A 57,671-nucleotide genomic window follows, 5' to 3' on the forward strand; every position below is an offset into this window, starting at 1 on the left:
CGCGCGGAGGTCGACCGGCACCGCGAGCTCCTCACCGCCATGGGGCTGCCCACCACCTACGCCGGCGACTGGCCGCGGCTGCAGGAGGTCATGCGCGTGGACAAGAAGGCCCGCGGCGCCTCGCTGCGCTTCGTCGTCCTCGACGGGCTGGGCAATCCCCGCATCCTGACCGACCCCGACCAGGCCTGGCTCGACGCGGCCTGGGCCGCCGTCTCTGGAGACGATTCATGACGATCCACGTGCTCAACGGCGCGAACCTCGGCCGGCTCGGCACCCGCGAGCCCGAGGTCTACGGGACCACCACCTACGCCCAGCTGGTCGAGCTGGTGGAGACCGCCGCCCGGGAACTGGGCGTCGAGGTGCTGGTGCGCCAGACCGACGACGAGGGCCAGCTGTTGCGCTGGGTCCACGAGGCGACCGACGCCGGGGCCCCGGTCATCGTCAACCCCGGCGGCTGGACCCACACCTCGGTCGTGCTGCACGACGCGCTGGCCGCGGTTCCCGCCCCGGTGGTGGAGGTGCACATCAGCAACATCCACCGGCGCGAGGAGTTCCGGCGGCACTCCTACGTCTCCCGCGTGGCCGACGGCGTCATCGCCGGCCTCGGCGTGCACGGCTACGTGCTGGCGCTGCAGTGGATGACGCTGCGGGGCGTCTCGTGAGCCGCGCCTCCCAGCGGCGCGAGGTGCTCCGGGCCACCGCCGCGGAGCGCGGGCTGGACGCCGTGCTGGTCACCAACCTGCTCAACGTCCGATACCTCACCGGCTTCACCGGCTCCAACGGCGCGCTGCTGCTGCGGGTGGACGGCCGCGACCTCTTCGGCACCGACGGCCGGTACACGACCCAGGCCGGCGTGCAGGTGCCCGACGTGGAGCTGCTCGTCGACCGGGCCACGGTGCCCGCCCTGGCCCGGGAGGCCGTGCGCCGGGGCTCCGCAGGCCCACCCGCCCGCCGGATCGGCTACGAGTCCCACGACCTCACCGTCGACGGGCTGCACGGGCTGGAGCGCGTGCTCGCCGACGCCGCCGCGGGCGGGACCGTCCCGGAGCTGGCGTCGGTGCGCCGGGCCGTCGAGGCCCAGCGTGCGATCAAGGACCCCGACGAGATCGGGTCGCTGCGCCGCGCGTGCGCCGTCGCCGACCAGGCGCTGGCCGAGCTGGCCGCCGAGGGCGCGCTCCGTCCCGGCCGCACCGAGCTGGAGGTCGGCCGCGAGCTGGATGCGCGGATGCTGGCGCTGGGCGCCGAGGCGCCGTCGTTCGAGACGATCGTCGCCGCCGGGGCGAACTCGGCCATCCCGCACCACCGGCCCGACCAGACCGAGCTGCGCTCGGGTGACTTCCTCAAGCTCGACTTCGGCGCCACCGTCGAGGGCTACCACTCCGACATGACCCGCACCCTGGTGCTGGGCCAGGCGGCGGACTGGCAGCGGGAGGTCTACGCCGTGGTGGCGGAGTCGCAGGCGGCCGGCCGGGCGGCGCTCGCGGTCGGGGCGGACGTCGTCGCCGTCGACGCCGCGGCGCGCGACGTGATCGTCGCGGCCGGGCACGGCGAGCACTTCACCCACGGCCTCGGGCACGGCGTGGGCCTGGAGATCCACGAGGCGCCGGGCATCGGCCAGCAGGGCGCGGGTACGCTTGCCGCCGGTATGGCCGTCACCGTGGAGCCGGGCGTGTACCTGCCCGGCCACGGCGGTGTCCGGATCGAGGACACCCTGATCGTCACCGACGACGCGCCCGAGTTGTTGACCCTCACGAGCAAGGAACTGCTGGTCCTCTAGATGGCTACCACCAACGACCTGAAGAACGGCATCGTCCTCAACCTGGACGGCCAGCTCTGGACCGTCACCGACTTCCAGCACGTCAAGCCCGGCAAGGGCGGGGCCTTCGTGCGCACGACGCTGAAGAACGTGCTGTCGGGCAAGGTCGTCGACAAGACCTTCAACGCCGGCACCAAGGTCGAGACGGCCACCGTGGACAAGCGGTCGATGACCTACCTGTACAAGGAGGGCACCGACTTCGTCTTCATGGACGGGGACACGTTCGAGCAGATCTACGTGCCGACCGAGACCGTCGGCGACGGCGCGAACTACCTGCTGGACAACACCGAGGCCATCGTCGCGGTGCACGACGGCACCCCGCTGTACGTCGAGCTGCCGGTGACCATGGAGCTCGTCGTCGAGCACACCGACCCGGGCCTGCAGGGCGACCGCTCCACCGGTGGCACCAAGCCCGCCACGTTGGAGACCGGCGCGCAGATCCAGGTGCCGCTGTTCATCAGCACCGGCGAGAAGCTGAAGGTCGACACCCGCGACGGCCGCTACCTCGGCCGCGTCAACTGACAGCGCGGTAACCCTCATGGCCGCACGGACCAAGGCGCGCAAGCGTGCCGTCGACGTCCTCTACGAGGCCGACGTGCGTGGCCGGGAGCGGGTCGAGCTGCTCCGCGAGCGGGTCGCCGACGGCAACCCGCCGATCCCCGACCACGCCATCCGCCTGGTCGAGGGCGTCGCCGAGCACGGTGCGCGCATCGACGAGCTGATCGAGGCGCACACCTCCGGCTGGTCGCTGGAGCGGCTGCCCGACGTCGACCGCGCGATCCTTCGGATGGCGACCTACGAGCTGCTCTGGGTGGACGACGTGCCCGACGCCGTCGTCATCGACGAGGCGGTCGAGCTGGCCCGCGCCATCTCGACCGACGAGTCGCCCCGCTACGTCAACGGCGTGCTGGGCGCCATCCTCGCCGCCGAGGTCCCCACCTCCTCCTGACGGCAGGGCGACAGGGCCCGACCCGGCTGCGGCCGAAGGAGCTGTGACCAGCACGTCGGTCCGATCTGCTCCTCGCGACCGCACGAACTGTCGGAGCCTCCTGGAACGATCCTCGGGTGACGACGTTCCAGGCAGTGGCGGTGACGCTTCTTGCCGTGCTGCCGGGCGCTTCGTACACCTTCGCGTTCGAGCGCGTGGCCGGCGCCTACGGTGCCAGTCTCTCCGATCGCCTGATCCGCTTCGCGGCCGCCTCCGCCGTCTTCCACGCCCTGTTCAGCGGTCCGGAACTTCTGCTGTACCGAGGACTGGTCGTCTCCGGTCGGCTGGAACGTGCGGAGATCGCGGCCTGGCAGTTCGAACTCCTCGCCCTGGCCTACGTGCTTCTTCCCACCGCGGCGGGCAGCGTCGTCGGGCACGGGAGGAACAAGCGTTGGCCGTGGGTCACGTGGCTGACCGGGACGTCGCCTGAGCCGAGGGCCTGGGACTACCTGTGGACCCAGCCGGGCAAGACGATGGTCGTGCGCCTGCGCCTGAAGTCCGGGCCCTTGGTCGCGGGATTCTTCGGCAAGGTCGAGGGGGCACCGGCCTCCTACGCGGCCGGTTACCCCGAGGCGCAGGATCTCTTCCTCGGCCTCCAGGTGAAGGTGGATGCCGTCAACGGTGAGTTCGTGAAGGATGACGAGGGCCGCATCCAGCCCGTTGAGGGACGCACCTCTCTGCTCGTACGCTGGGAAGAAGTCGAGTACGCCGACGTCCTGGAGGTCTGATGGCAGCGCCGTCGCACGGCAGCGAACGTCCCGCCAGGGCTCTCAAGCATTCCGGGTTCGAGAAGAAGGGCGGCTACCCGGCGACGGGGCCGGTTGTCTCGGCGATGCCGAAGGCGCCGCAAGGCCCTGCACCGGGTGCCGGTTCAGCGAACACTGCTGGTCCCGGATCTCCGACGAAGACCAGGCAGTAGAGCATCGCTGACCAACTTCCCTGGGTCGTCGGGGTGGTAGCTCAGTGCAGGTCGCGCCGCGCGAACAGCCAGGTGCCGACGCCGACGAGCACCGCGGCGAAGACCCCGACGACCAGGCCGCCCTGCAGGTTGGTGACCAGGTAGGTGGTCGGCTCGGCCGCCGAGGGCCCGCCGTTCCCGAAGTCGAACAGCTCCAGGCCGCCCGGGAGGACGAGCGCGATGGAGTTGGTCGACAGCAGCCACCGGTCCGTGGTGGGCTCGAGGATGCGCAGCGCGTTCTCCGCGATCGCGAAGTAGACGAAGCCGACGCCCAGGGCCGCCCCGGTGTTGCGCACCAGGTTCGCCAGCCCGAAGCCGATGAGGCCGACCAGCACCGTGAGGACGACTCCGCGTCCCTGCGCGGCCAGCAGCCCGGACCAGAAGCCGTCCGGGACCCCGCGGTCGCTGCCCACGAGGGCGTCCAGCAGCCACGCCATGGCCAGCCACGCGAGCTGCGCGGCGACGCCGAGGGCCAGCGCCGCGAGGGCGAGGACGCCGGTCTTGGTGCCGATGACCCGCAGCCGGCTGGGCACCCAGAAGAGCAGGGCGACGATGGTGCGGGTGGACCACTCGGCCCCGATCCAGGTGGCCCCGATCAGGAAGGCGAGCACCGCCGCGGCGACGGCGAAACCGATGGCGCCGGGTTCGCCGGCGGAGGCGAGGTCGAACGGCGCCGTGGTGAGGAAGTCCTCGACGGGGACGTCCGACTCGGTCAGGGGCGGGCCGCAGAACTGGTCGACGGGCTGACCGGCCTGCTCGGCGTCCTGCTCGCAGACCTGCCGGAACTCCCGCTCGCCGGCGAGGAACTCGTCGCGCTGCTGGGTCGCAGCGGCGAAGTCGGCGTCGGTCGGTTCGCCGAAGCTGAGCAGCCCGATGACGACGGCCCCGAGCCAGCCGAGGGTGGCCAGGGCCAGCAGCACCTGGATGAACCGGCGGGAGACGAACCGGTGCACCTCGGCGCGGAAGAGGCTGCCGCGCGGCCGGGTGGCCCCCCCCGGGGCGGCCGTCGGCTGCTCGGTCACCGCGCTCACGCCTGCTCCCCGGTGATCGCGAGGAAGGCGCTCTCCAGGTCGGGGGTCACGCGGACCAGCTCCTCGACGTAGTGGCCGTGGCCGGCGAGCACGCGGGTGATCTCGCCCGGTGCCGGGGCGCCGTGCACGAGGATCTGCCCGTCGGGCGCGGGGGAGACGGAGAATCCGGCGCCGTGCAGCACGGCGGCGCCGGCGGCCGGGTCGGGCACCGCGACGCGGACGTCGCCGGTGCCGGCCCGGTCGAGCACGGAGGAGACCGGCCCGGCGGCCACCTGACGTCCCCGGGCGAGGATGGTCACCGAGTCGCACACCTGCTGGATCTCGGCGAGCAGGTGGGAGGAGAGCAGCACCGTCGTCCGGCCGTCGGACCCCAGGCGCCGGATGAGCTCGCGGACGTCGCGGATCCCGGCCGGGTCGAGCCCGTTGCTGGGCTCGTCGAGGATCAGCAGGCGCGGGGCCTTCAGCAGCGCCGCCGCGATGCCGAGGCGCTGCTTCATGCCGAGGGAGTAGCCCTTGAACCGGTCACCGGCGCGCTCGCGCAGGTCGACCAGCTCCAGGCACTCCTCGACGCGGGGCGCAGGGACCCCCGCCGTCTCGGCGAGCAGCTCCAGGTTGCGCCGGCCGGTGAAGCCGGGGAAGAACAGCGGCGTCTCCACCAGGGCGCCGACCTCGCCGATGACCCGGGGGAGGTCGGTGGGCACCGGGCGGTCCAGCAGCCGGACGTCCCCGGCCGAGGGGCGGACGAGGCCCAGGAGGACGCGGATGGAGGTGGTCTTGCCCGAGCCGTTGGGCCCGAGCAGCCCGTGCACCCCGCCGGATTCGACCGTCATGTCCAGGCCGTCGAGCGCGCGGAGCTCCTGGCCGCCCCGTCTGCGGTAGGTCTTGGCGACCCCGGACATCTGCACCGCCGGCACGCCGGCCTCCAGCCTCCCGGGCGCGCGCCCGGGTCGCCGCACCCTGGCACATCCGCTGCTCCGGGGACAGCACCCGCGGCGTGTGTCCGGAACCAGCCGGTCCACGAACGACGAGGGCCCCCGCCGATCGGCGGGGGCCCTCGGTTCAGCGCGGAGTGCGGCGGCGGTCGCCCCAGGAGTCGTCGACGTCCTCGTCGAGCTCCTCGTCGCCGCCGGAGCTGACGATGCTCTCCATGCCGGGGGAGAGCACGCCCCACTCGATCAGCCGCGAGGTGAGCTCGTCGGGGCTCATGTCGTAGATGATCGCCAGCGACTTGAGGTCCTCGGCGCGGATCGAGAGCACCTTGCCGTTGTAGTCGTGCCGCTGGGCCTGGATGGTCGAGGCGTACCGGGCCAGCGGGCCGGCCTCGTCGGCGGGCAGGGACCCGAGCGACTCGAGGTTCAGCACGATCTTGTTGGTCGAGGTCACCGCGGAGCTGGGCCGCGGGTCGGGCAGCAGTTCGGACACGGGGACGCCGTAGAAGACCGCGAGCTCGGAGAGGCGCTGCACGGTCACGGCGCGGTCGCCGCGTTCGTAGGAGCCGACGACGACCGCCTTCCAGCGGCCGTGCGACTTGTCCTCCACACCCTGCAGGGAGAGGCCCTGCTGGTTGCGGATCGCGCGGAGCCGGGCGCCGAGGGCCCGTGAGTAGTCGGTGCTCATCGCTGTCTGCTCACTGTCCGTCGTCTCGGATCGGGGTTGTTCGTCACGCAGCGTACGTGCGAAGCGGGGATCACAACAGCCGGGTCGGCACGAAACCGCAGGCGGGCGCCGCACCGGCGGGGCCACCCGGGCGGCGGCGAGCCGGGCGAGGGCGTGCAGTACCGTCGACGGCGGTCCGACCACTCCTTTAACGACCCGTCCAGTGAGGCGGGGAAGGAGGCCTCATGGCCCGCTCGCCCGACCCTGCCCGGAGCACGTCTCCCGGCAGCGCCCCCGGCACCCTGCTCTCCTCCGCCGACGTCGCCCGCGTCGTCGACCGCATGGCCCACCAGCTCATCGAGCGGGCGGCCAGCCTGCGTCCCGACGACGGCTCCGACCAGGCCGACGGGGGGCTCTCCGACCTGGTCCTCGTGGGCATCCCGACCCGCGGCGCGCCGCTGGCCCGCCGGCTGGCCGCCCGCATCGCGGCGTTCACCGGCGTGACCGTCGACGTGGGCACCGCCGACATCACGCTCTACCGCGACGACCTGCGTCTGCGCGGGGTCCGGGCGCTGGAGCCCACGGTGCTGCCTGACGACGGCATCGACGACCGGCTCGTCGTCCTCGTGGACGACGTGCTCTTCTCCGGCCGGTCCGTGCGGGCCGCGCTGGACGCGCTCCGCGACCTCGGCCGCCCGCGCAGCGTCCAGCTGGCGGTGCTGGTCGACCGGGGCCACCGCGAGCTGCCGATCAAGGCGGACTTCGTCGGCAAGAACGTGCCGACGTCGCGGTCGCAGCAGGTGCGGGTGCACCTCGCGGAGATCGACGGGGTGGACGAGGTGCTCGTGACCGAGGAGGGGGACCGGTGAAGCGGCACCTGCTGGAGGCCGCGGACCTGGACCGGGACGATGCGACGCTGGTGCTCGACACCGCCGCGCAGATCGACCAGGCCCTCGCCGGCCGCGAGGTGAAGAAGCTCCCGACGCTGCGGGGGCGCACGGTGGTCAACCTGTTCTACGAGGACTCCACCCGCACGCGGATCAGCTTCGAGCTCGCCGCCAAGCGATTGAGCGCCGACGTCATCAACTTCTCGGCCAAGGGCAGCAGCGTCTCCAAGGGTGAGAGCCTCAAGGACACCGCGCTCACCCTGGAGGCGATGGGCGCCGACGCCGTCGTCGTCCGGCACTCCGCGTCGGGCGCGCCGCACCGGCTGGCGAACTGGGTGCGCGGCAGCGTGGTCAACGCCGGCGACGGCACCCACGAGCACCCGACGCAGGCGCTGCTGGACGCCTACACGATCCGGCAGCGGCTGGGCCGGCTCGACGGGGTCCGCGTGACGATCGTCGGCGACGTCCTGCACAGCCGGGTGGCCCGCTCGAACGTCGGCCTGCTGCACACCCTGGGGGCGCAGGTCACGCTGGTCGCCCCGCCCACGCTGCTGCCCGTCGGCGTGGGCAGCTGGCCGGCCCAGGTCGGCTACGACCTGGACGCGGTGCTGCCCAAGAGCGACGTGGTGATGATGCTGCGGGTGCAGGCCGAGCGGATGAACGCCTCGTTCTTCCCCAGCGCCCGCGAGTACAGCCGCCGCTACGGCCTGGACGCCCGCCGCATGGCCGCGCTGCCCGACGACGCGATCGTCATGCACCCCGGCCCGATGAACCGCGGCATGGAGATCGCCGCCGAGGTGGCCGACTCCGTCCGCTCCACGATCGTCGAGCAGGTCGCCAACGGCGTCTCGACCCGCATGGCCGTCCTTTACCTGCTGCTCGGAGGGAACACGTGAGCACCTACCTGATCAAGGGGGTGCGGCCGCTCGGCGGCGAGCCCGCCGACATCCTGGTGGAGGACGGCCGGATCGCCGCGGTCGGCGACTCGCTGGACGCCACCGGCGCCGAGGTGGTCGAGGCCGCCGGCCTGATCGCGCTGCCGGGGCTGGTCGACCTGCACACCCACCTGCGCGAGCCGGGCCGCGAGGACGCCGAGACGGTCGAGACCGGCAGCCGCGCCGCCGCTCTCGGCGGGTTCACCGCGGTGCACGCCATGGCCAACACCGACCCGGTCGCCGACACCGCAGGCGTGGTCGAGCAGGTGTGGCGGCTGGGCCAGGAGGCCGGGCTGGTCGACGTCGTCCCGGTGGGGGCGGTGACCGTCGGGCTCGGGGGCGAGCGGCTGGCCGAGCTCGGCGCGATGGCCGACTCCGCCGCCCGCGTGCGGGTCTTCTCCGACGACGGGCACTGCGTCGCCGACCCTGCGCTCATGCGCCGCGCGCTGGAGTACGTGAAGGCCTTCGACGGCGTCGTCGCCCAGCACGCCGAGGAGCCGCGGCTGACCGCCGGCGCGCAGATGCACGAGGGCGACCGCTCGGCGCGGCTGGGCCTCACCGGCTGGTCGGCCGCCGCCGAGGAGGCGATCATCGCCCGCGACGTGCTGCTCGCCGAGCACGTCGGCGCCCGCCTGCACGTCTGCCACGTCTCGACCGCCGGGTCGGTGGAGATCCTGCGCTGGGCGAAGTCGCGCGGCGTGCGGGTGACCGCCGAGGTGACGCCGCACCACCTGCTGCTCACCGACGCCTGCGCGGAGTCCTACGACCCGGTGTTCAAGGTCAACCCGCCGCTGCGCACCGACGCCGACGTGGAGGCGCTCCGGGCCGGTCTCGCCGACGGGACGATCGACGCCGTCGGCACCGACCACGCCCCCCACGCGGTCGAGGACAAGGAGAGCGAGTGGGCCCAGGCCCGGCCCGGCATGCTCGGGCTGGAGCAGGCGCTCTCCGTCGTCATCGAGACGATGGTCGAGCCGGGCCGGCTGGACTGGGCCGGCGTCGCCGACCGGATGTCGGTGCGCCCCGCCGCCATCGGCCGCCTCGACGGCCACGGCCGCCCCATCGCACCGGGCGAGCCGGCCAACCTCGTGCTCGTCGACGCGGCCGCCCGCGCGGTGGTCGACCCGGCGGCGCTGGCCAGCCGCAGCCGCAACAGCCCCTATGCCGGCCGGGAGCTCCCCGGCCGGGTGGTCGCGACGTTCCTGCGCGGGACGCCGACCGTCCTGGACGGAAAGGCAGTGAAGTGACAGAAGCGCTCCTCGTGCTCGAGGACGGGCGCACGTTCCGGGGGGAGTCGTACGGCGCCACCGGGACGACGGTCGGGGAGGCGGTCTTCGCCACCGGCATGACCGGCTACCAGGAGACGCTGACCGACCCGAGCTACGCCGGCCAGATCGTGGCCATGACGGCGCCGCACATCGGCAACACCGGGGTCAACAGCGAGGACGACGAGAGCAGCCGCATGTGGGTGGCGGGCTTCGTCGTCCGCGACCCCGCGCGCCGCCCGGCGAACTGGCGCGCCACCGGCAGCCTGGACGACGCGCTGGTCGGGCAGGGGATCGTCGGCATCAGCGGTGTGGACACCCGCGCGCTCACCCGGCACCTGCGCGACCGGGGCGCGATGCGGGCCGGCATCAGCACCGAGCTCTCCGCCGACGAGCTGCTCGCCCGCGTCACCGCCGCGGAGGGCATGACCGGCGCCGACCTCGCCCCGACGGTGAGCACCGGCGAGCCCTACGTCGTCCCGGCGGTGGGGGAGAAGCGGTTCACCATCGCCGCGCTGGACCTCGGCATCAAGACCGCCACCCCGCGCCACCTGGCCGCGCTCGGCGTGGAGACGCACGTGCTGCCCTCCACGGCCACCGCCGAGGAGCTGCTCGCCGCCGGCCCGGACGGCGTCTTCCTCTCCAACGGCCCCGGCGACCCGGCGGCCGCCGGCTACGCGGTCGCGGCGGTCCGCGGGGTGCTCGACGCCCGCCGGCCGCTGTTCGGCATCTGCTTCGGTAACCAGATCCTCGGCCGGGCGCTCGGCCTGGGCACCTACAAGCTCCGCTTCGGCCACCGGGGCCTGAACCAGCCGGTGCTCGACCGGGTCAGCGGCACGGTGCGCGTCACCAGCCACAACCACGGCTTCGCCGTCGACGCCCCGCTCGACCGGCCCACCGACACCCCGTACGGGCCGGTGGAGGTCAGCCACGTCGGCCTCAACGACGACGTCGTCGAGGGTCTGCGGTTGGTCGACGCCCCGGCCTTCAGCGTGCAGTTCCACCCGGAGTCGGCGGCCGGTCCGCACGACGCCGCCCCCCTGTTCCAGCGCTTCGTCGACCTGATGGAGACCGCCCGCAGCGGCGGCGACGCCGTCAGCCCGCCTCCCGTCGTGGAGCACAGCACCGGCGAGAAGGAGGCCTGACGTGCCCAGGCGCACCGACATCCAGCACGTGATGGTGATCGGCTCCGGCCCGATCCTCATCGGCCAGGCCGCCGAGTTCGACTACTCCGGCACCCAGGCCTGCCGGGTGCTCAGGGCCGAGGGGCTGCGGGTCAGCCTCGTGAACAGCAACCCGGCGACGATCATGACCGACCCCGAGGTCGCCGACGCCACCTACATCGAGCCGCTGACGCCGGAGTTCGTGGAGAAGGTGATCGCCAAGGAGCGCCCCGACGCCCTGCTGGCCACGCTCGGCGGGCAGACCGCGCTCAACATCGCGATCGGCCTGTACGAGAACGGGGTGCTCGAGAAGTACGGCGTGCAGCTCATCGGTGCCGACGTCGACGCGATCAACCGCGGCGAGGACCGGCAGATGTTCAAGGACATCGTCCGGTCCATCGGCGCCGACGCCCCGCGCTCGCGGGTCTGCTCGACGGTCGAGGAGGCGCTGGAGACGGCCGAGGAGGTCGGCTACCCGGTGGTCATCCGGCCGAGCTTCACCATGGGCGGTCTGGGCTCCGGCTTCGCCACCGACGAGCCGATGCTGCGCCGCATGGCCGCGCACGGGCTGGCCGACTCCCCGGTGGGGACGGTGCTCATCGAGGAGTCGGTGCTCGGCTGGAAGGAGTACGAGCTCGAGCTCATGCGCGACCGCAGCGACAACGTCGTCGTCATCTGCTCGATCGAGAACATCGACGCGATGGGCGTGCACACCGGCGACTCGGTGACCGTGGCGCCGGCGATGACCCTCACCGACGTCGAGTACCAGCGCATGCGCGACGTCGGCATCGCCGTCCTGCGCGAGGTCGGCGTCGACACCGGCGGCTGCAACATCCAGTTCGCCGTCAACCCCGCCGACGGCCGCCTGGTCGTCATCGAGATGAATCCGCGCGTCTCGCGCTCCAGCGCACTGGCGTCCAAGGCGACCGGCTTCCCGATCGCGAAGATCGCGGCGAAGCTCGCCATCGGCTACACCCTCGACGAGATCACCAACGACATCACCGGCGTCACCCCCGCGGCCTTCGAGCCGACGCTGGACTACGTCGTGGTGAAGATCCCGCGGTTCGCGTTCGAGAAGTTCCCCGGCGCCGACACCCGGCTGACCACGACGATGAAGAGCGTCGGCGAGGTCATGGCGATGGGCCGCAACTTCGCCGAGGCGCTGGGCAAGGCGATGCGGTCGACCGAGACGAAGGTGGCCGGGTTCTGGACGGGCGCGGCCGACCCGCGCTCGGCCGAGGAGCTCCTCGACGCGCTGCGGACCCCGGTCGACGGCCGGCTCTACACCGCCGAGGCGGCGCTGGCGGCGGGCGCGACGGTCGAGCAGATCGCCGAGGCCAGCGGGTTCGACCCGTGGTTCGTCGACCAGATCGCGCTGGTGCGCGAGGTGGCCGCGGACGTCCGCGAGACGCCGTCGCTGACCCCGGAGCTGCTCCGGCGGGCCAAGCGGCACGGGCTCTCGGACCGGCAGATCGCGGCGCTGCGCCCCGAGCTCGCCGGTGAGGACGGCGTCCGGGCGCTGCGCTGGCGCCTCGGCGTGCGGCCGGTCTACAAGACCGTCGACACCTGCGCCGCCGAGTTCGCCGCCCGCACCCCGTACCACTACTCGTCCTACGACGAGGAGACCGAGGTGCAGCCGCGGGAGAAGCCGGCGGTGCTCATCCTCGGCTCGGGCCCCAACCGGATCGGCCAGGGCATCGAGTTCGACTACTCCTGCGTGCACGCGGTCATGGCGCTGCAGGACGCCGGCTACGAGGCGGTGATGGTCAACTGCAACCCCGAGACCGTCTCCACCGACTACGACACCGCCGACCGCCTCTACTTCGAGCCGCTGACCTTCGAGGACGTCCTCGAGGTCGTGGAGGCCGAGCGCGCGGCCGGGCCGGTGGCCGGCGTGATCTGCACCCTCGGCGGCCAGACGCCGCTGGGGCTGGCGCAGCGGCTCAAGGACGCCGGCGTGCCGGTGCTCGGCACCTCGCCCGAGGCGATCGACGCCGCCGAGCACCGCGGGGCGTTCTCCCGCGTGCTCGCCGACACCGGCCTGCTGGCGCCCAAGCACGGCACGGCGACGACGTTCGCCGAGGCCCACGCCATCGCCACGGGGATCGGCTACCCGGTGCTGGTGCGCCCCTCCTACGTGCTGGGCGGGCGCGGCATGGAGATCGTCTACGACGACGCCACCCTCGAGGCCTACATCGCCAAGGCGACCGAGGTCAGCGCGGACCACCCGGTGCTGGTCGACCGCTTCCTGGAGGACGCCGTCGAGATCGACGTCGACGCCCTCTACGACGGCACCGACCTCTACCTGGGCGGGGTCATGGAGCACATCGAGGAGGCCGGCATCCACTCCGGTGACTCCGCGTGCGCGCTGCCGCCGATCACCCTCGGCTCGGCGGACCTGCTGAAGATCCGCGCGGCCACCGAGAAGCTCGCCGCCCGGATCGGTGTCCGCGGGCTGATGAACGTCCAGTACGCGATCAAGGACGACATCCTCTACGTGATCGAGGCCAACCCGCGGGCCAGCCGCACGGTGCCGTTCGTGTCCAAGGCGACGGCGGTGCAGCTGGCCAAGGCTGCGGCGCGGATCGCCGTCGGGGAGTCGATCGCCGACCTGCGCGCCGCCGGCGTGCTGCCGGCAACCGGTGACGGCACCGACCTGCCCGACCACGCGCCGATCGCGGTCAAGGAGGCGGTGCTGCCCTTCCACCGCTTCCGCACCATCGAGGGCCACGGCGTCGACACCGTGCTCTCCCCGGAGATGAAGTCCACCGGCGAGGTCATGGGCCTGGACGCGCAGTTCGGGACGGCGTTCGCCAAGTCGCAGGCCGCCGCCTACGGCTCGCTGCCGACCGAGGGCACGGTGTTCGTGTCGCTGGCCAACCGGGACAAGCGCTCGGCGATCTTCCCGATCAAGCGGCTGGCCGACCTGGGATTCCGCCTGCTCGCCACCACCGGCACCGCGCAGGTGCTGCGGCGGCACGGGGTCGCCGCCGAGGTGGTCGGGAAGTTCAGCGAGGGCCCGGGCAACGTCGTGGAGCGGATCCAGGCCGGCGAGGTCGACCTGGTCGTCAACACGCCGTTCGGGGCGCCCGGCAACAGCGGTCCGCGGCTGGACGGCTACGAGATCCGCACGGCCGCGGTGAGCGCCGGCATCCCCTGCATCACGACGGTGCAGGGCATGGCCGCCGCGGTGCAGGGCATCGAGGCGCTCCGCCACGGCGGCATCGGGGTGCGCAGCCTGCAGGAGGTGCATGCGGCGCTGGGCGGCGGCACGCACGGCGGGCCGAGCACCTTCGCCGGGACGGGGGAGTGACCTCGGTGCCACCCGGCGCCGTGACCCGGCTGCGGGACGACCTCGTCGCCCGCGGCCTGGTCGACGGGCTGCCCGCGGCGTTCGCCGCGGGGGTCACCCGGTTCGGGCGGCCCCCGCACGCGGAGCTCGACGCGCTGACCGGCGCGGCCACCGACCTGGCGGCCCGGCTCGCGACCGGTGCGGTGGGCGAGGACGACCTGCCGCTGCTGACCCGCGTGCTCTACACGGCCCGGCAGGCCGACCTGCTGGCCCGGCACGGGGTGCCGAGCCCGGCCTACGACGTGCTGGGCTCCTTCCGGGAGAACCTGGAGCGCCCGCTGGGCCCGCGGCTGCCCGAGCGGCCGACGGCGGGCGGCCGGCGCTGGCCGCTGCTCGGCCGCACGGTGGGGTTCCCGATCGGGGTGCCCTCCTGCGTGCTCAACGGCAGCGCGGCGTGGGTGCGGCACAACGTGGCCAACGGCTGGAACGTGCTGACGTACAAGACCGTCCGCGGCCGCGCTCACCCGCCCAACGAGGCCCCGAACTGGATCGTCGCCCCGGGGCTGACGACGAGCCTCCCCCCGGGAGCCGGTGCGGACGTCGTCTCCGACCCGTGGGACTGGGTGCCGCCGGGCTCACCGGCGGTGAGCAGCGTGAACTCCTTCGGGGTCCCGTCGCCGGAGCCGGAGGAGTGGATGGCCGACCTCTCGCGCGCCGTCGCCGCGGTCGGGCACGAGCAGCTCCTCCTGGTGAGCGTCATGGGCGAGGACCCCGAGGGCACCGGCGAGGCGGCCGCGCTGGCCGCCGACTTCGCTCGCACGGCGCGGCTGGCCGAGGAGGCGGGCGCGACGGTGGTCGAGCTGAACCTCTCCTGCCCGAACACCCTCGACCGCTCCGCGGCCGGGGTGAAGCCGCCGCTGTGCCTGGACGCCGACGCGACCGTCGCAGTCGTCGAGGCGGTGCGCCGGCAGCTGGACGACCGCACCGGGCTGGTGGCCAAGCTCTCCTGGCTCGACCGGGAGCGGCTCGCGGCGCTGGTCCCGCGGCTGGCCCCGCTGGTCGACGGGATCGCCGGGATCAACACCGTGCAGAGCCGCGTGCGCCGCAGCGACGGCACCCCGACCTTCCCCGGGCGGGAGCTGGCCGGGCTCTCCGGCATCGCGGTGCGCGAGTCGGCGCTGGACTTCACCCGCCGCCTGGTGGCGCTGCGCGAGGCGGGCGGGGTGCCCTTCGACGTCCTGGCGATGGGCGGGGTGACCGACCCGGCGTCGTTCGAGGCTCTCTTCGCCGCCGGGGCCGACGCCGTGCAATCCGCCGCCGGCGCGTTCGCCGACCCCCTGCTCGCCCGGCGCTGCGTCGACGAGCTGGGGGAGACCCTGCCCCGATCCGTGGAGGTCGAGTGACCGAGCTCGCGAGGTCACGCATGGGCACAGCACTGCCGGGCGCGAGTCCGACGAGCGACAGCGAGGAGGACTCGTGACTGCACCCTTCGGGCAGCGGCTGGCCGATGCGGTGGCCTCCCGCGGGCCGCTCTGCGTCGGCATCGACCCGCACGCCGCCCTCCTCGACGCCTGGGGGCTGCCCGACAGCGCCGACGGGGTGGCCCGGTTCACCGACGCCGTCGTCGACGCACTGGCGGGGTCGGTCGCCGTGCTCAAGCCGCAGATCGCCTTCTACGAGCGGTTCGGCTCCCGCGGCCTCGCCGTCCTCGAGGAGGGGGTGGCCCGGGCGCGCGCCGCCGGGGCGCTCGTGCTGCTGGACGCCAAGCGCGGCGACATCGGCTCCACCATGGCCGCCTACGCCGACTACCTGCGCAGCGACCACCCGATGCGGGTGGACGCGATGACCATCAGCCCCTACCTGGGGCCGGGCTCGCTGCAGCCCGCGGTGGACACCGCCCGGCAGCACGGCGGGGGCCTGTTCGTGCTGGCCCGCACCTCCAACCCCGACGCCGGCACCCTCCAGCACGCGCTCGTGGGGGACCGGTCGGTCGCGCAGGTCGTGGTCGACACCGTGCGCGGCTGGAACACCCCCGGCTGGGTCGTGGGCGACCCGCTGCCCGACCCGGGTGCCCTGCGGGACCTCGCCACCGGGTTCGGCCCCAGCACCGGTTCCTTCGGCGTGGTGGTCGGGGCGACCCTGCGCGACCTCGACGTCGACCTGTCCGGCCTGGGCGGTCCGGTCCTCGCGCCCGGGCTCGGCGCGCAGGGCGGGACGGTCGCCGACCTGCGCAGGCTGTTCGGCGACCGTGCGGCGGTCGTGCCCACGGTGTCCCGCGACGTGCTGGGCGCGGGGCCCGACGCGACGGCGCTGCGGGTCGCGGCCGAGCGCTGGGCGGAGGCCCTGGCGGCATGAGGCGGGCGCTGCCGTGGCTGGCCGGGGCGCTCGGCGCCGTCCTGCGCACGGACCCCGCCCTGCCCACGGACCCGCCCTGCCCACGGACCCGTCCTGCCCACGGTGCCGGGCACGCCGACGCGCCTGATCAGCCGCGCGATACCGCCGCCGTCCTCGCCGCACACCGCGAGGACGGCGACCGCACCGCGAGGTCGACGCGCCGCACGCACAGGACGCGGCACCCCCGAGCCGCGCGCCGGGGCACTGACCGGGCCGGGAACGGCCGTCGGGCGTGTCGTCTCGTCGGCGTGTCGGGGTCCCGAACCCCGCTTGCGCGGGACGCCGACGCGGCGAAACCGGACCGTCCGGATAGAGGCCCTGACCTGGGGTGATCACGCACGGTCACCGGATAGGCGGCGATCGTGTGAACGAGGGGTTCCCGGGTCGCGCGGCCGGTCTCCGTGCCCGCGCGTGACCTGCGGATTTGCCGGGAACCACGACGACCGAGAGGCTCGCGGCGGAGACGCGGTGCGTCTCCGCACACCGAACGACCGCCGGTCGGAGATCGGCCGACGACGACACACGATTGGGTTGCACGATGCCCCTGCCTGAACTGTCCCCGGAACAGCGGGCCGCCGCCCTCGAGAAGGCGGCCGCGGCCCGCAAGGCGCGCGCCGAGCTGCGCGAGCGACTCAAGAGCAAGGGCGCCACGGTCGGCGACGTCCTCAAGCAGGGCGAGACCGACGAAGTGATCGGCAAGATGCGGGTCTCCGCCGTCCTGGAATCCCTGCCCGGTGTGGGCAAGGCGCGGGCTGCGAAGATCATGGAGCGCCTGGAGATCTCCCCCACGCGGCGCGTGCGGGGGCTGGGCGCCAACCAGCGGCGGGCGCTGGAGGCCGAGTTCGGCGGCGACGAGGTCGACGTCGATCAGGTCCCCGCCGACGGCTCCGTCTGAGGAGGGTCGTCGGCAACCGCCGACGACCCCGGGCGAGGACGACGAGTGGCTGCAGCGACACCGGCACGGCTGACCGTGCTCTCGGGACCCTCCGGGGTCGGCAAGGGCACCGTGGTCGCCGAGGTCCGGCGGCGGCACCCCGAGGTCTGGGTGTCGGTGTCGGCCACCACTCGTCGTCCCCGGCCCGGTGAGGTCGACGGCGTGCACTACCACTTCGTCTCCGCCGCCGAGTTCGACCGCCTGATCGCCACCGAGGGGCTGCTGGAGTGGGCCGAGTACGCGGGCAACCGCTACGGCACCCCGCTCGCGCCGGTGCAGGCGCAGCTGGCCACCGGCCGGCCCGCGCTGCTGGAGATCGAGCTGCAGGGCGCCCGGCAGGTCCGGGCGCGGGCGCCGGAGGCCCAACTGGTCTTCCTGGCCCCGCCCTCGTGGGCCGAGCTGGTGAGCCGGCTGGCCGGCCGGGGGTCGGAGCCGGCCGCCGTCCAGGAGCGCCGCCTGGCGATCGCGCAGGCCGAGCTGGACTCCTCGGGTGAGTTCGACGTGGTGGTCGTCAACGACGACGTCGCCCGCGCCGCGGACGAGTTGGTAGGCTTGCTGACTGCGCCGTCACCCGGTCCGCCTGCGGGGGGCAGCGCCCACGAGTGAGCCCGCCGGTCCGCCGGCCCGCCCGCTCCCACGAAAACGATCGAGGAGACCCGTCCGACCGTGTCCGGAGTCGCACCCGCCCCCGAGGGCATCACCAACCCGCCGATCGACGAGCTGCTCGAGCGCACCAGCAGCAAGTACGGCCTGGTGATCTTCGCCGCCAAGCGCGCGCGCCAGATCAACGCCTACTACAGCCAGCTCTCCGAGGGCCTGCTGGAGTACGTCGGCCCGCTGGTCGACACCGCGCCCCAGGAGAAGCCGCTGTCGATCGCGCTCCGCGAGATCAACGACGGCCTCCTGGCGCACACCGCCGGCGAGAACTGAAGAGGGACCCCCTCGCCCCCCACCGCTCGCGAGGTCGCGGCGGGGCCCTGCGAGGGGGCCGTTCCAGCACCCCAAGTGATGACGACGCACCCGGCAGTGGCTGCCGGGTGCGTCGTCGTGTCGGGAGGATGAGCGCATGAGCCGGATCGTGCTGGGCGTCAGCGGGGGAGTGGCCGCCTACAAGGCCGCGCTGCTGCTGCGGGCCTTCACCGAGGCGGGGCACGACGTCCGCGTCGTCCCCACGCCCGGGGCGCTGCACTTCGTCGGGGCCGCGACCTTCGAGGCGCTGTCCGGCAACCCGGTGACCACCGACGTGTGGTCCGACGTCCCCGAGGTCGCGCACGTGCGCATCGGGCAGAACGCCGACCTCGTCGTCGTCGCGCCCGCCACCGCCGACCTGCTGGCGCGGGCCGCCGCGGGCCGGGCGGACGACCTGCTCACCGCCACCCTGCTCACCGCGCACTGCCCGGTGGTCTTCGTGCCGGCCATGCACACCGAGATGTGGCTGCACCCCGCGACGCAGGACAACGTGGCCACCCTGCGCCGCTGGGGCGCGATCGTCCTCCCGCCGGCGGTCGGCCGGCTCACCGGGCCCGACTCCGGACCCGGCCGGCTGCCCGAGCCCGCCGACGTCGCCGCCCTGGCCGCGGTCGTGCTCGAGGGCGGGCCCGCCGCGCTGGCCCGCGACCTCGCCGACCGGAAGGTCGTCATCAGCGCCGGTGGCACCCGTGAGCCGCTGGACCCGGTGCGCTACCTGGGCAACCGATCCTCGGGCAAGCAGGGCTGGGCGCTGGCCCGCGTCGCCGCCGCCCGGGGCGCCGACGTGGTGCTCGTCGCCGCCAACGTCGAGGCCCCTGCGCCCTTCGGCGTCCGGGTCGTGGCCGTGGAGACGGCCGAGCAGCTGCGCACCGCGATGCTCGCCGAGGCCGGGGCGGGCGGGGAGGCGAGAGCCGACGTGGTGGTCATGAGCGCGGCGGTGGCCGACTTCCGCCCGGCCGGCGTCGCCGCGACCAAGCTCAAGAAGGGCTCGGCCGGTGAGCCGACCGCGGTCGAGCTGGTCCGCAACCCCGACGTGCTCACCGAGCTCGTCGGCGAGCGGGCACCCGGCCAGCTGGTGGTCGGCTTCGCCGCCGAGACCGGGGACGCCGACGCCGACGTGCTCACCCACGCCCGGGCGAAGCTCGCCCGCAAGGGGTGCGACCTCCTGGTGGTCAACGACGTCTCGGCGGGGCAGGTCTTCGGCCGGCCGGACAACGCCGTCGTCGTGCTCGCCGCCGACGGCCCCGCCACCGAGGTCCCGCGGGGCAGCAAGGACGCCGTGGCCGCCGGGATCTGGACCGCGGTCGCAGCCCGGCTGACCCCGCCCGGGCGGGCCTGACGCACGCCGTCGTACCCGCCTGCGGAGCGCGCCGGTAACGTTCCTCTCCGGTGCTCCGCACCGAACGACCCGTCGAGCCACGTCCCCAGGGAGTCCGAGTGCCACGCCGCCTCTTCACGTCCGAGTCGGTGACCGAGGGCCACCCGGACAAGATCGCCGACCAGATCAGCGACTCGATCCTGGACGCGATGCTCGGCCAGGACCCGCGCAGCCGCGTCGCCGTCGAGACGCTGATCACCACCGGTCAGGTGCACATCGCCGGTGAGGTCACCACGGCCGGGTACGTCGACATCCCGGCGATCGTCCGCGAGACGGTCCTGCGGATCGGCTACGACTCCTCCCGGAAGGGCTTCGACGGCGCCTCCTGCGGTGTCAGCGTCTCCATCGGCGCGCAGTCCCCCGACATCGCGCAGGGCGTCGACATCGGCTACGAGTCGCGGACGCAGGCCCAGGTCCGCGACCAGGAGCAGGCCGTCGAGGACGCGATCGCGCGCCAGGGCGCCGGCGACCAGGGCCTGATGTTCGGGTACGCGACCGACGAGACCCCGGAGCTGATGCCGCTGCCGATCGCGCTGGCCCACCGCCTCTCCCGCCGGCTCTCCGCGGTGCGCAAGGACGGCTCGGTGCCCTACCTGCGCCCCGACGGCAAGACCCAGGTCACCGTCGTCTACGAGGACGACCGCCCGGTCGCCGTCGACACGGTCGTCGTCTCCTCGCAGCACGCGGAGGACATCTCCATCGAGACGCTGCTGACCCCCGACATCGAGGAGCTCGTCGTCGAGCCGGAGCTGGCCGCCCTCGGCCTGCCCACCACGGGGCACCGGCTGCTGGTGAACCCGACCGGGAAGTTCGTCATCGGCGGCCCGATGGGCGACGCCGGGCTCACCGGTCGCAAGATCATCGTCGACACCTACGGCGGCATGGCCCGGCACGGCGGCGGCGCCTTCTCCGGCAAGGACCCGTCGAAGGTGGACCGCTCGGGCGCCTATGCGATGCGCTGGGTGGCCAAGAACGTCGTCGCCGCGGGTCTCGCCCGCCGCTGCGAGGTGCAGGTGGCCTACGCCATCGGCGCGGCGCACCCGGTCGGGCTGTTCGTCGACACCCAGGGCACTGGCACGGTCGCCGACGAGGTGCTGGAGAAGGCGATCACCTCGGTGTTCGACCTGCGGCCGGGCGCCATCGTCCGCGACTTGGACCTGCTGCGGCCGATCTACGGCCCCACCGCCGCCTACGGACACTTCGGCCGCGCCGACCTCGACCTGCCCTGGGAGCGGTTGGACCGCGTCGAGGCCCTCAAGGCCGCGGTCGGCTGACGAAGGACCCCGCCGCCCTCCGGGACCTCGCAGGCTCGGCCCGGGCCCTGCAGCGGGGCCGTTCCAGCACGTCACCCGGGACCGGGAAGTTGTCGGTGTGAGCGGGGAGACTGATCGGGTGCAGGTCGCCCGGGTCGTCGTGGACGTCCCCCTGGCGCACCTGGACCGGCCGTTCGACTACGCCGTCCCGGAGAAGTTCGCCGAAACGGTGCAGGCCGGGTGCCGGGTGCGGGTCCGGTTCCACGGCCGGCTGGCCGACGGCGTGGTCTGGGAGCTGGCGGACACCACCGACTTCACCGGCACGCTGCAGCCGCTCTCGCACGTGCCCTCCGGGGAGCCGGTGCTCACCCCGCAGGTCGCGCGGCTGGTCCGGGCGGTGGCGGACCGCTACGCGGGCACCGCCGGCGACGTGCTGCGGCTGGCCCTGCCGCCGCGCCGCGGCGCGGCGGAGAAGCGCGAGTCGCCGACGCCCGAGGCGCTGCCCAGGCCGCCGGACCCGGCCGGGTTCGCCCGCTACCAGGCCGGTCCGGCGCTCCTGGCCGCCCTGGCCGAGGGACGGCCGGCGCGCGCGGTCTGGACGGCGCTGCCCGGTGAGGACTGGCCCACCCGGCTCGTCGAGCTGTGCCGGGCGGCGCTCTCGGGGCGGCGCGGGTCGCTGGTCGTCGTCCCCGACGGCCGGGACCTGGACCGGCTGACGGCGGCGGCGGAGCGCCTGCTGCCCGAGCACTCGTTCACCGTGCTGCGGGCCGACGACTCCCCGGAGAAGCGCTACCGCCGGTTCCTCGCCGCGTCCCGGGGCGCCGCGCAGGTGGTGCTCGGCACCCGGGCGGCGATGTTCGCGCCGGTCCGCGACCTCGGCCTGGTGGTCGTCTGGGACGACGGCGACGACCTGCACTCCGACGAGCGCGCCCCCTACCCGCACGCCCGCGACGTGCTCGTGCAGCGGGCCTGGCTGGACTCCTGCGCCGCGGTCGTCGCGGGGACGTCGCGCACCGCCGAGGCCGCGCTGCTGGTGGAGTCCGGCTGGGCGAACGAGCTGGTCGCCGACCGCACCGCGCTGCGCGCGTCCGCTCCCCGGGTGCAGGCGCTGGGTGACGACTTCGAGCTGGCCCGCGACCCCGCGGCCCGCACCGCCCGCCTGCCCTCGCTGGCCTACGAGACGGCCCGCCGGGCGCTGGCCGCCGGCGCACCGGTGCTGGTGCAGGTGCCGCGGCGCGGCTACGTCCCGTCGCTGGCGTGCGCCCGCTGCCGGGCACCCGCCCGGTGCGCGCACTGCTCCGGCCCGCTCGGCATCTCCCCGCGCCCCGGGCCCGGCGGAACCCGCATCCCGGCCTGCCGATGGTGCGCCCGTCCGGCCGCCACCTTCGACTGCCCGCACTGCCACGCGACGAAGCTGCGGGCCGCGGTGGTGGGGGAGTCGCGCACCGCCGAGGAGCTCGCGCGCGCCTTCCCGGGCACGACCGTGCGCACCTCCGGCAGCACGTCCGGGGTCCTCGCCACCGTGCCCGCGGGGCCGGCGCTGGTCGTCGCGACACCGGGCGCCGAACCGGTGGCCGACGGCGGGTACGGCGCCGCGCTGCTGCTGGACTCCTGGGCGCTGCTCGGCCGGGCCGACCTGCGCGCCGGGGAGGAGACGCTGCGCCGGTGGGCCAACGCCGCCGCGCTCGTGCGACCGGCGTCGGCCGGCGGCCAGGTGGTCGTCGCCGCCGACGCCGCCCACCCGGTCGTGCAGGCCCTGGTGCGCTGGGACCCGGCCTGGCTGGCCGAGCGGGAGCTCGCCGACCGCCGGGAGCTCGGTTTCCCGCCGGTGACGCGCATGGCGTCGCTGGTGGCGTCGCCGTCGGCGCTGGGCGAGTACCTGGCCGCGGCGCGGCTGCCGGCCGGCGCCGACCTCCTGGGGCCGGTCCCGGAGCGGCCCCGGCCCGGGCAGGAGGGGGAGCGCGAGCGGTACCTGGTGCGCGTGCCGCGCACCGAGGGCGCTGCCCTGGCGCACGCGCTGGCCGAGGTGCAGGGGGTGCGGAGCGCGAAAAAAGTGCCCGAGCACGTGCGCGTGCAGCTCGACCCGCTCGACCTGGTCTAGCCGCGTCTTCCCGGCAGCGCTCTCCCCGGCAGTGCTGTCTCCCGGTGAGTCGCTCTCTGCCCCGCCCGGGTGGGCAGAGAACGACTGTCGCCGGGGAAGCCGGGGGCTTGCCCTCCTCGGCCGGACACCGGCGAGCTGCGACGATGCCGCGGGTGAGGACGATCGGGCTGCTGGGCGGGATGAGCTGGGAGAGCAGCGCGCTGTACTACCGGCTGCTCAACGAGCAGGTGCGCGACCGGCTCGGCGGGTTCCACGCGGCGCGCTGCATCCTGCTGTCGGTGGACTTCGCCGTCATCGAGCGGCTGCAGGCCGCCGGCGACTGGGCCGCGGCCGGCGAGCTGCTGGCGGCCGACGCCCGCGCGCTGCAGGCCGCCGGCGCCGACCTCGTGCTCCTGTGCACCAACACGATGCACACCGTCGCCGACGCGGTGACGAGCGGGATCGACGTCCCGTTCCTGCACATCGGCGACAGCACCGCCGAGGCGATCACCGCCGCAGGGCTGTCCCGCATCGGCCTGCTGGGCACCCGCTACACGATGGAGCAGCCCTTCCTGGTCGACCGGCTGGCGGACGCGGGGCTGGAGGTGCTGGTTCCCGAGCAGGCCGACCGCGACCTGGTGCACCGGGTCATCTACGAGGAGCTCGTGCTCGGCGTCGTCCGCGGGGAGTCGCGGCGGGCCTACCAGGAGGTGGTCGACCGGCTGGTGGCCCGCGGCGCGCAGGGCATCGTGCTCGGCTGCACCGAGATCGAGCTGTTGATCGGGCCGGGTGACGTGCCCGTGCCGACCTTCCCGACGACGGCGCTGCACGTCGCCGCCGCCGTCCGGGCCGCGCTGGCCGAGGAGGGCGCGGCACCCCCGCATACGATCGACCGGTGAGCGTCACCCCCATCCGGCTGTTCGGCGACCCGGTGCTGCACCGGCCCGCGGCCCCGGTCGTGGACTTCGACGCCGAGCTCCGGCGGCTCGTCGACGACCTGACCGACACCATGCGGGCCGCCGGGGGCGCGGGCCTGGCGGCGCCGCAGATCGGCGTCGGCCTCCGGGTCTTCACCTGGTACGTCGACGGCGAGGTCGGCCACCTGGTCAACCCCGACGTCGCCACGGTGGGGGAGGAGGGGCAGGACGGCCCCGAGGGCTGCCTCTCCATCCCCGACCTGCGCTACGACTGCCGCCGTCATCTGCACGTGGTCGCCTCCGGCTGGAACGTGCACGGCGACCCGGTGCGGGTCGAGGGCTCCGAGCTGCTGGCCCGCGCGATCCAGCACGAGACCGACCACCTCGACGGCGTGCTGTTCATCGAGCGGCTCGCCGACGCCGACCGCGCCACCGCGCTCGCCGAGATCCAGGCCGCCGAGTGGCAGGGCCACGGCAGCTACCTCCCCGTCGTGAAGGTGAGCCCGCACTGAAGCTCCTGTTCGCCGGCACCCCGGCGCCCGCCGTCCCCTCCCTGGAGGCGCTGCTCGCCTCCGGCCACGAGGTCGTCGCCGTCCTCACCCGGCCGGACGCCCGTTCGGGGCGCGGCCGGAAGGTCAGCCGTTCCCCGGTCGCGGAGCGGGCCGACGCGGCCGGGCTCCCGGTGCTCCAGCCGCGGTCACCCCGCGAGCCCGCGTTCCTCGAGCAGCTCGCGACCCTCGGCGTCGACTGCGTGCCCGTCGTGGCCTACGGCGCGCTGGTGCCGCAGGCGGCGCTGGACGTGCCGGCGCGCGGCTGGGTGAACCTGCACTTCTCCCTGCTGCCCGCGTGGCGGGGGGCCGCGCCGGTGCAGCACGCGATCATGGCCGGCGACGAGGTGACCGGCGCGTCGACCTTCCTCCTGGAGGCCGGCCTCGACACCGGCCCGGTCTACGGCACGCTCACCGAGGCGATCCGGCCGCGGGACACCGCCGGCGACCTGCTCGAGCGGCTCGCCGTCAGCGGTGCGCAGCTGCTGCTGGCCACGCTGGACGGCATCGCCGCGGGCGCGCTGGAGCCGCAGCCGCAGCCGGCCGAGGGCATCAGCCTCGCCCCGAAGGTCGAGACGGCGGACGCCCGCGTCGACTGGGCGCTGCCGGCGCACGTGGTGGACCGGCGGATCCGCGGGGTCTCCCCGGCTCCGGGCGCGTGGACGACGTGGCGGGGGGAGCGGCTGCGGCTCGGCCCCGTCGTGCCCGCGCCGGACGGGCCCGCCCTCGAGCCCGGCGAGCTGCAGGTGGGGAGCGGAGGCGTGCTCGTGGGCACCGGCAACGGCGCGGTGCGGCTGGACCGGGTGCAGCCCGCGGGCAAGCGGATGCTGCCGGCCGCGGACTGGGCCCGCGGGGCGCGACCCGCGCCGGGCGAGCGGCTGGGCGGCGAGTGACCCGCCCGCCGAAGCGCCAGGGGGGTGGCCCGCGCCGCGGTGGCCGCCCGCACCCGGCCGCGCGCCGACGTCCGCTCGACGGCGCCCGGCTGACCGCCTACGACGTCCTCGACGGCGTCTCCTCGCGCGACGCCTACGCCAACCTGCTCCTCCCGCAGCTGCTGCGCGAGCGCCACCTCGAGCCTCGCGACGCCGCCTTCGCCACGCAGCTCGCCTACGGCGCGCTGCGCGCCCGGGGCACCCTCGACGCGATCCTCACCGGCCTCGTGTCCCGCCCGCTGCCCGAGCTGGACCCGCGGGTGCTGGACCTGCTGCGGCTGGGCGCCTACCAGATCGTGGACCTGCGGGTGCCCTCCCACGCGGCCGTGGACACCACCGTCGCCCTGACCCGCGCGATCGTCGGCACCGGGGCCTCCGGTCTGGTCAACGCCGTGCTGCGCAAGGTCGCGGCGGGTGGTGACCGGGCCTCCTGGCTGGCGACGCTGGGTGCCGAGGGCGACGAGCGGCTGGCGCTGGCCACCGACCACCCGCGCTGGATCGTCGAGGCCTGGCGCGACGCGCTCGGGGACGAGGCCGAGCTGGAGCCTGCGCTGCTCGCCGACGACGCGGCGCCCGAGGTGCACCTGGTCGCCCGCCGGATGGAGCGCGTCGCCCTCGCCGAGGAGTCCGGCGGCGAGCCCGGCCCCTGGTCGCCGTACGCGGTGCGGCTCGGCGGGGGAGACCCCGGCCGGCTGGCATCGGTGCGCGCCGGGCGCGCGGCGGTGCAGGACGAGGGCAGCCAGCTCGCCGCGCTGCTGCTCACCCGCGCTCCGCTGGAGGGGCGGGACGAGGCATGGCTGGACGTGTGCGCCGGCCCCGGCGGCAAGGCGGGGCTGCTCGCCGCGCTCCGCCCCGACGGGGTCCGGCTCACCGCCGCCGACCGCGCGCCGCACCGCGCCGAGCTGGTGCGCCAGGCGCTGGGAGGGGAGGCCGACGTCGAGGTGCTGGCCGCCGACGGCCGCGAGCCGCCGTGGGGCCCCGGGACGTTCGACCGGGTGCTGCTGGACGCGCCATGCACGGGGCTGGGGGCGTTGCGCCGCCGCCCGGAGGTCCGCTGGCGGCGGACGCCGGAGGACGTCCCGTCGCTGGTGGAGCTGCAGACCGAGCTGCTCGCCGCCGCGCTGGCCTCGGTGCGCCCGGGTGGGGTGCTGGCCTACGTCACCTGTTCGCCGCACACCGAGGAGACGGTGGCCGTCGTCGACACCGCCGCCGCCCGGGACGACGTCGAGGTGCTGCCGGTGGCACCGCTGTTCCCGGAGGTGCCGGGCATCGCACGCGGGGACCACGGGCAGCTGTGGCCGCACCGGCACGGCACCGACGCGATGTTCATGGCGCTGCTCCGCCGCACCCGCTGACCGCCGCACCCGCTGACCGCCGCACCCGCTGACCGCCGCACCCGCTGACCGACGCGGCTGCTCCCGGCCTGACCGGTCGGGTCAGAAGGGTGGGTCGTCGTCCAGGTCGAGTGCCCGGTCCGGGTTCGGGTCCGGTTCCGGTTCCGGGGCCGGTGGTGGTTGCGGTGGTGCGGTGAGGACGCGGAAGCCGGGTGGTCGGCTGGTGCGGGTGACGCCGGTGGGGGTGGTGACGGTGAGCACGCCGTCGGGGTCGAGGGTGTGGGTCCAGCCGGGGGCGAAGGTCTTGAGCCGGTGGTGGCGGCGGCACCGGCAGCAGAGGTTTGCGCAGGCGGTCGCGCCACCGGCGGTGTGGGCGATGACGTGGTCCAGGTCGGCCCAGCCGGCGGGCACGGTGCAGCCGGGGTGGCGGCAGGTGCGGTCGCGCAGGCGGAGGAACTGCTGCTGGGCGGCCGAGGGGCGGTAGCGGTCCACCGCCGCCGGTGGGCCCAGCAGCGGGCAGCCGCACGATGAGTCGGGGTGGCCGGGATGCTCGGGGTGGTCGGGGTGGTGGGGGCAGCCGGTGCGGGCCAGCCGGGCCAGCTCCGCCCGGCCGGTGACCGCCCGCAGCTTCCCGGTGGCGTCGGTGATCGCGATCTGCAGGCTGCCCGCCGGTGGCGCCTGTACGGCGAGGGCGTCGAGCTGGGCGAGCAGTTCGCGCAGGTGGGCGGCGGTGATCGGCTCCCCGTCGACCTCCCCGACCGGCTCGGCAACCCCCGGTCGGGTGCCGGGTGGGGTGCTGGGTGGGGTGAAGGCGGCCGGGGCGGGGGCGCCGGCGGCGAGGAACCCGGCGGGGGTGAGGGCGGTCAGCGGGGCGATGACGGTCAGCTGCGCGGTCACCGCCGGGCGCTCCTGCCAGGGCCGCAGGATCAGGTCGGCGGCGGCGCCGGCGCGCAGCATGCCGATCGGCCGGTCGTCGCCGGCCTCCTTCGCCGCGCGGGCATGCCGGTCCACGGCGTCGCGGCAGGCGCGGGCCTCGGGGTGGGGCAGCAGGGCGCGCAGCTCACTCATGCCGTCCCCGACCGGGCGCACGGTCACATCCGCGCCGCGCTGCCGGGCCTTGCGGCGCCGCTCGGCGGCGTCGGCGTCGCGGGCCAGCAGCTCGGCGGGGACGGCTTCGCGCAGCTTGCCCACCCCCAGGCCGGTCGCGCCGGGCAGCACCGCGGCCTCCACGGCGGCGATCACTCCCGGGTCGGTGTCGGACCCGGCGGCGGCGACCTCGGCGGCGATCGCCCGGGCCCGCGGCCAGTCCAGCAACCCCAGCCGCAGCGCCGCGAAGGTGCCCGGCAGCCGGGTGGCGAGCACATCGGCGTGCTCCAGCAGGGTCACCGCCGCCGTCCGGCTGCAGTTGTGCACCATGGCCAACTCGTCGGGCACGAACTCACTGGCCCCCGCCGGGCCGCGGTCCCCGGCCCGCTCACCCCCAGGTGGCGGATCGGAAGGCGCCGGCCGGGCGGCCGCGAGGTCCATCACCAGCTCCACCCGCAACGCGGCCAGCTTCGCCTCGGCGACCACGATCTGGCCGAGCAGGTCGGCGGCCTCCACCGCGCCGCGCCGCGCGGGCAGCCACGCGGACAACGGCTCGTCCCACCGCTGCGGATCGGGATCGGCCAGCTCCCACGGCGAGGGGAACGGGTCGACCGGGGACACCGTCACCCCGACCGCGAACCCGACCACCGACATACCCGCAGGCTAGGGCGGGGGTACGACACTTCCGCAGGTCGACGCTGCGCGAAGGGTCAGCCGGTCAGCCCCGCGACCAGACCGGCCAGCAGACCGATCACCAGCACGGCTGCCACCGCGAGCAGTGCCGTGCGGGGCCGGGTGGACCAGCGCTCGACGCGACCGGGCGGCGGCACCTCGCGGGGTGGCCCGGGCGGGTCGGCGAGCCACCGCCGGGCCTCCTCGACCCGGCGCCGCCACCACACGACGAAGCCCACGGCCCCTCCGGCGACGAGGAGCGCAGCGGGCACGGTGGAGACGGGCCGGTCCCAGCGGGCACCCAGCGGCAGGCCGGCCGGCCCCAGCGGGACGAACCAGACCAGCCAGCCGACACCTGCCTGGTAACGCGCTCGGACGTCGGCGCGCTCGCGCAACTCCGGGCCGGGGTCCAGCCGGTGACGGAGGGCGTGGCCGATCCGGTGCGCCCCGGCCGACCGGGCACGCAAGCGTGGGCTCAGCAGCACCACCAGTTGGCCGATCAGGACGATCGCCGTCAGGACGCCGATGGCGACCCAGGCCGCGGCGCCTTCCCACACCGCCCACCGTCCCTGGAGGGTGACGAGGCAGGCGAAGAGCAGTGCCACCCCGGGCACGGCCAGCCAGTCGTCACGGCGCCCGCGGCGTTCGACAGCGGAACCAGTCGACGTCCGGACCGGTGCTCACGACGGATCCTCCGGGCGCGGTGGCGGGTGGTCGGCGAGCCACCGCTTCACCCGGTCCCGCCTTTTCCGCAGGGCCACCAGCAACCCCGCCGCGAACGTGACGCAGAGCGCGGCTGCGACGACCGGAGGGATGTCGTCGCGGAGCCCCGCGGCGACGGCACAGGCCAGCGCGAGGATCCCGAAGACCGCGCAGCTAGGGGGACCGGCCGGTCCCCGGCGCGACGGTCACCCGGTCGGGTGCCGCCCTGGCCGTCTCCGTGAGGAGGCCACCCGAGAGGGCCGTCAGAAGGGGTACCGCCGCCGGGTGTGCTGGACGCTGATCCAGTGGTCGGTGGTGAACTCCTCGATCGCCCACTCGCCGCCGAAGCGGCCGAGCCCCGAGTCCTTCTCACCGCCGAACGCGGTGTTGTTCTCGTCGTTGAGCGGGGAGTCGTTGACGTGCGTCATGCCGGCCTCGACCTGCAGGGCGAAGGTGACGCCGCGCAGGGTGTCCCGGGTGAAGACGGCGCTGGAGAGGCCGTACTCGGTGTCGTTGGCGATCGCGAGCGCATCGGCCTCGTCGCGGGCCCGGATGATCGTCGCGACCGGGCCGAACACCTCCTGCCGGGCGGTCGCGACGTCGTTCGTCCCCAGCAGCACGTGCGGCGGCAGCACGGAGCCGATCGGGCCGGTGGGGTCGCCGCCCAGCAGCTGCTCGGCGCCGTCGTCCCGCGCCTGGGCGACCTTCTCCTGGATCCCCTCCAGCTGCTTGCTGTTGATGATCGGGCCGATCACGGTGTCGCCCTCGCGCGGGTCGCCGGCCTTGAGCCCGCGCACCCGCTCCACGTACCGGTCGACGAACTCGTCGTGCACCGCGCCGTCCACCACGATCCGATTGGTGATCATGCAGACCTGGCCCTGGTGGAAGAACTTCCCGAAGACGGCGGCGTCCACGGCGTAGTCCAGGTCGGCGTCGTCGAGCACCACCAGCGGGCCGTTCCCGCCCAGCTCCAGCGAGAGCTTCTTGAGCCCCGCCTTCTCGGCGATGCCCTTGCCCACCGGGGTGGAGCCGGTGAAGGACACCACGCGAGGCGTCGGGTGGCTGACGATCGCGTCACCGATGTCGCTGCCGGAGCCGATCACCACCGACAGCAGGCCCGGCGGGAGGCCCGCCTCCTCGTAGACCTTGGCGAGCAGCAGCCCGCCGGTCACCGGGGTGTCGCTCGCCGGCTTGAGGACGACGGCGTTGCCCAGCGCCAGGGCGGGGGCGACCGAGCGGTTGGCCAGGTGCATCGGCACGTTCCACGGGCTGATCACCGCCACCACGCCCACCGGCCGGCGGTAGACGCGGCTCTCCTTGCCCTCGACGTCGGCCGGCAGGATCCGCCCCTCCATCCGGTAGGGGTAGGACGACGACTCGTGGAAGTCGCGCAGGGTGATCGCGAACTCGAACTCGGCCGCCGGTGCCGCGGCGCCGCTCTCGCGGATGTGCCAGTCGACGATCTCGTCCTTGCGGGCCTCCATGATCCGGGCGGCGCGGCGCATGACGTCGGCGCGGTCGCTGGGCAGCCGGGCGGCCCACTCCCGCTGCGCCTCCTTCGCCCTCGCGTAGGCCTCGTCGAGGTCCTCGGCGTTCGCGAGCGGGATCTCGGTCAGCGTCTCGCCGGTGTAGGGGTCGGTGTCGGTGCCGGTCTTCCCGGCTCGGCCGGCCCGCCAGGTGCCGCCGATGAGCATCCGGTCGAAGCCGTCGTAGCGCGCGGGTGCGGTGGTGTCGGAAGCCATGGGTGCGGCCCTACCCGGTCGTCCGCAACGGACACGCCTCAGTAGTAGGGCGAACCGGCCCGACCACACCCGGACGTCGTCGTCCCCGGCCACACCTAGACTCGGCGGACGTGTCCCGGGAACCGCTGATCGCGCCCAGCCTGCTGTCCGCGGACTTCGCCCGCCTGGCCGACGAGGTGGCGCGCGTCGCCGACGCCGACTGGCTGCACGTCGACGTCATGGACGCCCACTTCGTCCCGAACCTGACCCTGGGCCTGCCGGTGGTCGAGGCGATCCAGCGGGTCAGCCCGGTGCCCCTGGACTGCCACCTCATGATCGAGGACCCCGAGCGCTGGGCGCCGGGCTACGCCGAGGCAGGAGCGCGCAACGTCACGGTGCACGCCGAGGCCTGCACCGATCCGCGGAAGGTGGCCCGGGACCTGCGCGCCGCGGGTGCTCTGGCGGGGCTGGCGATCAAGCCCGGTACGCCGCTGGAGGACTACCTCGACGTCCTGGCCGACTTCGACACCCTGCTGGTGATGAGCGTCGAACCCGGGTTCGGCGGCCAGTCGTTCATCGCCGACGTGCTGCCCAAGGTGCGCCGGGCCCGAGAACTGGTGGACGCCGGGGAGCTCCGGCTGCTGGTCGAGATCGACGGCGGCATCAACGCCGGCACGATCGAGCAGGCCGCCGAGGCCGGCGTCGACATGTTCGTCGCGGGCTCGGCCGTCTACGGCGCCGACGACCCCGCGACGGCGATCGCCGCGCTGCGCGCGCAGGCCGCCGCCGCGATGCGCGGGTGAGCACCTCCCCGGCGGAGCGTTCCGCGAGCATCCCGGCGCACGAGTCCAGCGCCATGGCCCGGGCGCGGGAGCTCGGCGCCACCGTCCTGGGGACGACGAGCCCCAACCCTGCGGTGGGCGCCGTGGTCCTCGCCGCCGACGGTGACGTGGTCGGCGAGGGGGCCACGCACCCGCCCGGCGGCCCGCACGCCGAGGTCGTCGCCCTGGCGCAGGCCGGAGGGCGGGCCCGGGGCGGCACCGCCGTCGTCACCCTGGAGCCGTGCGCGCACACCGGGCGCACCGGTCCGTGCGCCGAGGCGCTGCTGGCCGCCGGCATCGCCCGCGTCGTCGTCGCCGTGCCCGAACCCACCGAGCTGGCCGGCGGGGGAGCGGACCGCCTGCGGGCGGCCGGGGTCGACGTCGTCCTGGGCGTGGAGCAGGCGGCCGCCGAGCGCGGCGCGCTGGCCGGCTGGCTCACCGGTGTGCGGGAGCAGCGGCCGTACGTGATCTGGAAGGTCGCCGCGACCCTCGACGGGCGGGTCGCCGCGGCCGACGGCAGCAGCCGCTGGGTCACCGGGCCCGAGGCGCGCGCCGAGGTGCACCGGCTCCGGGCCGGCTGCGACGCCGTCGTTGTCGGTTCGGGCACCGCGCTCACCGACGACCCGCATCTCACTGTCCGGGACACGGGTGGCGCGGTCGCCGGCCGGCAGCCCCTTCGGGTGGTCGTCGACCGCCGGGACCGGCTGCCGGCCACCGCCCGGGTGCTGGACGACGCCGCGCCCACGCTGGTCAGCCACGCCGCGACGCCGGCGGAGCTGCTGGCCGAGCTGTTCGACCGTGACGTCCGCCGGGTGCTGCTCGAGGGTGGCCCGACCCTCGCCGGCGCGTTCCTGCGCGCGGGGCTCGTCGACGAGGCCGTCGTCCACCTCGCGCCCAAGCTGCTGGGTGCCGGGCCCTCCCTGGTGGGCGAGCTGGGAATTCCGGGGATCGGTTCGGCGCTGACCTTCTCGGTCGCCGACGTCCTCCCGTTGGGTGGGGACGTGCAGATCCGGCTGCACCCCACCCGGCACACTGGTGGGGGTACCCGCACCGGCGGGGACGGCGCGGACGGAGGGAGCTGAGGTGTTCACCGGCATCGTCGAAGAGGTGGGCACCCTGGCCGCCCGGCAGGACCACGGGCGACCCGGGGAAGAAGCAGCCGTCCTGAGCATCCGCGCCCGCACCGTCCTGACCGACGTCTCCCTGGGTGACTCGATCGCGGTCAACGGCGTCTGCCTGACCGTCACCGGCGTGCAGCCCGGCGACGACGGCAGCGGCGTCTGGACCACCGACGTCATGGCCGAGACGCTGCGCCGCAGCAGCCTCGGTGCGGTCGCCGACGGCCAGCCGGTCAACCTCGAGCGCGCGGTCGCCCCGCACACCCGCCTGGGCGGGCACATCGTCCAGGGCCACGTCGACGGCGTCGGCCGCATCCTCTCGCGCACCCCCGGCGAACACTGGGAGGTCGTGCGGATCGCGCTCCCGGCCGACCTGTCCCGCTACGTCGTCGAGAAGGGCTCCATCGCCGTCGACGGCGTCTCGCTGACCGTGAGCGCGGTCAGCGCCGCGGCCGACCCCGACCCCTGGTTCGAGGTCAGCCTCATCCCCACCACCCTCCGCGAGACCACGCTCGGCGCGCGCGCCCCGGGGGAGCCCGTCAACCTGGAGGTCGACGTGATCGCCAAGTACGTGGAACGTCTGCTCGGAGCACGCGCATGAGCGAGCCGCGCACCCGGCTGGACTCCATCGAGAGCGCCATCGCCGCGGTCAAGGACGGTCGCCCCGTCGTCGTCGTCGACGACGAGGACCGCGAGAACGAGGGCGACCTCATCTTCGCCGCCGAGCTCGCCACCCCCGAGCTCGTCGCGTTCATGGTCCGCTACACCTCCGGCTACGTCTGCGTGGCCGTGACCGAGGCCGACGCCGACCGGCTGGACCTGCCGCCCATGCACCGGGTGAACCAGGACCGCCTCGGCACCGCCTACACGGTCACCGTCGACGCCCGCGAGGGCGTCAGCACCGGCATCTCGGCCGCGGACCGCGCGCACACCATTCGCACCCTGGCCGCCGCCGACACCACCTCGGCCGACCTGGCCCGCCCCGGCCACGTCGTCCCGCTGCGTGCCCGCGACGGCGGCGTGCTGCGCCGCCCCGGCCACACCGAGGCCGCCGTCGACCTGGCGCTGCTCGCCGGCCTGCGCCCGTCCGGGGTGCTCTGCGAGATCGTCAGCGAGAAGGACCCGATCGGCATGGCGCGCGGTGAGGAGCTGCGGGTCTTCGCCGACGAGCACGACCTGGTGATGATCTCCATCGCCGACCTGATCGCCTACCGCAAGCGCTTCGACAAGCTGGTCGAGCGGGTGGCCGAGGCGGTCGTCCCGCTGGCGCCGGGCACCTTCACCGCCGTCGGCTACCGCAGCTCCTACGACGAGCGCGAGCACGTCGCCTTCGTCTACGGCGAGATCGGCGACGGCGAGGACGTGCTGGTGCGGGTGCACTCCGAGTGCCTCACCGGCGACGTGTTCGGCTCGCTGCGCTGCGACTGCGGCCCCCAGCTGCAGGCGGCGCTGGCCGCCGTCGCCCAGGAGGGCCGCGGCGTCGTGCTCTACATCCGCGGGCACGAGGGCCGGGGCATCGGCCTGCTGCACAAGCTGCAGGCCTACCAGCTCCAGGACATGGGCGCCGACACCGTCGACGCCAACCTCGACCTGGGCCTCCCCGCGGACGCGCGCGACTACGGCACCGGCGCGCAGATCCTCGTCGACCTGGGCATCCGCACCATGCGCCTGCTGACCAACAACCCGGCCAAGCGCGCCGGGCTGGAGGGCTACGGGCTGCGGGTGCTGGGCCGGGTGTCGCTGCCCAGCCACGTCACCGCGGAGAACCTCGGCTACCTGCGCACCAAGCGCGACCGCATGGGCCACCTGCTCGACATCATCGAGCCCGAGACCGAGTCGGGGCCCGCCGATGCCCCGGGGGCCACGACGGTGCCGGGCACCGACGTCCCCCTCGGCCAGGACGAGCAGCCGGCGTGAGCGGCACCGGAGCACCGCAGGCGGTCCCCGTGGACGCCGCCGGTCTGACCCTCGGCATCGTCGCCACCACCTGGCACGCCGAGATCACCGGGGCGCTGCTGGACCGCGCGGTCGCGGCCGCCCGGGCCTGCGGCATCGCCGCTCCGACCGTCGTCCGGGTGCCGGGCGCGGTGGAGCTGCCCGTCGTCGCCCAGGCGCTCGCCGAGCGCCACGACGCGGTCGTCGCGCTCGGCGTGGTGGTGCGCGGCGGGACGCCGCACTTCGAGTACGTGTGCGACGCGGTCACCGCCGGGCTCACCCGCGTGGCGCTGGACGCCGGCCGGCCGGTGGGCAACGGCGTGCTGACCACGAACGACGAGCAGCAGGCCCGCGACCGCTCCGGGCTGCCCGGCTCGGCCGAGGACAAGGGCTGGGAGGCCACCCTCGCCGCGCTGCAGACCGCGCTCGTGCTCCGCGAGCTGCGCACCCCCCAGCGGCAGACCGGGTTCTCCGCCACCCCCGTCGGCCAGGAGGCCCGTCCGTGAAGACCTTCGACAGCCTGTTCGCCGAGCTCACCGCGAAGGTGGCCGCCGGCGACGCCGACTCGGGCACCGTCGCGGCCGTGCGGGACGGCTTGCACGCGGCCGGAAAGAAGGTCGTGGAGGAGGCCGCCGAGTCCTGGATGGCCGCCGAGCACGAGGGGGAGGAGCGCACCGCCGAGGAGATCAGCCAGCTCCTCTACCGGGTGCAGGTCCTCATGCTGGCCCGGGGTCTCACGCTCGACGACGTCTACTCTCACCTCTGAAAGGACCCTCGAGCCCCCCACGTCACGCTCCGCGCGTCGCGGGTCCCTGCTCGAGGGCCGTTCCATCACGTCACCTAGGAGTTCCTCCAGTGCTGCGCGTCGCTGTGCCGAACAAGGGTGTGCTGAGCGAGCCGGCGGCGGAGATGCTCGCCGAGAGCGGCTACCGCCAGCGGCGCAGCGCCAAGGACCTCGCCGTCTACGACCCGGACAACGACACGGAGTTCTTCTACCTGCGTCCCCGGGACATCGCCGTCTACGTCGCCGCCGGCACGCTGGACGTCGGCATCACCGGCCGCGACATGCTGCTGGAGACCGCCCCCGCCGACGGGGAGGGCCCGAGCGCGGTGGAGGTCATGCCGCTGGGCTTCGGCCGCTCCTCGTTCCGGTTCGCCACCCCGGTGGAGTCGGATATCCAGGAGGTGGAGCAGCTCGCCGGGAAGCGGATCGCCACCGCCTACCCGGTGCTCCTGCGGCGCTACCTGGACGAGCAGGGGCTCAAGGCCGACGTCGTGAAGCTCGACGGCGCGGTGGAGACCGCATGCCGGCTGGGCGTCGCCGACGCGGTGTGCGACGTGGTGGAGACCGGGACGACGCTGCGCGCCGCCGGGCTGCACATCATCGGGGAGCCGGTGCTCAGCAGCGAGGCGATCCTGGTGCGGCGCCAGGGCTCCGAGGAGATCCCCGCGGTGGCGCAGCTGCGCCGGCGGCTGCGCGGTGTGCTGGTCGCCCGGCAGTACGTGATGCTCGACTACGACTGCCCCAACGAGCTGCTGGAGCGGGCCACCGCGGTCACGCCGGGCATCGAGGGGCCGACGGTCAGTCCGCTGCGGACGCCGGGCTGGTCGGCCGTGCGCGCGATGATCGCCCGCACCGAGACCAACCGGGTGATGGACGAGCTGTGGGAACTCGGCGCCCGGGCGATCCTGGTGACGAGCATCCACGCCTCCCGCATCTGATGAAGGCGGCCGCTGCCGCGCTGCTCCTGGCCGGCGTCCTCCTCGGTGCCTGCGCCGGCGGTGCGGGCACCGGCGGCGACGCCGGGACCGACGGCTCGACGGCGTCGGGCGTCGGGCAGGCCGAGGACGACCTGCGGATCGAGCTGGACCGCGGGGACGGGACGCCGCCGGAGACGTGGACCCTGACCTGCGGCGCCCGCGTCGGCGGTACCCACCCGCAGGCCGAGGCGGCGTGCAGGCACCTGGCCGGCATGTCGGAACCGTTCGCGCCGCTGCCCGAGGACCTGGTGTGCACCGAGCAGTACGGCGGGCCGCAGACCGCGTACGTCAGCGGGCGCTGGAACGGGGAACCGGTGGACCTGCAGCTGTCCCGCGTCGACGGCTGCCGGATCTCCCAGTGGGACTCGCTCGGCCCGCTCCTGCCCGTGCCGGTGGGGGAGCGGCCGGTTCCGCTTGGCTGAGCGCGCCCGCATCCTCCGCCGGCGTCCGGCTCAGCGGACGCGGGCGGTGCGGTCCACCAGGTCGATGGCCGTGCACAGGCCCAGGGCCATGGCCCGCCCGCTGGTGGCCCCGGTGGCCAGCAGCCGCGCGATCGCCGGGGCCAGCGGGCGCTCGCCGACCAGCCCGCGGAGGACCGCGGCGTACTCGCCGCTGACCTGCCCGGCGGCGGCGTGCCGCAGGAGGGCCCGGGACAGCTCGGTGGTGCGGCCCCCGGCCAGGGAGCACACGCCGGAGGCGAAGCGCTGCGCCGCGGGGTGGCCCAGGAGCACCAGGCCGGCGATCGTGCCGGCCACGACGTCGTCACCGGCCGGCGTGAGCCCCGGGCCCAGGCCGATCAGCCGGGTGGTGGTGCGCAGGGCCGCCTCCAGGTCCGCCCGGCGCACCGCGCCGCGGAGGGCCGCCAGGGGGCCGCCGGGACCGGTGGGCAGGCCGGGCAGCGTGAAGGAGCTGTGCGGGACGCCCTCGCCGTAGAGGGCGTTGCGCAGCTGGCGGACGCCCTCGGGTAGCAGCGCGGGGCGGCCACCGGGCAGCCGGGGGCGGGGGTCCCACCAGGCGGAGGCGCTGACGGCGAGGTCGCCGACGACGATCCGCCCGCCGCCCACCTCCGCGGGTGCCCCCGCGGGGACCGCGACCAGCGGGCGCCCGTTGCCGGGGCGGAAGAGGACGCAGCCCAGCGGCAGGCGGGCGGCGTCGCTGGTGAGGACTCCGACGACCTCGCCGCCGCCGCGCTCGCCGAGCACCTGCACGTACACCGCGGCCGGCACGCTGAGCAGCACGCGCGCGGGCCGGACCGGGCCGCGCAGCACGTCGGCCACGGCGGTGCTCGCGGCGGCGGGGACGGCGGAGGGCGTGGGGGCCACCGGCGTCGGACGGGCGGCGGCGAGCGCCGATTCCCGGGGCAGAGGGATGGTGGGAACCCCGGCCCGCGCGGCGCGGCCGCGCTGGGCGAGGTGCTCGTTCGAGCCGGTCCGGACCTCGGTGTCGTCGATCGCGCGCATGGGACGCCCTCCACCCCGTCGGGACGGCGGAGGCCGGTGGGTCGGCGCTCCACCCTCGCCCACCCGCTCCCGAGGAGGGTGCACGGGCTCCTCACGGAGCGCCTACCATCCAGCGAGCAGGTGGAACGAGGTCGAACCTAAGCGGCGCGTCGCACGCCCTCGTATGGCGGATGTCGCCAAGAATAGGGGTCGGCGTCCGGGGACACCTGACAGGCATCTGCCGTGTGGCACCCTGGACGACGACTGGAAGGGGATGCCTTGTGACACAGAGTGATGCATCGCTCATGTCGTCTACCCACGGTAATGGAACCACCCCGTTCCGTCGTAACTGGGCGGTCGCCGAGTCGCCCCGCTCCGACCGGCGCGACGAGCGCGCCAGCTGGCAGCAGCGCATGGGTCTGACCGTCGAGGAGGCCCTCGGTCTCCCGGTCCTCGCCGGCAGCACGGTGAGCAGCGGGGCGGCCGGGCTGGGCCGGGTCATCCGCCACATGGTGGTGGACGACCCCGCCGATCCGCTGGCCGCCGCCGGTCCCGACGTCCTCGTCGTCCTGGGCGCCCGGCTGCCGCCCGCCGACCCGGCGAGCTGCCGGGCGCTGGTCGAGCGGCTGGACGCCACGGGTACCGCCGCGCTCGCCTTCCGCCGGGTCGACGGGCCGCCGCCGCTTCCCGCCGAGGTGCTGGCCGAGGCCGAGCGCCGGGGGCTCCCGGTGCTCGCGCTGCCGCCGGCGGCCCGCCTCGACGAGATCGTCTCCGGTGTGCTGGGCGCCGTCGTCGCCAAGCAGGGCCAGGCCCTCGCGCTCTCCTCCCGGATGGACGACGAGTTCACCGAGGTCGCGCTCACCGGCGGTGGCCTGGCCGAGGTGACCCAGCGGCTGGCCGTGATGCTCGAGGGCGCCGCGGTGCTCGGCCTCGGCCCCGACCGCGAGGTCGTCACCAGCGCCGGCCCGGCCGACGACGTCGCCGAGATCAGCGACTGGCTCTGGCTCCTCGACGCCGCCGCCGACGACGAGCTGGCCGCGATGGCGCCGTCGCTGCGGTTGTCGGGGGTCCGCGCCGACCAGACGGTGGTCACGCCCGCCGACCTGGACGCCGACCTCTCGCCCGCCGACGGCATCCTGCTCGTCCCGGGCCACCACGAGCTCCCCGGCGGCATCGGCGAGTACGCGGTGGCGCCGATCATGGCAGGCGAGCAGCGGCACGGCTGGCTGGTCGCCGTCCACCGCACCGGCGCGATGATGCTGGGCGCCGGTGGCGTGCTCGAGCGGGCCGCCGTCATCGCCGCCCTCTCGGTGATCCGCCTGCAGGCCGTGCACTCGGTGGAGCTGCGCTTCCAGGGCGACCTGGTCCGCCGGCTGGTCGGCGGCGCGGTGGGCCACACGGAGCGGACGCTGGCCTACACCCGCTCCTTCGGGTGGCGCCTCGACGGGCCGGTCGCGGTGCTGGTGACGGCGACCGAGACCATGGCCGACGCCGCGGCGGACCCCACCCGTGCCCTCGACGTCCTCGACCGGCTCGCCGACGGCTGGCGTGCCGCCCTGGAGTCGGAGGTCGCGGGCGCGGCGGTCGCCGGGCTGGCCACCGAGATCGTGACGCTGTTGCCCCTGGACGGGCGCACCCCCGAGGAGCTGTCTGCCCTCGTCTCCGCGGTGAGCTCCCGGGTCAACGGGCGGCTGCGCCGGGTCGGCCGCGTGCTGGGGACCGGCATCGGCCGGCCCGCCGGATCGCTGTCCGAGCTCGCCGAGGCCCACCGGCAGGCCCAGCGCGCCCTCGGCGTGGGGCTGGAGATCCACGGGGCTTCGGCGGTCACCCACTTCGACCAGCTCGGCGTCTTCCGGCTGCTGTCGCTGATCCCCGACAGCACCGAGCTGCGCTCCTACGTCGACGAGGTGCTCGGCCCGCTGGCCGACGCCGTCGACGCCGACTCCGCCGATCTCCGGGAGACCCTGCGGGTGCTGCTGGAGACCAACCTCAACGTCGCGGAGTCGGCCCGGCGGCTGCACTTCCACTACAACACGATGCGGTACCGGATCGGGAAGCTCGAACGCATCCTGGGGCCGTTCACCACCGACCCGACGCTGCGGCTGAACCTCCTGCTGGCCCTGCACGCGGCGCGCATGCGGGGCCTGGACCAGCCTGCCCGCCCGCCGCTGGACGGCGGCATCGGCCTGCCGGACGACGGCTTCGACGCACTGCTCTGACCGAGGTGCCGGTCCGCCCCACCGGCCAGGAGCGCTGAGGTCACCGTCGGCGGGAGTGCTGATCGCCGCCGGGCGCCGTCCTGGCTCACCTGGCGGGGTCCTGGCTCACGGTCGACGGTGAGCCAGGACCCGGAACGATCAGGTCACCTGATCATTGCGGGGCTCAGTCGCGGAAGACCTCGATGTCGGCGCCCATCTCCACCAGGCGCTCGTACAGCTGCTCGTACCCCCGGGCGATGATGTCGACGTTGCGCAGCACCGACGTGCCCTTCGCCGCCAGCATGGCCAGCAGGATGCAGACGGCCGGACGCAGCGCGGGCGGGCAGACCACCTCGGCGGCCCGCCAGCGGGTGGGGCCGGTGGCGAGCACCCGGTGCGGGTCGAGCAGGCGGACGTCGGCGCCGAGCCGGGTGAGGTCGGAGAGGTGGATCGCCCGGTTGTCGTAGACCCAGTCGTGGATGAGCGTCGACCCCTGAGCCTGCGCGGCGATGACCGCGAAGAACGGCAGGTTGTCGATGTTCAGCCCCGGGAAGGGCATCGGGTGCACCTTGTCCAGGGGCGCCTTGAGCTCCGACGGGTGGATGGTGATGTCGGCCAGCCGGGTGTGCCCGTTGTCGGCCAGGTACTCGGCGGAGAGCTCGTAGCGCAGCCCCATCTCGGCCAGCACCGCGAGCTCCACCTCGAGGAAGTCCACCGGCGCCCGGGCCACCGTCAGCTCCGAGCCGGTGACGATGCCGGCGGTGAGCAGGCTCATCGCCTCCACCGGGTCCTCGCTGATCGTGTAGTCGACGTCGGCGTCGAGCACCGGCCGCCCACGGACGACGAGCGTCGTCGAGCCCATGCCCTCGATGCCGACACCCAGCAGCTGCAGGTAGAGGCAGAGGTCCTGGACCATGTAGTTCGAGCTCGCGTTGCGGATGGTCGTGGTGCCGTCGGTGCGGGCCGCGGCCAGCAGCGCGTTCTCGGTGACGGTGTCCCCGCGCTCGGTCAGCACGATGGTGCGGTCGGCGGCCGCCGGGCCGTCCACCCCGACCTGGTATTCGCCGGCGTGCGCCTCGACGGCGAGACCGAACGGGCGCAGCGCGATCATGTGCGGTTGCACCGTGCGGGTGCCCAGGTCGCACCCGCCCGCGTACGGCAGCCGGAACGAGCGGGCCCGGTGCAGCAGCGGCCCCAGGAACATGATGATGCTGCGGGTGCGCCGCGCGGCGTCGGCGTCGATGCCGTCGAGGTCGAGCTCCTCGGGGACGACGAGGGTGAGGTCGTGCCCGTGCTCGTCCCACGTGGCGGCGACGCCGATGGAGCGGAGCACGTCGAGGATGCGCTCGACCTCGACGATCCGGGAGACGTTGCGCAGCGTGGTGCGGCCCCGGTTGAGCAACGACGCGCAGAGCAGGGCGACAGCGGCGTTCTTGGACGACTTCACCGCCACCCGGCCGCGCAGTGGGTGCCCACCGGTGACCCGGAGGTGCGCCGGGCCGGCCGGGCCGAGCCGGATCAGCTCGCTGTCGAGCGCGGCGGAGAGCCGCCCGAGGAACTCCAGCGTGAGGTTCTGGCTGCCCTGCTCGATGCGCGCGACGGCGCTCTGGCTGGTGCCCAGCCGTTCGGCGAGCTGCTGCTGGGTGAGGCCGCGGTGGCGGCGGGCGTCGCGGACGAGCGCCCCGATCCGCCGGACGGCCTCGTCGGCGGGCTGGTCGGTGAGCGTCACCGGCTCACGTTATCTCGTATCTGAGATGAGAGCGGCACCACGCCGGGACGGTGGGCTGCACCGGCACACTGCACCCGTGGAGGTACTCGTCACCGGCGGCACCGGCCGCCTCGGGCAGGAACTGGTCCCGCAGCTGCGCGATGCCGGGCACCAGGTGCGGTCGATGTCCCGCCGGGGCGCCGGTCCTGGCGGGGTGCGGGGTGACCTCGCCACCGGGCGCGACCTGGCGCACGCGGTGGCGGGCGCGGAGGTCGTGGTGCACGCGGCCAGCGACCCCCGGGGGAACCCGTGGGAGGTCGACGTCGCCGGCACCCGGCGGCTGGTCGAGGCGGTCGACCGGTCCCGCCCGCCGCACCTGGTGCTCGTCTCGATCGTCGGGGTGGACCGGGTGCCCTTGTCCTACTACCGCGCGAAGTACGCCGCCGAGCAGGTGCTGCTGGCGTCGGGGCTGCCGGTCACGCTGGTGCGGATCACCCAGTTCCACGGGTTCGTCGACGAACTGCTCGCGACGGCGCGCCGCGGGCCCCTGCTGCCGGTGCCCATGGGCTGGCGGGCGCAGCCGGTCGACGTCGCGGACGCCGCCGCCCACCTGGTCGAGGTCGTGGCCGCCGCGCCCTCGGGCGGGGTGGTGGAGCTCGGCGGCCCCGAGGAGCACTCGGTGGCCGACCTCGCGCGGGCCTGGGCGGCGGTGCGCGCGCCGGGCGCCCGGGTGATCGCCACCCCCGTGCCGGGCCGGCTCGGCGCCGCGCTGCGCGAGGGAGCGGCTGTTCCCGCGCGGGGGGCGCGCGGTCGCCGCACCTGGGCCGAGCACCTGCACGGCTGAGGTCTGGCGGCCGCGGGACCGCAGCGTTCCTGCCCGCATCCGCAGCTCGGGTGCCAGCCGCGTGCCACGGCCGGAAACCGCCGGAGCCCTGTCGGTGGGCGCCCCTAGGGTCCCGGGCGTGACCACCACCGCGCCCCCGGACGGCCGCACGCTGCTCGCCGTCGTCGTCACCGTGCTCGCGTGGGCATCGGCCTTCGTGGGCATCCGCGCGATCGGTGAGGACCTCTCGCCCGGCGCACTGGCGCTCGGCCGGTTGCTGGTCGGCACGCTGGTGCTGGGGCTGCTCCTCACCCGCCGGGGCTGGGTGCGCCCGACGGCCGGCGAGTGGCGGCTGCTGGCCGTCTGCGGCCTCGGCTGGTTCGCCGTCTACAACCTCGCGCTGAACGCCGCGGAGCAGCACCTCGACGCCGGGACGACGGCGATGCTGGTCAACATCGGGCCGGTCCTCATCGCCGTGCTCGCCGGGTTGCTGCTGGGCGAGGGCTTCCCCCGGTGGCTGGTCGTCGGCCTGGCCGTGGCCTTCGGGGGTGTGCTGCTGATCGGGCTGGCGACCCGCGGCGCGGAGGCCGACCTGGTCGGCGTCGTGTTCTGCGTGGTCGCCGCGGTCACCTACGCCGTGGGCGTGGTGGCCCAGAAGCCGCTGCTGCGGCGGCTGCCGGGGCTGCAGGTCACCTTCACCGCGTGCGCCATCGGCGCGGCGGCCTGCCTGCCCTGGGCCGGGGCGCTGGTGGCCGACCTGGGCACCGCGCCCGCGGGGTCGGTCGCCGGTCTGGTGTACCTCGGCGTGGTCCCCACCGCGCTGGCGTTCAGCACGTGGGCCTACGCCCTCTCGCGCATGGACGCCGGGCGCCTCGGCGTCACGACCTACCTGGTGCCGCCGCTGGTCATCCTGCTCGGCTGGCTGCTGCTCGGCGAGACGCCGCCGCTGCTCGCCGTGGTCGGGGGCGTGGTCTGCCTGGCCGGTGTGGCGGTGTCCCGCCGGCGGTCCCGGCCGGCGCTGGTGCCGGCGGCTGGTGCGCCCGCCGCCCACGCGGGCGCGGTCGGCCGGCGGTAGGCCCGCGGACGGGGGACCGGCGGACCCGGCGGACCGGCGGACCCGGCGGTCAGCGGCCTGCGCCCCGTGCGCGACGTCCTGCGGTTCGGGCCGACGGGCTGACCGCTCACCCGCGCGGGCGCGGAGGGGCCCACGGGTCCTCGGGATCGGTGTCCGCGTCGTCGGCGGGCGACCCGTCGGCGCCGGTGCCGGAGCGCCCTGCGGCGGTCGCGCCGGTGCGGCGGTCGCCGCCCGCGGCGGACTCCAGGGCGGCATCGCGCGCCCGGGCCTGCTCGGCCAGCCGCGCCTGCTCGCGCTCGCGCTCGGCGCGGCGGGACGACTCCGCTGCCGCGAGGTCGCCGCCCCGCCCCAGCCACCACAGGGCGGCACCGGTCAGGGCCAGGGTGATCGGCAACGGGTAGGCGGCGGCGCGCTCCATGCCGCCCTCGCCGAGGTACCGGGTGACGCCGGTCAGGAAGAAGATCGTCCCGGCCGTCGCCACGATGCCCAGCAGCACCACGACGGTGCCCATGACCTCGGACAGCGGCCGGACGGCGTAGGCGAGGGCGACCAGCCCGAGCGCGCCGCCCGCCAGGTACAGGACGGCGCCGACGGCGTGCGCGGTGCTGTTGCCGTCGGTGGGGAAGACCCCCACCAGCAGCACGCCCAGCGCCGCGGCGCCGAGCAGCGCCGGCACCACCCGGGCCGCACCACCGCGTAGCACGGGCAGCAGCAGCAGCGCCCCGCCGAGGATCAGCGCCGCCTGGACGACGAACGAGGCGTTCATGAGCTGCCGGGCCGGGGAGTCGGCGGCACCCAGGGCGCTGATCACGTCGTCGGCCCGGGTGTACGGGCCGGTGTAACGGGCCTGGGCCACGGCCTCGACGACGAAGAACTGCAGCGTCAGCACCCACAGGAGCGCGCCCCAGCGGAGGCGGTTGGACGTCACGGCAGCCATCGTCCCAGCCGCCCGCGGTGAGCACGGACGGCGGCCGGCCGGCCGGCGGCGTCGGCGCCGCCGGCCGGGGCACCCGCGGGGTCAGTCGGTGGCCGAGTGCAGGTCTGCACCCGCCGGGTCGGCGTCGTCGGAGCCGACGGCCTGCCGTTCCTGCTCGGTGCGGTGCTCGAGCACCTCGTCGGCGGGGTGCGGGTCCTTGGCGTGCTGGGTGCGGTCGCGGGTCGGGTGCTCCTGCGGCTCCATGACGTCGTCGAGGTTGGGGGTGTCCTGGGGGCCGGTCATCGTGGCGTCCTCCGGTCGGGGGGGCGGGGGGGGGGGGGGGGGGGGCCCCCCACCCCCCCCCCCCCCACCCCGCTAACCGGGCACGGTGGTCACCGGGGCTCGAGGCGGGCCGCCGGCAACCACGCCTCCACGAGCGCCGGACCGTGCGGGCCGCTCACCGCGTAGGTGACCCGCCCCTGCCAGGCGCCGCCCCGCTGGCGCCACTCCACGAGGAGGCCGGGCCAGGTGCCCGGCGCCTCCGGCGGGTCGTGCACCCAGCAGTGCCGCCCCTCGCCGCCGTCCCCGGTGGCCGCCGGGTGGCCGGCGACGGCGGGCCGGGGGGACGGGCCGGGCAGCGGGGGATGGGGAAACTCCGGCACGACCCCCGAGTCCGCCGCACGCTCACCCAGGGAGCGACCGCCGCGCCCCCGGTTCATCCCGCCCGCCACGGGAGCAGTCTCGCACGCCGGTCGAACACACGTTCGACGGCGCACCGGCCGCCGGATGCCGAACGGGCGCCCTCCGCGGTGATCGCGGAGGGCGCCCGTCCGGCGTGCTGCGTCAGGAGACGGGGGTGATGCGCCCCTCGCCGCCGACGGGGTAGTCCGCAGCGCTGACGACGCCGCCGAGGTCCTCGACGAGGTAGGTCTCGAAGGCCTCCTGGTAGGTCACCGGCAGGACCGTGAAGTCGACCCCCGCGAAGGGATACCCGTCGCCGCCGCGGAGCAGGAAGTCGATCGTGGCGACCGAGAGGGTCTCCAAGTCACCGGTCGGCACGCCGTCCGCCACGAGGACGGTCCCGTCGTCCAGGACCAGGTCGACGATCCGCGAGCCGGCTTCCTGCGCCGGGTCGTAGCTCACCCGGTAGCCGGCGGCCTGCGCGAAGGAGCCCGCGGGCTGCAGGACCCCGCCGGTGACGTCGCCGGAGAGGCCGTGCTCGACGCCGGCGATGAACGTCTCGACCGGCATGGCCGGGGCGACGCCGACGAAGTTGGCGAAGGGCAGCACCGTGTAGGTGTCCAGCGCCGTGATCTCGCCGGCCGGGATCACCGTGGCGTTGCGGATGCCGCCGCCGTTCTGCAGCGCCACCACCGGGGCGGCGACGCCGGCGGCGTCCGCCTCCCGCTGGCCGGCGGCCAGCAGGGCGTCGGTGACCAGGTTGCCCAGGTTGGTCTCCCGGCTGCGGACGTCGTCGCGGATGCCGTTGAGGTCGACCTCCGAGGTGGCCACGACCTGCTCGGCGAGGTCCTCGACGTACTCCTGCACCGGCCGGACGACCTGCCGGTTCACCGCGTAGTTCGGCGCGACGGCGTCCGGGCCCTCCGCGATCACCGGGATGGGGCGCGACACGTCGTCGTGCACCGTGAGGAGCTCCCCGGCCGCGTCGAACGTGACGACCAGCCGGCCGACGTAGGTGTAGAGCGCGTTCGTGGTGACCACCGGGACGACCTCGCCGTCGGCGTCGGTCGGGGTCAGCGGGTAGGAGCCGTACGGCTCGACCCCGTTCGGGACCAGCGGGTCACCCGGGTCGGCGAGCAGTTCGTGCCCGCCGCCGCCGATGATGACGTCCACGCCGCTGAGCTGAGCGGCGAGGGCCAGCTCGTTGTCGATGTCCTGCAGGTGCGAGACGAGCACCACCTTGTCGACGCCGGCGGCCGCGTAGGCGGCGGCCTGGGCGTTGGCGATGGCGGCGAGGTCGGGGTCCACGGTCACGCCGCGGGAGCTGGTGAGGGTGGGCAGATCGGGCGTGGTGAGCCCGATGAAGCCGATCTGCTCCCCGCGCTCCTTGACCACGTGCGAAGTGACGATGGTGCCGTCGGTCACCCGGGCCAGCAGCGCCGGCTCGTCCTCGAAGCCGAGGTTGCCCGACACGATCGTCGTCTGCGGGCGGAGGTCGCCGATCCACTCGGCGAAGAAGTCCGGCCCGAGGTCGAAGTCGTGGTTGCCGGGGATCGACACGTCGAAGCGCGCCGCGTTGAACGCGGTGGCGTCGTAGATGCGGCGCCCGGACTCCTCGCTGGCGGCGAGCTGGGGCCCGGGGAGGAAGTTGTCGCCGGCCGAGACGGTGACGACGCCCCGCTTCTTCGCCGTCCCCTCGGCCCGCGGGCCGGTCAGGGCCAGGATCTGCTGCTGCCGGATCAGCTCGACGAAGCGGTCGGCCCCGCCGTAGGTGGCGCCGTCCTCGGTGGTGACGGGCAGCAGCGCGGACTCGAGGTCGTTGGCGTGCAGCAGCGTGAGGGTGAAGTCGGGGCGGGGTTCCTGGGCGGGCGCGGCGGTGGCGGTCCCCGCCATGGTGCCGCCGGCCAGGGTGGCGACGGCCACGGTCGCCACGACGGTGCCGCGGCGCAGGTGGTTCAGAGACATGACGCTCCGGGGTCGTTGGGGGAGCTTGCCCGGGGAGCGTCACACCGACATGTGAACCAGGAGTAGCGCAGGCGGCAATGTGTGACAGGGATCACATATCAAGCATCTGGTCGCCGAGATGTCACCTTGCGTGGTTGGCCCCGTCACCCGTTCGACCTACGGTCACGGCGTCTCACCGTCCGTCCGGAAGGACTCCTCCGTGCTCGTACGCATCGGCAGTCCGCGCGTCCTCGCGCGCCGTACTGCCCTCGGCACGCTCGCCGCCTCCGTGGCCGTGGTGGGCCTGCCCGCCTCCGCCTCGGCGGCGCCGCCGACCGCCCCGTTCATCTCCGAGATCCACTACGACGACGACGGCACCGACACCGGCGAGTTCGTCGAGGTGCACCTGCCCGCCGGCACCAGCTCCGACGGTCTGGCCGTCGTCCTCTACAACGGGAACGGCGACGCGGTCTACGACACCGACGCGCTCCCGGTGGTGACCGCTCCCGCGGACGCCCCGGCCGTCGCGGTCGTCGACTACCCGAGCAACGGCATCCAGAACGGTGGGCCGGACGGGATCGCCCTTGTCCGCGGCACCGACGTGCTCGAGTTCCTCTCGTACGAGGGCACGATGACGGCCGTCGGTGGCCCGGCGGAAGGTCTGACGAGCACCGACATCGGCGTTCGCGAGGCCGGGAGCGAGCGGGAGGGGCAGTCCCTGTCCCGGACCTACGACGCGACGGCCGACGCCCTCGTGTGGAGCGGTCCGGTGAGCGCCAGCAAGGGCGCCGTCAACCCCGCGGGCACCACCGACCCGGAGCCCGAGGAGCCGGTCGACGTCTGCGCGACCACGCCGACGCACGAAATCGGGGCGGTCCAGGGCCCGGGCGCGGAGTCCCCGCTCGCCGGCCAGCAGGTCACCGTCCGCGGCGTCGTCGTCGGTGATCTGGAGGGCTTCGGCGGGTTCCACCTGCAGGACGCCGACGGCGACGGCGACGCCGCGACCTCCGACGGCGTCTTCGTGTTCAGCGACGTCGCGGTCGACCTCGGCGACACCGTCGCCGTCACCGGCCAGGCCCAGGAGCGCTTCGGTCAGACCCAGATCGCCGCGTTCGAGGACGCCGCGGTCTGCGCCGAGGGCACGGCGGGCGACCTGCCGGGCGCCGCCCCGCTGGACCTGCCCGCCGGGGACGAGGAGCGCGAACGGCTCGAGGGCATGCTCGTCGCGCCGGTCGACACGCTGACCGTCAGCGAGGTCTTCGACCTGACCAGGTTCGGCGAGCTCACCCTCTCCGAAGGCGGCCTGCTGGTGCAGCCGACCGAGCTCGCCCGGCCCGGCACCGCCGAGGCCGAGGCGATCGCCACGGGGAACACGCTGCGCCGGATCGTCCTCGACGATGGCGTGAGCGAGCGGGTCACCGTCAGGACCGCGCCCTACCTCTCGCCGGAGACGCCCGTCCGGGTCGGTGACGAGCTCGAGCTGATCGAGCCGCTCGTCCTCGGCTACGGCTTCGACCAGTGGCGGCTGCAGCCGGCCGACGGCACCGCCGACGGCGTCTTCGCGCCGCAGAACACCCGGCCGGAGGCCCCCGAGGCGGTGGGCGGCGACATCCAGGTCGCTGCGTTCAACGTGCTGAACTACTTCCTGACCTTCGGGGAGCCAGGTCGTGGTGCGCGCAGCGCCGAGCAGCTCGAGCTGCAGGCGGACAAGATCGTGCCGGCCATCGAGGCCCTCGGTGCCGAGGTCGTCACCCTCATGGAGATCGAGGACACCGACTCCAGCGGCTACAGCCCCGGCAACGCGGACACGGCGCTGGCCGACCTGGTGGGCCGGCTCAACGCGGCCGCCGGCTACGACAAGTGGGACCACGTCCCGCTGCCCGACGAGCTCTACGGCGTCGACCGCGACGTCATCCGCAACGGGATCATCTACCAGGACGACGTCGTCCTCCCGGTGGGCGAGCCGGCCGGCCTCGTCGACGAGGAGGTCTGGGACAACGCCCGCGAGCCGATCGCCCAGACGTTCGTGAAGGACGGCGACGCGTTCACCGTCGTGGCCAACCACTTCAAGTCCAAGAGCCCCGGTGAGCCGACCGGCGACAACGTGGACTCCGGCGACGGCCAGGGTGCCTGGAACGGCGACCGGGTCCGGCAGGCGGCGTCGCTGGCGCAGTTCGCCGCGGAGCTGCGGGAGTCCACCGGCGACCAGGATGTCGTGCTCATGGGCGACCTCAACGCCTACACCCAGGAGGACCCGATCCAGCTCCTCGAGGACGCCGGGTGGACCGACCTGGGGCTGCGCTTCGACGAGGGCTCGTACAGCTACGTGTTCGACGACATGTCGGGCTCCCTGGACCACGCGCTGGCCACGGCCGAGCTGACGGCGAAGGTCACCGGCGTCACGCACTGGAACATCAACGCGGTCGAGTCCTTCGCCTACCAGTACTACGGGGACCCGGCGCTGTACGCGGCGGACCCGTACCGGTCCAGCGACCACGACCCGCTGGTGCTCGGCATCGACCTGGAGGAGCGCTGCCAGGGCCTGCTGCCCACCGTCCGGGGCACCGAGGGGAAGGACCTCCTCAGCGGCACGAACGGCCGGGACGTGATCATGGGGCTCGGCGGCGACGACGAGATCCGCGGTCGCAACGGCGACGACGTCATCTGCGGCGGCGCCGGCGACGACCGGATCGCCGGTGAGAACGGCGAGGACGTGCTCTCCGGCGGCTTCGGCGACGACCGGCTGGACGGCGGGAACGGCAGCGACGTGCTCGTCGGCGGGCCGGGCACCGACCGGCTCGACCAGGGCCGCGGGCAGGGCACCGCGGAGCAGGAGGGCGTGGAGTCCTGATCCGCTCCCGTCCCTGACGCGCGCCGGCGCGGGTCCTTTAGCAGGAGGGCCCGCGCCGGTGCCGTGTCAGCCCTTCCGGACCCCTTCGGCCAGGGTGCGGGCCACCGTCTGCAGCAGGGGGTGACCCGGCAGCTCCTCGACCGGCACGGGCAGCGGCAGCGACCAGTTGGGCCGGTCCCCGGCGCCGGGCATGTTCGGCCGGCGCTGCTCGCCGACCGCGTCGTCCAGCGTCGCCGAGAGCAGCATCGACGGCGCCGTCGCCAGCAGGGCGTGCGCCTGCTCCACCGCCTGCTCGACCGTCGCGTCGTCGGAGAGCCCCGGCAGGTGGGCCAGCAGCGAGCGGCGGCCGCGCTCGAGCTCCTCCTCGGTGCCGGTGCCGTGCTCCCGCTGCTCGTCGACGTCGGCCTCGGTCCAGAGGCCCGCCACGGTCGGCAGGTCGTGCGTGGTGATCGCGGCCATCGCCTCGGCCGGCCACGCCGCGGGCTCGTCGTCCTCGAACCACAGCAGCCGGTAGGAGAGCAGGCCGTGCTCGGCCATCGCCTCCCGGACGCCGTCCTCCACCGTGCCGAGGTCCTCCCCGACGACCAGGGCGCCGGCGCGGTGGCTCTCCAGCGCGACGATGTTCAGCAGGTCCTCCGCCGGATAGCGGACGTAGGCGCCGTCGGCCGCGCTGCCCCCGGCGGGGACCCACCACAGCCGGAACAGCCCCATGACGTGGTCGATCCGCAGCCCCCCGGCACCGGCCATGGTGGCCCGGATGGACTGCACGAAGGGCTCGTAGTCGGCATCGCGCAGCCGCCAGGGGATCAGCGGCGGGGAGCCCCAGTCCTGGCCGGCCGAGTTGAACGCGTCCGGGGGCGCGCCGACGCTCACGCCGTCGGCCAGCACCTCCTGCCAGGCCCAGGCGTCGGCGCCGCCGCCGGCGAAGCCGATCGGCAGGTCCTGGATGACGGTCATGCCGGCGGCCGCAGCGGTGAGCTGCAGCTCCAGCGCCCACTGCAGCCAGGCGTGGAACGCCACCACCGCACCGTGCCGTTCGGCGTAGGCGGCGACGGCCGGCGCGTCGGGGCGGCGCAGCTCCTCGGGCCAGGTGTGCCAGTCGGCGCCGTGCTCCTCGGTGATCGCCGCCCACGTCGCCCACTCCTGCAGCGTGCGGCCCTGCTCCTCCCGCCAGCGGGTGAAGGCCTCCCCGCCGCCGTGGGCGAAGAAGATCCGCATGAGCACCTCGCGCTTGCGGGCCCAGACCGCGTCCCGGTCGATCAGCGCCCCCTCGGACAGCGCCCGCCCGGCGTCGGCCTCGAGGTCGACGGTGTCGGCGCCGGGGACCTCGTCGACCCGCAGGTAGAGCGGGTTGCGGAAGCGCCGGGTGGCCGGCAGGTAGGGGCTCGCCTCCTGGGTGGCCAGGGGCGCGACCGCGTGCAGCGGGTTGATGAGCAGGAACCCGGCGCCCTGGTCGGCGGCCATCTGCCGGAGGGTGCGCAGGTCGCCGAGGTCCCCGATGCCCCAGCTCTCCCGGCTGCGGGTGGCGTACAGCTGCACCGCCCAGCCCCAGGCGCGGTCCTCGGGCAGCCAGCACCGCCCCGGGGAGACGATCAGCCGGCGACGCGGGCCCTCGGGCGCCTGCAGCCAGTGGTAGCCGAGCGGGAAGTCCGGCGGCAGCTCGCCGTCGATGTGCCGCACCTCGCCGTCCTCGCAGACGACGTCGGCCTCGTCGACCTCCAGGGCGTCACCGGGGCGGGCGACGATCGGCGCCCGCTCCTCCAGGTCGGCCGGCGGCTCGCCGATGACGGCGCGCAGCTTCTCGATCGTCTCGTGGGCTACCTGGTGCTCCTCGTCCAGCGCGTCCAGCCAGCTGGCATCGATGCCCCATCCGTCGGTCGTCGGCTTCGTCGTCACCCCGCGATCCTCGCCGCGCGGGCCCCGGCGCGCAGCCGGGAGGGACGTGGTCCCGGTCTCGTCGCGGGCCGCCGCCGCTGTCACCCGTCGGGGGCGGTGCGCCGGTGGTGCGGCTTCAGCGGGGCCGCCCGTGCGCCGAGGACGTCCAGGACATCGGGAGGCGGTGGCGATGGGCGACGTGGCCCGGCGAGGCTCCGGCCCGCTCGTCCGCTGGGGCGGCGGGCTGGTCGCCGTGGGCGCGCTCGTCGGCGTGCACCTCGGGCTCGAGGGCACGCCGTGGTCCCTGGTCCTGTACCTGGCGGTCGTCCACCTGGCCGCCGCCGTCGCGTGGGCCGGGACCGGCCCGGGGCCCGGCCGCGCGGCCCGGGTGCTCATCGCCCTGGGCATCACGCTGTCGGCGGTGGGCGACCTCCTGTGGGAGGTCCTGCAGCGCCACGGGTTCGCCGTCGACGTCTCGGTGGCCGACGTCGCCTACCTGGGCTCCTACGTGGCGCTCGCGGCGGCGCTCACCAGCATGGCCGGCGTCGCCGGGCAGAGCGCCCGCGACCGCTTCGACGGCTGGGTGGACGCGGTGGTGGTGTTCGTCGCCGTCCTCCTCGTCATGTGGGACCTGACGATGGCCGAGACGCTCACCGACACCTCCCAGCCGCTGCTCGCGCGGTTGCTGTGGGGGTTCTACCCCGCGCTGGACGCGGCGCTGATCGGGCTGGTGTTCCGGCTCGTGGCGGGCAACGGCCGGAACCGCGGTGCGCTCGCGGTCGCCGCCGGGGCCGGCTGCTGGCTGGCCTCCGACGTCGGCTACCTGCTCACCGCCGACCACGAGGCGCCGCCGGCACTGCTGAACTCCGGGTGGATGGTGGGCGCGGTGCTGCTCGCGGTGGCGGCCCGGAGCCGCACCGTCCGCCGCCCCGGGGCCGCGGCCCCGGAGCCCGAGCGCGCGGGGCTCTGCCGGTTGGCCGTCTGCCTCGCGGCGCTGCTCGTCCCCGCCGGCATCGAGCTGGTGCACGACCTGCGCGGTACCGAGCACACGCCGAAGTCCGTGTTCGGTGCCTCCTTGGTGCTGGTCGTGCTCGTGTTCGTCCGCACGGCGCGGCTGCTCCGGGCCGAGACCGAGGCGCGCGCGCTCGTCCGGGCGCAGGCCCGGCGCAACGCCGCGCTGGCCGCCCACTCGTCCGACGCCGTGGTCGTCGTCGAGCGGACCGGCCGGTTGCTGACCACCCCGGCGCAGCTGGCCGGCCTGCTCGACGTCGCGCTCCCCCCCGGATCCGCCGTCGCCGAGCTCGCCCGCGACGCCGGGATCGACCTCGCCGCCGCGCGGGCGGTGTTCGCCCGGGCCGTGGCCGCCGAGGGCGCGGTCGTCAGCGCCGAGCTGGCCCGCCGGTGCGGGGGAGAGGAGCGCTGGCTCGGCGTGCGGCTGGTCGACCTCTCCGCCGATCCCGACGTCGGTGGGGTCGTGGTCCACGCCACCGACATCACCGAGCGCAAGCGCGCCGAGCAGACGCTGGCCCACCAGGCCTTCCACGACGCGCTCACCGGGCTGGCGAACCGGACCCTGTTCACCGAGCGGGTCGAGCAGGCCCTGCGGCACAACGCACGGCACGGCGGTACCGCGGCGGTGCTCTACCTGGACCTGGACGGGTTCAAGGCGGTCAACGACAGTCTGGGCCACCAGGCGGGCGACGTGCTGCTGCGCCGGGTGGCCGACCGGCTGGCCGCGACGGTGCGCGAGGGCGACACGCTCGCCCGCCTCGGGGGCGACGAGTTCGCCCTCCTGCTGGAGGAGACCGCCGGCCTGGAGGAGGCGCTCGCGGCCGGGCAGCGGGTGCTCACCGCGCTCGCGCGGCCGGTGCTCGTCGAGCGGCAGCCCGTGTCGGTCTCCGGCAGCATCGGGATCGCCCTCGCCGACGCGGGGGCGACCAGCGACTCGCTCGTGCGGGACGCCGACATCGCCATGTACGCGGCGAAGACGGGCGGCCGTGCCCGCGTGGTCGTGTTCGACCCGGCGATGCGCGCCGCGGTGGTCGAGCAGCGGACGCTGGAGGCGCAGCTGCAGGGAGCCCTGGCGAACGGGGAGCTGTCGCTGGTGCACCAGCCGGTCGTCGACCTGGCCGACGGCCGGGTCGTGGGCTTCGAGGCGCTGCTGCGCTGGCACTCCCCGGTGCTCGGGAGCATCCCGCCCGACCGCTTCGTGCCGGTCGCCGAGGACCTGGGGCTGATCGAGGAGATCGGCGCGTGGGTGCTCCGGGAGGCGTGCGCGGCCGCCGCCGGCTGGCGCCGCCGGCACCCCGGGGCCCGGGACCTGACGATGGCGGTGAACGTCTCGGCGGTGCAGCTGGCCTCGCCCGAACTGGTGGAGCAGATCACCGCGGCGCTCGCCGCCAGCGGGCTCCCGGCCGGGGCGCTCGTGCTCGAGGTGACGGAGACGGCGCTGGTGCGCGACCCCGAGGTCGCCGCCCGGCAGCTCGCCGCGCTGCGCGCCCTGGGCGTGCGTCTGGCGCTCGACGACTTCGGCACCGGGTACTCCTCGCTCAGCTACCTGCGCCAGTTCACCGTCGACGTCCTGAAGATCGACCGCTCGTTCATCGCCACGATCGACGGCGCGTCGCTGCCCCCGATCGTCCGGGGCCTGATCGACCTCGGCCGCACGCTGGACCTGGAGATCGTCGCCGAGGGCGTCGAGCTCGACCTCCAGCGCGAGCAGCTGCGCGCGGCCCGGTGCGACCTGGCCCAGGGGTACCTCTTCGCCGCGCCGCTGTCCGCCGAGGACGCCGAGCTGCTCCTGCTCGCGCCGACCGACCACGCCGCCGTGGCCGACGGGGCCTGACCCGTCCCTCCCGCATGGCCGACCCGCCGGTCCTGCGGTAGGCATCGGCCATGCCGGTGATCGGGTTCCACAACTCCCACGAGCAGGTCCACCCCGCCGCGCTGCTGGACGCCGTCCGGCACGCCGAGGCGGCCGGCTTCACCGCCGCCATGTGCTCCGACCACCTCACTCCCTGGAACCCGCGGCAGGGGGAGTCGGGGTTCGCCTGGTCGTGGCTGGGCGCGGCGATGGCGACGACGTCGCTGCCGTTCGGCGCGGTGAACGCGCCCGGCCAGCGGTACCACCCGGTGGTCATCGCCCAGGCCATCGCCACCCTCGGCGCGATGTTCCCCGGGCGGTTCTGGGTGGCGCTCGGCAGCGGCGAGGCCATGAACGAGCACGTCACCGGCGGCACCTGGCCGCGCAAGGCGGTCCGGGACGCGCGGCTGCGCGAGTGCGTCGACGTGATCCGCCGGCTGCTGGCCGGGGAGCTGGTCAGCCATGACGGGCTGGTCACCGTCGACCGGGCGGCCATCTACACGCTGCCCGACCCCCAGCCGGCCCTGGTCTGCCCCGCCGTCAGCGTGGCCACCGCCCGCAACGGCGCCGACTGGGCCGACGGGCTGGTCACGATCAACCAGCCGCACGACAAGCTGCGCGAGATGATCGCCGCCTACCGGGACGCCGGCGGGCAGGGGACGCTCGCCGTCCAGGTGCACGTGGCCTGGGATCCCGACCCCGACCGGGCACTGGCGATCGCGCACGACCAGTGGCGGAGCAACGTCTTCCCGCCGCCGCTGTGCTGGGACCTCGACAGCCCGGAGGCGTTCGAGCAGGCCAGCGCGCACGTGGCACCCGAGGACATGCACGGCCCCGTCCGGATCTCCGCCGACCTCGGGCAGCACGCGGCCTGGATCGCCGAGTACCTGGAGCTGGGCTTCGACCAGGTCTACCTGCACCACGTGGGCAAGGAGCAGCGCCCGTTCCTGGACGCGTTCGGCGGGCGGGTGCTGCCCCAGTTCGACCTCGAGCGCCCCGGCCCGGTGGCCGCCATCGACCCCCCCGGACCGGCGGAGAACCGCCGTCCGCACGTCGAGCCGGTGCCGGCGCCGTGAGGATCAGCGACACCAGCGACCTCTGGTGGAAGACCGCCGTCGTCTACTGCCTCGACGTCGAGACCTACCTGGACTGGAACGGCGACGGCGTCGGCGACTTCGCGGGCCTGGCGCAGCGCCTCGACCACCTGGCCGACCTCGGCGTCACCTGCCTGTGGCTGATGCCCTTCTACCCGACCTGCGAGCGCGACGACGGCTACGACATCACCGACTTCTACGCCGTGGACCCGCGGCTGGGCAGCCTCGGTGACCTGGTGGAGGTGATCCGGACGGCGAACGACCGGGGCATCCGGGTGATCGCCGACCTCGTGGTGAACCACACCTCGGTCCACCACCCGTGGTTCGAGTCGGCGCGCACCGCCACGGACGCCCCGTACCGCGACTTCTACGTCTGGCGCGCGGACGAGCCGCCGGACACCAGCGACCAGGTCGTCTTCCCCGACCAGGAGGACAGCATCTGGACGCGCACCGAGGAGACGGGGGAGTGGTACCTGCACCGCTTCTACAAGGAGCAGCCCGACCTCGACGTCACCAATCCCGCGGTCCGCGACGAGGTCGCCAAGATCATGGGCTTCTGGCTCCAGCTGGGGCTGTCGGGCTTCCGGGTGGACGCGGTGCCCTTCTTCCTCGAGACCCGGCGCGGCGACGACGAGCGGCTGCCCGAGCCGCACCAGTACATGCGCTCGCTGCGCCAGTTCCTCACCCGGCGCACGGGGCCGGCGGTCCTGCTGGGCGAGGTGAACCTGCCCTACGAGGAGCAGGTGCAGTTCTTCGGCGGTCCGGACGGCGACGAGCTGACCATGCAGTTCGACTTCGTCGGCATGCAGGCGATGTACCTGTCGCTGGCGCGCTGCGACGCCGGCGCCCTGACCACCGCGCTGCAGGCCCGGCCGCAGGTCAACCCCGACTCGCAGTGGGCGACGTTCGTGCGCAATCACGACGAGCTGACCCTCGACAAGCTCTCCGAGGACGAGCGCCAGGAGGTCTTCGCCGCCTTCGGGCCGGAGGAGCGGATGCAGGTCTACGGCCGCGGGCTGCGCCGGCGCCTGCCGCCGATGCTGGCCGGCGACCCCAGGCGCATCCGGCTCGTCTACAGCCTCATGTTCTCCCTCCCCGGCACCCCGGTGCTGTTCTACGGGGAGGAGATCGGCATGGGGGAGGAGCTCTCGGCCGACGGGCGGCTGGCGGTGCGGACGCCGATGCAGTGGGACGACTCGGTCAACGGCGGCTTCTCCACCGCGGACCCCGACCGGCTGCCGGGGCCGGTGGTCAGCGGCGGCTTCTCGCCGGAGTTCGTCAACGTCGCCGACCAGCGGCGGGACCCGGACTCGCTGCTGTCCTACGTCAAGCTGCTAGTCCGCCGGTACCGCGAGTCGCCGGAGCTCGGCTGGGGCAGCTTCGAGGTGCTCGAGCAGCCGCACGCGGCCGTGCTGGCGCACCGCTGCACCTGGGACGACGGCGCGCTGGTCGCCCTCCACAACCTCGGGGCCGAGCCCTGCACGGTGCCCCTGCAGCTGCCCGACTGCGCCGGGGCCGGGCTGCACGACCTGCTCGAGGAGGGTGCTGCGACGGTCGCCGACGACGGCTCGGCGGAGCTGGCGCTGGACGGCTACGGCCACCGCTGGCTGCGGGTGGTGCGCCCGGGGAGCCGCCGGTTGCTGTAGGCGCGGCGGTGGCCGGCTGCGCGCGGCCGGTTACCCGCTGACCTGCGATCCGGCATCCCGGGGGCGTGAGGG

At 74.8% G+C, this 57,671-nt stretch carries 51 protein-coding genes (1 of these 51 cut by a window edge); 38 read left to right on the forward strand and 13 right to left on the reverse strand.

Annotated features, from left to right (window positions below; all coding sequences use genetic code 11):
* From aroB to QOZ88_RS10090, 6 genes are all read left to right on the forward strand, one after another.
* Positions 1-231, forward strand: partial view of a 3-dehydroquinate synthase gene (gene aroB / locus QOZ88_RS10065; RefSeq protein WP_305999642.1) — the 3' portion only. 831 nt of this gene lie to the left of the window's left edge; the window shows 231 of its 1,062 coding nt (coding positions 832-1,062); its start codon lies off the left edge, out of view; its stop codon occupies positions 229-231.
* Positions 228-662 carry a type II 3-dehydroquinate dehydratase gene (aroQ, locus tag QOZ88_RS10070; protein WP_305999643.1) on the forward strand — a complete coding sequence of 145 codons (435 nt, stop codon included), beginning with the start codon at positions 228-230 and terminating at the stop codon, positions 660-662. Before aroB ends, aroQ begins: the two co-directional genes overlap by 4 nt.
* Positions 659-1,777, forward strand: coding sequence for a Xaa-Pro peptidase family protein (locus QOZ88_RS10075; protein WP_305999644.1), 1,119 nt, complete (start codon positions 659-661; stop codon positions 1,775-1,777). The genes aroQ and QOZ88_RS10075 overlap by 4 nt, the downstream gene beginning before the upstream one ends.
* A complete protein-coding gene (efp, locus tag QOZ88_RS10080) occupies positions 1,778-2,338 on the forward strand; it encodes an elongation factor P (protein ID WP_305999645.1) in 561 nt (186 codons plus the stop codon). It begins immediately after the preceding gene.
* A 16-nt stretch (positions 2,339-2,354) separates the two neighbouring features.
* Positions 2,355-2,765, forward strand: a complete 411-nt coding sequence (nusB, locus tag QOZ88_RS10085; RefSeq protein WP_305999646.1) for a transcription antitermination factor NusB — start codon at positions 2,355-2,357, stop codon at positions 2,763-2,765.
* Between the two features lie 116 nt (positions 2,766-2,881).
* Entirely contained in the window at positions 2,882-3,532 is a 651-nt protein-coding gene (locus QOZ88_RS10090; RefSeq protein WP_305999647.1) for a DUF6338 family protein, read from the forward strand.
* 232 nt (positions 3,533-3,764) lie between these two features.
* Here the strand turns inward: QOZ88_RS10090 and QOZ88_RS10095 are convergent, their stop codons facing one another.
* The 3 genes from QOZ88_RS10095 to bldD form a co-directional block, all read right to left on the reverse strand.
* Positions 3,765-4,793: a hypothetical protein gene (locus QOZ88_RS10095; protein WP_305999648.1), complete on the reverse strand. Its 1,029-nt coding sequence runs from the start codon at positions 4,791-4,793 to the stop codon at positions 3,765-3,767.
* A complete protein-coding gene (locus QOZ88_RS10100; protein WP_305999649.1) occupies positions 4,790-5,707 on the reverse strand; it encodes an ABC transporter ATP-binding protein in 918 nt (305 codons plus the stop codon). Before QOZ88_RS10100 ends, QOZ88_RS10095 begins: the two co-directional genes overlap by 4 nt.
* A gap of 145 nt (positions 5,708-5,852) precedes the next feature.
* Positions 5,853-6,410, reverse strand: coding sequence for a transcriptional regulator BldD (bldD, locus tag QOZ88_RS10105; protein WP_305999650.1), 558 nt, complete (start codon positions 6,408-6,410; stop codon positions 5,853-5,855).
* 224 nt (positions 6,411-6,634) lie between these two features.
* Between bldD and pyrR the strand changes: the two genes are divergently transcribed.
* The 17 genes from pyrR to QOZ88_RS10190 all read left to right on the forward strand — a co-directional run bounded on the left by pyrR (position 6,635) and on the right by QOZ88_RS10190 (position 26,691).
* Positions 6,635-7,258 (forward strand): bifunctional pyr operon transcriptional regulator/uracil phosphoribosyltransferase PyrR, encoded by a 624-nt coding sequence (pyrR, locus tag QOZ88_RS10110; protein WP_305999651.1) that lies wholly within the window; start codon positions 6,635-6,637, stop codon positions 7,256-7,258.
* On the forward strand, positions 7,255-8,172 hold the full coding sequence (locus QOZ88_RS10115) for an aspartate carbamoyltransferase catalytic subunit (RefSeq protein WP_305999652.1): 918 nt from the start codon (positions 7,255-7,257) through the stop codon (positions 8,170-8,172). The genes pyrR and QOZ88_RS10115 overlap by 4 nt, the downstream gene beginning before the upstream one ends.
* Positions 8,169-9,458 (forward strand): dihydroorotase, encoded by a 1,290-nt coding sequence (locus QOZ88_RS10120; protein ID WP_305999653.1) that lies wholly within the window; start codon positions 8,169-8,171, stop codon positions 9,456-9,458. Before QOZ88_RS10115 ends, QOZ88_RS10120 begins: the two co-directional genes overlap by 4 nt.
* Positions 9,455-10,621: a glutamine-hydrolyzing carbamoyl-phosphate synthase small subunit gene (gene carA, locus QOZ88_RS10125; RefSeq protein WP_305999654.1), complete on the forward strand. Its 1,167-nt coding sequence runs from the start codon at positions 9,455-9,457 to the stop codon at positions 10,619-10,621. The genes QOZ88_RS10120 and carA overlap by 4 nt, the downstream gene beginning before the upstream one ends.
* A gap of 1 nt (position 10,622) precedes the next feature.
* Positions 10,623-13,952 carry a carbamoyl-phosphate synthase large subunit gene (gene carB, locus QOZ88_RS10130; protein WP_305999655.1) on the forward strand — a complete coding sequence of 1,110 codons (3,330 nt, stop codon included), beginning with the start codon at positions 10,623-10,625 and terminating at the stop codon, positions 13,950-13,952.
* 5 nt (positions 13,953-13,957) lie between these two features.
* Positions 13,958-15,334, forward strand: coding sequence for a beta/alpha barrel domain-containing protein (locus tag QOZ88_RS10135; RefSeq protein ID WP_305999656.1), 1,377 nt, complete (start codon positions 13,958-13,960; stop codon positions 15,332-15,334).
* 73 nt (positions 15,335-15,407) lie between these two features.
* Positions 15,408-16,286 (forward strand): orotidine-5'-phosphate decarboxylase, encoded by an 879-nt coding sequence (pyrF, locus tag QOZ88_RS10140; RefSeq protein ID WP_305999657.1) that lies wholly within the window; start codon positions 15,408-15,410, stop codon positions 16,284-16,286.
* 577 nt (positions 16,287-16,863) lie between these two features.
* Positions 16,864-17,220 carry an integration host factor, actinobacterial type gene (mihF, locus tag QOZ88_RS10145; protein WP_305999658.1) on the forward strand — a complete coding sequence of 119 codons (357 nt, stop codon included), beginning with the start codon at positions 16,864-16,866 and terminating at the stop codon, positions 17,218-17,220.
* 45 nt (positions 17,221-17,265) lie between these two features.
* Positions 17,266-17,865 (forward strand): guanylate kinase, encoded by a 600-nt coding sequence (gene gmk, locus QOZ88_RS10150; RefSeq protein ID WP_305999659.1) that lies wholly within the window; start codon positions 17,266-17,268, stop codon positions 17,863-17,865.
* Between the two features lie 60 nt (positions 17,866-17,925).
* A complete protein-coding gene (gene rpoZ / locus QOZ88_RS10155) occupies positions 17,926-18,189 on the forward strand; it encodes a DNA-directed RNA polymerase subunit omega (protein WP_305999660.1) in 264 nt (87 codons plus the stop codon).
* A gap of 136 nt (positions 18,190-18,325) precedes the next feature.
* Positions 18,326-19,567: a bifunctional phosphopantothenoylcysteine decarboxylase/phosphopantothenate--cysteine ligase CoaBC gene (coaBC, locus tag QOZ88_RS10160; RefSeq protein ID WP_305999661.1), complete on the forward strand. Its 1,242-nt coding sequence runs from the start codon at positions 18,326-18,328 to the stop codon at positions 19,565-19,567.
* A gap of 98 nt (positions 19,568-19,665) precedes the next feature.
* Positions 19,666-20,880, forward strand: a complete 1,215-nt coding sequence (gene metK, locus QOZ88_RS10165) for a methionine adenosyltransferase (RefSeq protein WP_305999662.1) — start codon at positions 19,666-19,668, stop codon at positions 20,878-20,880.
* 118 nt (positions 20,881-20,998) lie between these two features.
* The gene (locus tag QOZ88_RS10170) at positions 20,999-22,960 is read left to right on the forward strand and encodes a primosomal protein N' (RefSeq protein WP_305999663.1); all 1,962 of its coding nucleotides are present in this window, start codon (positions 20,999-21,001) and stop codon (positions 22,958-22,960) included.
* A 152-nt stretch (positions 22,961-23,112) separates the two neighbouring features.
* Positions 23,113-23,838: an aspartate/glutamate racemase family protein gene (locus QOZ88_RS10175; RefSeq protein ID WP_305999664.1), complete on the forward strand. Its 726-nt coding sequence runs from the start codon at positions 23,113-23,115 to the stop codon at positions 23,836-23,838.
* Positions 23,835-24,368, forward strand: coding sequence for a peptide deformylase (gene def / locus QOZ88_RS10180; protein ID WP_305999665.1), 534 nt, complete (start codon positions 23,835-23,837; stop codon positions 24,366-24,368). The genes QOZ88_RS10175 and def overlap by 4 nt, the downstream gene beginning before the upstream one ends.
* Positions 24,317-25,297, forward strand: a complete 981-nt coding sequence (fmt, locus tag QOZ88_RS10185) for a methionyl-tRNA formyltransferase (protein WP_305999666.1) — start codon at positions 24,317-24,319, stop codon at positions 25,295-25,297. Before def ends, fmt begins: the two co-directional genes overlap by 52 nt.
* Positions 25,294-26,691 (forward strand): RsmB/NOP family class I SAM-dependent RNA methyltransferase, encoded by a 1,398-nt coding sequence (locus QOZ88_RS10190; RefSeq protein ID WP_305999667.1) that lies wholly within the window; start codon positions 25,294-25,296, stop codon positions 26,689-26,691. The genes fmt and QOZ88_RS10190 overlap by 4 nt, the downstream gene beginning before the upstream one ends.
* A gap of 81 nt (positions 26,692-26,772) precedes the next feature.
* Here QOZ88_RS10190 and QOZ88_RS10195 read toward each other — a convergent pair whose 3' ends face one another.
* The 3 genes from QOZ88_RS10195 to QOZ88_RS10205 form a co-directional block, all read right to left on the reverse strand.
* The gene (locus QOZ88_RS10195; protein ID WP_305999668.1) at positions 26,773-28,410 is read right to left on the reverse strand and encodes an HNH endonuclease signature motif containing protein; all 1,638 of its coding nucleotides are present in this window, start codon (positions 28,408-28,410) and stop codon (positions 26,773-26,775) included.
* A 56-nt stretch (positions 28,411-28,466) separates the two neighbouring features.
* The gene (locus QOZ88_RS10200; RefSeq protein ID WP_305999669.1) at positions 28,467-29,042 is read right to left on the reverse strand and encodes a hypothetical protein; all 576 of its coding nucleotides are present in this window, start codon (positions 29,040-29,042) and stop codon (positions 28,467-28,469) included.
* Between the two features lie 351 nt (positions 29,043-29,393).
* Complete coding sequence (locus QOZ88_RS10205) at positions 29,394-30,872, reverse strand: aldehyde dehydrogenase family protein (RefSeq protein ID WP_305999670.1); 1,479 nt, start codon at positions 30,870-30,872, stop codon at positions 29,394-29,396.
* A gap of 110 nt (positions 30,873-30,982) precedes the next feature.
* Between QOZ88_RS10205 and rpe the strand changes: the two genes are divergently transcribed.
* From rpe to QOZ88_RS10245, 8 genes are all read left to right on the forward strand, one after another.
* A complete protein-coding gene (gene rpe / locus QOZ88_RS10210; RefSeq protein ID WP_305999671.1) occupies positions 30,983-31,654 on the forward strand; it encodes a ribulose-phosphate 3-epimerase in 672 nt (223 codons plus the stop codon).
* Complete coding sequence (ribD, locus tag QOZ88_RS10215) at positions 31,651-32,754, forward strand: bifunctional diaminohydroxyphosphoribosylaminopyrimidine deaminase/5-amino-6-(5-phosphoribosylamino)uracil reductase RibD (protein ID WP_305999672.1); 1,104 nt, start codon at positions 31,651-31,653, stop codon at positions 32,752-32,754. The genes rpe and ribD overlap by 4 nt, the downstream gene beginning before the upstream one ends.
* Before the next feature lies 1 nt (position 32,755).
* On the forward strand, positions 32,756-33,391 hold the full coding sequence (locus QOZ88_RS10220) for a riboflavin synthase (protein WP_305999673.1): 636 nt from the start codon (positions 32,756-32,758) through the stop codon (positions 33,389-33,391).
* Positions 33,388-34,707, forward strand: a complete 1,320-nt coding sequence (locus QOZ88_RS10225; protein ID WP_305999674.1) for a bifunctional 3,4-dihydroxy-2-butanone-4-phosphate synthase/GTP cyclohydrolase II — start codon at positions 33,388-33,390, stop codon at positions 34,705-34,707. Before QOZ88_RS10220 ends, QOZ88_RS10225 begins: the two co-directional genes overlap by 4 nt.
* Positions 34,704-35,231 (forward strand): 6,7-dimethyl-8-ribityllumazine synthase, encoded by a 528-nt coding sequence (ribH, locus tag QOZ88_RS10230; RefSeq protein WP_305999675.1) that lies wholly within the window; start codon positions 34,704-34,706, stop codon positions 35,229-35,231. The genes QOZ88_RS10225 and ribH overlap by 4 nt, the downstream gene beginning before the upstream one ends.
* Positions 35,228-35,491, forward strand: coding sequence for a phosphoribosyl-ATP diphosphatase (locus QOZ88_RS10235; RefSeq protein WP_305999676.1), 264 nt, complete (start codon positions 35,228-35,230; stop codon positions 35,489-35,491). The genes ribH and QOZ88_RS10235 overlap by 4 nt, the downstream gene beginning before the upstream one ends.
* An 89-nt stretch (positions 35,492-35,580) precedes the next feature.
* Positions 35,581-36,447, forward strand: a complete 867-nt coding sequence (gene hisG / locus QOZ88_RS10240) for an ATP phosphoribosyltransferase (protein ID WP_305999677.1) — start codon at positions 35,581-35,583, stop codon at positions 36,445-36,447.
* A complete protein-coding gene (locus tag QOZ88_RS10245) occupies positions 36,447-36,908 on the forward strand; it encodes an SSI family serine proteinase inhibitor (RefSeq protein WP_305999678.1) in 462 nt (153 codons plus the stop codon). The genes hisG and QOZ88_RS10245 overlap by 1 nt, the downstream gene beginning before the upstream one ends.
* Positions 36,909-36,938: 30 nt before the next feature.
* Here the strand turns inward: QOZ88_RS10245 and QOZ88_RS10250 are convergent, their stop codons facing one another.
* Positions 36,939-37,946, reverse strand: coding sequence for a DUF2877 domain-containing protein (locus QOZ88_RS10250; RefSeq protein ID WP_305999679.1), 1,008 nt, complete (start codon positions 37,944-37,946; stop codon positions 36,939-36,941).
* A 284-nt stretch (positions 37,947-38,230) separates the two neighbouring features.
* Here QOZ88_RS10250 and QOZ88_RS10255 point away from each other — a divergent pair, with 284 nt between their 5' ends.
* Complete coding sequence (locus tag QOZ88_RS10255; protein ID WP_305999680.1) at positions 38,231-40,144, forward strand: PucR family transcriptional regulator; 1,914 nt, start codon at positions 38,231-38,233, stop codon at positions 40,142-40,144.
* 163 nt (positions 40,145-40,307) lie between these two features.
* Here QOZ88_RS10255 and QOZ88_RS10260 read toward each other — a convergent pair whose 3' ends face one another.
* Positions 40,308-41,852: a UDP-N-acetylglucosamine 1-carboxyvinyltransferase gene (locus tag QOZ88_RS10260; RefSeq protein ID WP_305999681.1), complete on the reverse strand. Its 1,545-nt coding sequence runs from the start codon at positions 41,850-41,852 to the stop codon at positions 40,308-40,310.
* Between the two features lie 76 nt (positions 41,853-41,928).
* Between QOZ88_RS10260 and QOZ88_RS10265 the strand changes: the two genes are divergently transcribed.
* Together QOZ88_RS10265 and QOZ88_RS10270 are read left to right on the forward strand one after the other, a co-directional pair.
* Positions 41,929-42,675, forward strand: a complete 747-nt coding sequence (locus QOZ88_RS10265) for an SDR family oxidoreductase (RefSeq protein ID WP_305999682.1) — start codon at positions 41,929-41,931, stop codon at positions 42,673-42,675.
* 118 nt (positions 42,676-42,793) lie between these two features.
* Positions 42,794-43,729, forward strand: a complete 936-nt coding sequence (locus QOZ88_RS10270) for a DMT family transporter (protein ID WP_305999683.1) — start codon at positions 42,794-42,796, stop codon at positions 43,727-43,729.
* A gap of 106 nt (positions 43,730-43,835) precedes the next feature.
* Here the strand turns inward: QOZ88_RS10270 and QOZ88_RS10275 are convergent, their stop codons facing one another.
* The 4 genes from QOZ88_RS10275 to QOZ88_RS10290 form a co-directional block, all read right to left on the reverse strand.
* Positions 43,836-44,666 carry a DUF998 domain-containing protein gene (locus QOZ88_RS10275; RefSeq protein WP_305999684.1) on the reverse strand — a complete coding sequence of 277 codons (831 nt, stop codon included), beginning with the start codon at positions 44,664-44,666 and terminating at the stop codon, positions 43,836-43,838.
* Between the two features lie 81 nt (positions 44,667-44,747).
* The gene (locus QOZ88_RS10280) at positions 44,748-44,948 is read right to left on the reverse strand and encodes a hypothetical protein (RefSeq protein WP_305999685.1); all 201 of its coding nucleotides are present in this window, start codon (positions 44,946-44,948) and stop codon (positions 44,748-44,750) included.
* An 89-nt stretch (positions 44,949-45,037) separates the two neighbouring features.
* Positions 45,038-45,307 (reverse strand): hypothetical protein, encoded by a 270-nt coding sequence (locus QOZ88_RS10285; protein ID WP_305999686.1) that lies wholly within the window; start codon positions 45,305-45,307, stop codon positions 45,038-45,040.
* 181 nt (positions 45,308-45,488) lie between these two features.
* Positions 45,489-47,291: a bifunctional metallophosphatase/5'-nucleotidase gene (locus tag QOZ88_RS10290; RefSeq protein ID WP_305999687.1), complete on the reverse strand. Its 1,803-nt coding sequence runs from the start codon at positions 47,289-47,291 to the stop codon at positions 45,489-45,491.
* Between the two features lie 199 nt (positions 47,292-47,490).
* Here QOZ88_RS10290 and QOZ88_RS10295 point away from each other — a divergent pair, with 199 nt between their 5' ends.
* Positions 47,491-50,121 (forward strand): ExeM/NucH family extracellular endonuclease, encoded by a 2,631-nt coding sequence (locus tag QOZ88_RS10295; RefSeq protein WP_305999688.1) that lies wholly within the window; start codon positions 47,491-47,493, stop codon positions 50,119-50,121.
* Positions 50,122-50,187: 66 nt separating this feature from the next.
* Here the strand turns inward: QOZ88_RS10295 and malQ are convergent, their stop codons facing one another.
* Entirely contained in the window at positions 50,188-52,017 is a 1,830-nt protein-coding gene (malQ, locus tag QOZ88_RS10300) for a 4-alpha-glucanotransferase (protein WP_305999689.1), read from the reverse strand.
* 169 nt (positions 52,018-52,186) lie between these two features.
* Between malQ and QOZ88_RS10305 the strand changes: the two genes are divergently transcribed.
* The 3 genes from QOZ88_RS10305 to QOZ88_RS10315 are packed head-to-tail and all read left to right on the forward strand — an operon-like array spanning position 52,187 to position 57,599.
* Complete coding sequence (locus QOZ88_RS10305) at positions 52,187-54,841, forward strand: putative bifunctional diguanylate cyclase/phosphodiesterase (protein ID WP_305999690.1); 2,655 nt, start codon at positions 52,187-52,189, stop codon at positions 54,839-54,841.
* A 50-nt stretch (positions 54,842-54,891) separates the two neighbouring features.
* Positions 54,892-55,935 carry a TIGR03885 family FMN-dependent LLM class oxidoreductase gene (locus tag QOZ88_RS10310; protein ID WP_305999691.1) on the forward strand — a complete coding sequence of 348 codons (1,044 nt, stop codon included), beginning with the start codon at positions 54,892-54,894 and terminating at the stop codon, positions 55,933-55,935.
* Entirely contained in the window at positions 55,932-57,599 is a 1,668-nt protein-coding gene (locus QOZ88_RS10315) for an alpha-amylase family protein (RefSeq protein WP_305999692.1), read from the forward strand. Before QOZ88_RS10310 ends, QOZ88_RS10315 begins: the two co-directional genes overlap by 4 nt.
* Positions 57,600-57,671 lie beyond the last annotated feature (72 nt).

The organism is Blastococcus carthaginiensis, from assembly GCF_030731085.1.
Taxonomy (GTDB): Bacteria; Actinomycetota; Actinomycetes; order Mycobacteriales; family Geodermatophilaceae; genus Blastococcus; species Blastococcus carthaginiensis.

Bases quoted from the DNA above. Each gene is read 5' to 3' on its own strand.
- bldD (WP_305999650.1), bottom strand. From the start codon at position 6,410: ATGAGCACCGACTACTCACGGGCCCTCGGCGCCCGGCTCCGCGCGATC.
- QOZ88_RS10225 (WP_305999674.1), top strand. From the start codon at position 33,388: ATGAGCGAGCCGCGCACCCGGCTGGACTCCATCGAGAGCGCCATCGCC.
- QOZ88_RS10195 (WP_305999668.1), bottom strand. From the start codon at position 28,410: ATGTCGGTGGTCGGGTTCGCGGTCGGGGTGACGGTGTCCCCGGTCGAC.
- aroQ (WP_305999643.1), top strand. From the start codon at position 228: ATGACGATCCACGTGCTCAACGGCGCGAACCTCGGCCGGCTCGGCACC.
- QOZ88_RS10250 (WP_305999679.1), bottom strand. From the start codon at position 37,946: ATGCGCGCGATCGACGACACCGAGGTCCGGACCGGCTCGAACGAGCAC.
- QOZ88_RS10245 (WP_305999678.1), top strand. From the start codon at position 36,447: ATGAAGGCGGCCGCTGCCGCGCTGCTCCTGGCCGGCGTCCTCCTCGGT.
- QOZ88_RS10205 (WP_305999670.1), bottom strand. From the start codon at position 30,872: ATGGCTTCCGACACCACCGCACCCGCGCGCTACGACGGCTTCGACCGG.
- QOZ88_RS10290 (WP_305999687.1), bottom strand. From the start codon at position 47,291: ATGTCTCTGAACCACCTGCGCCGCGGCACCGTCGTGGCGACCGTGGCC.
- efp (WP_305999645.1), top strand. From the start codon at position 1,778: ATGGCTACCACCAACGACCTGAAGAACGGCATCGTCCTCAACCTGGAC.
- pyrR (WP_305999651.1), top strand. From the start codon at position 6,635: ATGGCCCGCTCGCCCGACCCTGCCCGGAGCACGTCTCCCGGCAGCGCC.
- QOZ88_RS10280 (WP_305999685.1), bottom strand. From the start codon at position 44,948: ATGACCGGCCCCCAGGACACCCCCAACCTCGACGACGTCATGGAGCCG.
- QOZ88_RS10255 (WP_305999680.1), top strand. From the start codon at position 38,231: ATGTCGTCTACCCACGGTAATGGAACCACCCCGTTCCGTCGTAACTGG.
- QOZ88_RS10310 (WP_305999691.1), top strand. From the start codon at position 54,892: ATGCCGGTGATCGGGTTCCACAACTCCCACGAGCAGGTCCACCCCGCC.
- mihF (WP_305999658.1), top strand. From the start codon at position 16,864: ATGCCCCTGCCTGAACTGTCCCCGGAACAGCGGGCCGCCGCCCTCGAG.
- nusB (WP_305999646.1), top strand. From the start codon at position 2,355: ATGGCCGCACGGACCAAGGCGCGCAAGCGTGCCGTCGACGTCCTCTAC.
- QOZ88_RS10275 (WP_305999684.1), bottom strand. From the start codon at position 44,666: ATGGCTGCCGTGACGTCCAACCGCCTCCGCTGGGGCGCGCTCCTGTGG.
- coaBC (WP_305999661.1), top strand. From the start codon at position 18,326: ATGAGCCGGATCGTGCTGGGCGTCAGCGGGGGAGTGGCCGCCTACAAG.
- QOZ88_RS10305 (WP_305999690.1), top strand. From the start codon at position 52,187: ATGGGCGACGTGGCCCGGCGAGGCTCCGGCCCGCTCGTCCGCTGGGGC.